At 52.9% G+C, this 57671-nt stretch carries 46 protein-coding genes, 1 other RNA gene and 1 pseudogene (1 of these 48 running past the window's edge); 35 read left to right on the top strand and 13 right to left on the bottom strand.

The window, feature by feature from the left end:
• From AJE_RS05030 to smpB, 3 genes are all read right to left on the bottom strand, one after another.
• A protein-coding gene (locus AJE_RS05030) for a tyrosine-type recombinase/integrase (RefSeq protein WP_008949942.1) crosses the window boundary here: on the bottom strand, nucleotides 1–563 show its 5' end (the start). It extends 670 nt beyond the left edge of the window; 563 of the gene's 1233 nt are visible here — the first part of the coding sequence; the start codon lies at nucleotides 561–563; the stop codon falls past the left edge of the window.
• Between the two features lie 213 nt (nucleotides 564–776).
• Nucleotides 777–1136, bottom strand: a transfer-messenger RNA (tmRNA) gene (ssrA, locus tag AJE_RS18085).
• A gap of 143 nt (nucleotides 1137–1279) precedes the next feature.
• On the bottom strand, nucleotides 1280–1762 hold the full coding sequence (smpB, locus tag AJE_RS05025) for an SsrA-binding protein SmpB (protein ID WP_008608841.1): 483 nt from the start codon (nucleotides 1760–1762) through the stop codon (nucleotides 1280–1282).
• A 106-nt stretch (nucleotides 1763–1868) separates the two neighbouring features.
• Here smpB and AJE_RS05020 point away from each other — a divergent pair, with 106 nt between their 5' ends.
• Together AJE_RS05020 and AJE_RS05015 are read left to right on the top strand one after the other, a co-directional pair.
• Nucleotides 1869–2303, top strand: coding sequence for an SRPBCC family protein (locus AJE_RS05020; protein WP_008949941.1), 435 nt, complete (start codon nucleotides 1869–1871; stop codon nucleotides 2301–2303).
• Nucleotides 2293–2643 (top strand): RnfH family protein, encoded by a 351-nt coding sequence (locus AJE_RS05015; RefSeq protein WP_008608838.1) that lies wholly within the window; start codon nucleotides 2293–2295, stop codon nucleotides 2641–2643. The genes AJE_RS05020 and AJE_RS05015 overlap by 11 nt, the downstream gene beginning before the upstream one ends.
• Nucleotides 2644–2788: 145 nt before the next feature.
• On the opposite strand, the gene AJE_RS05010 is transcribed toward AJE_RS05015, so the two are convergent.
• The 3 genes from AJE_RS05010 to nadK all read right to left on the bottom strand — a co-directional run bounded on the left by AJE_RS05010 (nucleotide 2789) and on the right by nadK (nucleotide 5930).
• Nucleotides 2789–3145, bottom strand: a complete 357-nt coding sequence (locus AJE_RS05010) for an outer membrane protein assembly factor BamE (protein WP_008949940.1) — start codon at nucleotides 3143–3145, stop codon at nucleotides 2789–2791.
• A gap of 150 nt (nucleotides 3146–3295) precedes the next feature.
• Nucleotides 3296–4969, bottom strand: a complete 1674-nt coding sequence (gene recN / locus AJE_RS05005) for a DNA repair protein RecN (protein WP_008608835.1) — start codon at nucleotides 4967–4969, stop codon at nucleotides 3296–3298.
• Between the two features lie 79 nt (nucleotides 4970–5048).
• Nucleotides 5049–5930, bottom strand: a complete 882-nt coding sequence (gene nadK, locus AJE_RS05000) for an NAD(+) kinase (RefSeq protein ID WP_008608834.1) — start codon at nucleotides 5928–5930, stop codon at nucleotides 5049–5051.
• 214 nt (nucleotides 5931–6144) lie between these two features.
• Here nadK and hrcA point away from each other — a divergent pair, with 214 nt between their 5' ends.
• Both hrcA and grpE read left to right on the top strand, forming a co-directional pair.
• Nucleotides 6145–7164: a heat-inducible transcriptional repressor HrcA gene (gene hrcA, locus AJE_RS04995; protein WP_008608832.1), complete on the top strand. Its 1020-nt coding sequence runs from the start codon at nucleotides 6145–6147 to the stop codon at nucleotides 7162–7164.
• A gap of 40 nt (nucleotides 7165–7204) precedes the next feature.
• Complete coding sequence (gene grpE, locus AJE_RS04990) at nucleotides 7205–7777, top strand: nucleotide exchange factor GrpE (RefSeq protein WP_008949939.1); 573 nt, start codon at nucleotides 7205–7207, stop codon at nucleotides 7775–7777.
• A 60-nt stretch (nucleotides 7778–7837) separates the two neighbouring features.
• Here grpE and AJE_RS04985 read toward each other — a convergent pair whose 3' ends face one another.
• The 4 genes from AJE_RS04985 to AJE_RS04970 form a co-directional block, all read right to left on the bottom strand.
• The gene (locus AJE_RS04985; RefSeq protein WP_008949938.1) at nucleotides 7838–8611 is read right to left on the bottom strand and encodes a rhamnogalacturonan acetylesterase; all 774 of its coding nucleotides are present in this window, start codon (nucleotides 8609–8611) and stop codon (nucleotides 7838–7840) included.
• Complete coding sequence (locus AJE_RS04980; protein WP_008949937.1) at nucleotides 8608–9642, bottom strand: pectinesterase family protein; 1035 nt, start codon at nucleotides 9640–9642, stop codon at nucleotides 8608–8610. The genes AJE_RS04985 and AJE_RS04980 overlap by 4 nt, the downstream gene beginning before the upstream one ends.
• Before the next feature lie 126 nt (nucleotides 9643–9768).
• Complete coding sequence (locus AJE_RS04975) at nucleotides 9769–12264, bottom strand: glycoside hydrolase family 88 protein (protein ID WP_008949936.1); 2496 nt, start codon at nucleotides 12262–12264, stop codon at nucleotides 9769–9771.
• A gap of 139 nt (nucleotides 12265–12403) precedes the next feature.
• Nucleotides 12404–15208, bottom strand: a complete 2805-nt coding sequence (locus AJE_RS04970) for a TonB-dependent receptor (RefSeq protein WP_008949935.1) — start codon at nucleotides 15206–15208, stop codon at nucleotides 12404–12406.
• 437 nt (nucleotides 15209–15645) lie between these two features.
• Here AJE_RS04970 and AJE_RS04965 point away from each other — a divergent pair, with 437 nt between their 5' ends.
• The 18 genes from AJE_RS04965 to AJE_RS04880 all read left to right on the top strand — a co-directional run bounded on the left by AJE_RS04965 (nucleotide 15646) and on the right by AJE_RS04880 (nucleotide 38993).
• Nucleotides 15646–16404, top strand: coding sequence for an SDR family oxidoreductase (locus AJE_RS04965; protein ID WP_008949934.1), 759 nt, complete (start codon nucleotides 15646–15648; stop codon nucleotides 16402–16404).
• A 56-nt stretch (nucleotides 16405–16460) separates the two neighbouring features.
• Nucleotides 16461–17303 (top strand): 5-dehydro-4-deoxy-D-glucuronate isomerase, encoded by an 843-nt coding sequence (kduI, locus tag AJE_RS04960; RefSeq protein WP_008949933.1) that lies wholly within the window; start codon nucleotides 16461–16463, stop codon nucleotides 17301–17303.
• A gap of 81 nt (nucleotides 17304–17384) precedes the next feature.
• Nucleotides 17385–18404 carry a TRAP transporter substrate-binding protein gene (locus tag AJE_RS04955; protein ID WP_008949932.1) on the top strand — a complete coding sequence of 340 codons (1020 nt, stop codon included), beginning with the start codon at nucleotides 17385–17387 and terminating at the stop codon, nucleotides 18402–18404.
• Complete coding sequence (locus AJE_RS04950; protein ID WP_008608820.1) at nucleotides 18397–18897, top strand: TRAP transporter small permease; 501 nt, start codon at nucleotides 18397–18399, stop codon at nucleotides 18895–18897. Before AJE_RS04955 ends, AJE_RS04950 begins: the two co-directional genes overlap by 8 nt.
• Complete coding sequence (locus AJE_RS04945) at nucleotides 18897–20192, top strand: TRAP transporter large permease (RefSeq protein WP_008608819.1); 1296 nt, start codon at nucleotides 18897–18899, stop codon at nucleotides 20190–20192. The genes AJE_RS04950 and AJE_RS04945 overlap by 1 nt, the downstream gene beginning before the upstream one ends.
• A 21-nt stretch (nucleotides 20193–20213) precedes the next feature.
• Nucleotides 20214–20990 (top strand): IclR family transcriptional regulator, encoded by a 777-nt coding sequence (locus tag AJE_RS04940; protein WP_008949931.1) that lies wholly within the window; start codon nucleotides 20214–20216, stop codon nucleotides 20988–20990.
• A gap of 13 nt (nucleotides 20991–21003) precedes the next feature.
• Nucleotides 21004–22092, top strand: coding sequence for a LacI family DNA-binding transcriptional regulator (locus AJE_RS04935; protein ID WP_008949930.1), 1089 nt, complete (start codon nucleotides 21004–21006; stop codon nucleotides 22090–22092).
• Nucleotides 22093–22268: 176 nt separating this feature from the next.
• Nucleotides 22269–23714 carry a glycoside hydrolase family 28 protein gene (locus AJE_RS04930; protein WP_008949929.1) on the top strand — a complete coding sequence of 482 codons (1446 nt, stop codon included), beginning with the start codon at nucleotides 22269–22271 and terminating at the stop codon, nucleotides 23712–23714.
• 56 nt (nucleotides 23715–23770) lie between these two features.
• A complete protein-coding gene (locus AJE_RS04925) occupies nucleotides 23771–25339 on the top strand; it encodes a UxaA family hydrolase (protein WP_008949928.1) in 1569 nt (522 codons plus the stop codon).
• 48 nt (nucleotides 25340–25387) lie between these two features.
• Nucleotides 25388–26812, top strand: a complete 1425-nt coding sequence (gene uxaC, locus AJE_RS04920) for a glucuronate isomerase (RefSeq protein WP_008949927.1) — start codon at nucleotides 25388–25390, stop codon at nucleotides 26810–26812.
• An 82-nt stretch (nucleotides 26813–26894) separates the two neighbouring features.
• Complete coding sequence (locus AJE_RS04915) at nucleotides 26895–28361, top strand: mannitol dehydrogenase family protein (RefSeq protein WP_008949926.1); 1467 nt, start codon at nucleotides 26895–26897, stop codon at nucleotides 28359–28361.
• Entirely contained in the window at nucleotides 28361–29005 is a 645-nt protein-coding gene (gene eda, locus AJE_RS04910) for a bifunctional 4-hydroxy-2-oxoglutarate aldolase/2-dehydro-3-deoxy-phosphogluconate aldolase (protein WP_008949925.1), read from the top strand. The genes AJE_RS04915 and eda overlap by 1 nt, the downstream gene beginning before the upstream one ends.
• 10 nt (nucleotides 29006–29015) lie before the next feature.
• Nucleotides 29016–29969 carry a sugar kinase gene (locus AJE_RS04905; RefSeq protein WP_008949924.1) on the top strand — a complete coding sequence of 318 codons (954 nt, stop codon included), beginning with the start codon at nucleotides 29016–29018 and terminating at the stop codon, nucleotides 29967–29969.
• Between the two features lie 102 nt (nucleotides 29970–30071).
• Nucleotides 30072–31685, top strand: coding sequence for an NADP-dependent glyceraldehyde-3-phosphate dehydrogenase (locus AJE_RS04900; protein ID WP_008949923.1), 1614 nt, complete (start codon nucleotides 30072–30074; stop codon nucleotides 31683–31685).
• Nucleotides 31686–31802: 117 nt separating this feature from the next.
• A complete protein-coding gene (locus AJE_RS04895) occupies nucleotides 31803–34571 on the top strand; it encodes an FAD-binding and (Fe-S)-binding domain-containing protein (RefSeq protein ID WP_008949922.1) in 2769 nt (922 codons plus the stop codon).
• 35 nt (nucleotides 34572–34606) lie between these two features.
• Entirely contained in the window at nucleotides 34607–34987 is a 381-nt protein-coding gene (locus AJE_RS04890) for a response regulator (protein ID WP_008949921.1), read from the top strand.
• Nucleotides 34988–34997: 10 nt separating this feature from the next.
• Nucleotides 34998–37358 carry a PAS domain-containing protein gene (locus tag AJE_RS04885; protein ID WP_008949920.1) on the top strand — a complete coding sequence of 787 codons (2361 nt, stop codon included), beginning with the start codon at nucleotides 34998–35000 and terminating at the stop codon, nucleotides 37356–37358.
• A 6-nt stretch (nucleotides 37359–37364) separates the two neighbouring features.
• On the top strand, nucleotides 37365–38993 hold the full coding sequence (locus tag AJE_RS04880; protein ID WP_008949919.1) for a diguanylate cyclase: 1629 nt from the start codon (nucleotides 37365–37367) through the stop codon (nucleotides 38991–38993).
• 39 nt (nucleotides 38994–39032) lie between these two features.
• On the opposite strand, the gene luxS is transcribed toward AJE_RS04880, so the two are convergent.
• Nucleotides 39033–39542, bottom strand: a complete 510-nt coding sequence (gene luxS, locus AJE_RS04875; protein WP_008949918.1) for an S-ribosylhomocysteine lyase — start codon at nucleotides 39540–39542, stop codon at nucleotides 39033–39035.
• Nucleotides 39543–39751: 209 nt separating this feature from the next.
• Here luxS and dnaK point away from each other — a divergent pair, with 209 nt between their 5' ends.
• The 7 genes from dnaK to AJE_RS04840 all read left to right on the top strand — a co-directional run bounded on the left by dnaK (nucleotide 39752) and on the right by AJE_RS04840 (nucleotide 46720).
• A complete protein-coding gene (gene dnaK, locus AJE_RS04870) occupies nucleotides 39752–41656 on the top strand; it encodes a molecular chaperone DnaK (protein WP_008608802.1) in 1905 nt (634 codons plus the stop codon).
• 62 nt (nucleotides 41657–41718) lie between these two features.
• Complete coding sequence (gene dnaJ / locus AJE_RS04865; RefSeq protein ID WP_008949917.1) at nucleotides 41719–42858, top strand: molecular chaperone DnaJ; 1140 nt, start codon at nucleotides 41719–41721, stop codon at nucleotides 42856–42858.
• Nucleotides 42859–42963: 105 nt separating this feature from the next.
• Nucleotides 42964–43767: a M48 family metallopeptidase gene (locus tag AJE_RS04860; RefSeq protein ID WP_039928110.1), complete on the top strand. Its 804-nt coding sequence runs from the start codon at nucleotides 42964–42966 to the stop codon at nucleotides 43765–43767.
• 182 nt (nucleotides 43768–43949) lie between these two features.
• Nucleotides 43950–44516, top strand: a complete 567-nt coding sequence (locus AJE_RS18605; protein WP_008949915.1) for a hypothetical protein — start codon at nucleotides 43950–43952, stop codon at nucleotides 44514–44516.
• Between the two features lie 9 nt (nucleotides 44517–44525).
• A complete protein-coding gene (locus AJE_RS04850) occupies nucleotides 44526–44768 on the top strand; it encodes a hypothetical protein (protein WP_008949914.1) in 243 nt (80 codons plus the stop codon).
• Complete coding sequence (locus AJE_RS04845) at nucleotides 44755–45624, top strand: HprK-related kinase A (protein ID WP_008949913.1); 870 nt, start codon at nucleotides 44755–44757, stop codon at nucleotides 45622–45624. The genes AJE_RS04850 and AJE_RS04845 overlap by 14 nt, the downstream gene beginning before the upstream one ends.
• The gene (locus AJE_RS04840; RefSeq protein ID WP_008949912.1) at nucleotides 45614–46720 is read left to right on the top strand and encodes a nucleotidyltransferase domain-containing protein; all 1107 of its coding nucleotides are present in this window, start codon (nucleotides 45614–45616) and stop codon (nucleotides 46718–46720) included. Before AJE_RS04845 ends, AJE_RS04840 begins: the two co-directional genes overlap by 11 nt.
• Here the strand turns inward: AJE_RS04840 and AJE_RS04835 are convergent.
• On the bottom strand, nucleotides 46698–48011 hold the full coding sequence (locus AJE_RS04835; protein ID WP_008949911.1) for a Na+/H+ antiporter NhaC family protein: 1314 nt from the start codon (nucleotides 48009–48011) through the stop codon (nucleotides 46698–46700). The genes AJE_RS04840 and AJE_RS04835 overlap by 23 nt on opposite strands.
• Before the next feature lie 201 nt (nucleotides 48012–48212).
• Between AJE_RS04835 and AJE_RS04830 the strand changes: the two genes are divergently transcribed.
• The 6 genes from AJE_RS04830 (at nucleotide 48213) to greA (ending at nucleotide 57367) form a co-directional block, all read left to right on the top strand.
• On the top strand, nucleotides 48213–50084 hold the full coding sequence (locus AJE_RS04830) for an MFS transporter (RefSeq protein WP_008949910.1): 1872 nt from the start codon (nucleotides 48213–48215) through the stop codon (nucleotides 50082–50084).
• A 106-nt stretch (nucleotides 50085–50190) separates the two neighbouring features.
• A complete protein-coding gene (locus tag AJE_RS04825) occupies nucleotides 50191–51345 on the top strand; it encodes an iron-containing alcohol dehydrogenase (RefSeq protein WP_008949909.1) in 1155 nt (384 codons plus the stop codon).
• A 114-nt stretch (nucleotides 51346–51459) separates the two neighbouring features.
• The gene (dapB, locus tag AJE_RS04820) at nucleotides 51460–52269 is read left to right on the top strand and encodes a 4-hydroxy-tetrahydrodipicolinate reductase (RefSeq protein ID WP_008949908.1); all 810 of its coding nucleotides are present in this window, start codon (nucleotides 51460–51462) and stop codon (nucleotides 52267–52269) included.
• A gap of 250 nt (nucleotides 52270–52519) precedes the next feature.
• Nucleotides 52520–53644 carry a glutamine-hydrolyzing carbamoyl-phosphate synthase small subunit gene (gene carA, locus AJE_RS04815; protein WP_008949907.1) on the top strand — a complete coding sequence of 375 codons (1125 nt, stop codon included), beginning with the start codon at nucleotides 52520–52522 and terminating at the stop codon, nucleotides 53642–53644.
• Nucleotides 53645–53672: 28 nt separating this feature from the next.
• Nucleotides 53673–56894, top strand: a complete 3222-nt coding sequence (carB, locus tag AJE_RS04810; protein WP_008949906.1) for a carbamoyl-phosphate synthase large subunit — start codon at nucleotides 53673–53675, stop codon at nucleotides 56892–56894.
• Nucleotides 56891–57367, top strand: a complete 477-nt coding sequence (greA, locus tag AJE_RS04805) for a transcription elongation factor GreA (RefSeq protein ID WP_008949905.1) — start codon at nucleotides 56891–56893, stop codon at nucleotides 57365–57367. The genes carB and greA overlap by 4 nt, the downstream gene beginning before the upstream one ends.
• Nucleotides 57368–57415: 48 nt before the next feature.
• On the opposite strand, the pseudogene AJE_RS18740 reads toward greA, so the two are convergent.
• Nucleotides 57416–57671: pseudogene (locus AJE_RS18740) on the bottom strand (hypothetical protein); the annotation flags it as partial.

Genomic DNA, 57671 nt, shown 5'->3' with positions numbered 1-57671 from the left:
ATGTCGCGCTCTGCTCGCCCTGTTGCTATGGCATAGCGTAAAACCTGCCCAGCGGTTTGCTTGGCCCTGTGCGCTGTCTCAATAGCGCCGCGCTTCTCGATGCGCCGTAAGGTGGCTAACAGATCAAGCGGGGTTAGTTCTGAAATAGGCTTTTTGCCAATATACGGAAATAAGTCTTTCTCTAAGGCATTACGGGTGCGGTCGCGGTGGCTTTCGCTCTTGTCGTACATTTTCACGGCCAGCCACTCGCGGGCAATTACTTCAAAGCTATTGGCTGCTGCTTCATTACTTGCCAGCTTGCGGGCCTGCTTTTCTGCGCTGGGGTCGATACCTTGCGCTAATTGTTTGCGGGCTTCGTCTCTCGCTATGCGGGCATCTTTAAGGCTTATATCAGGGTAAACGCCGATTGCTAATAGCCGCTCTTTGTTGGCAAAGCGGTATTTCATTCGCCAGTATTTAGCCCCGCTGGGCTTTACCAAGAGATAAAGGCCGCTGCCGTCAGACATTTTATAGTCTTTCTCAAGCGGCTTTGCTTTGTCTACCTGGGTGGCGGATAACGGCATTTTCTAACCTCCGATAAAGTGGCGCTTATTTGCCTTGGGGTATCGGTTTTGGGGTACCGGTCAGGGTGCTGATCGTGGTACCCCGCAAAAATACCCCAAATTGTATGGGGTATCTGTTAGAACATAATAGACCAGCATAGAAAAGCGGGCAATAAAAAACCCAGCAATTACGCTGGGTTCGTAGCCGTTTATAGACTTGCTTAGTCTGTCATTTGGTGGAGCTGGCGGGAGTTGAACCCGCGTCCGAAAAACCTACATCGTCGGTACTACATGCTTAGCCAGTTATTTAGTTAACCCTATGAGCGCCAGCTGGCAGGCTATCGTCGGGCGAGCCTGATTGGTTTTAACGTTTTGTCTCCAGGCGAAGACGCGACGCGATCCTGTTAGGGGTGATCTTCCAGAGTCTCAGCTTACAGGCATGCGTGAGGGGAAGAGCTATCTACTGCTTATTAGGCAGCGATTGCGTAAGTTTCGTCGTTTGCGACTATTTAATTGAGGCTTTTTTACGAGGCCTACCTCACCTCGGCATGCACCTAAGAGTTCGTGAATCCCGTCGAATCCAGAATCAGCCCCGAATTCTGTGGAAGTAACACTCACTTTCAGTGTTTGGCTATTGTACGCAGCCTGATTGCTTTACACAAGCGGGCTTTATGCTTTAGCCGTTTTCCTGTCGCCCTAATTAGATGGGGCCAGGCGGAAAAAGTTTCAAGGGTGTTTTAGTGTTTACTGTGTTTCATCATGCGCTCTTTCTCGCGTGACCAGTCGCGGTCTTTAATATCGTCACGCTTGTCATAGCTTTTCTTGCCCTTGGCTAAATGAAACTCCAGCTTTACCCAGCAGGCTTTCCAGTACATGGCGGTGGCGACCAGGGTATAACCTTCGCGCTCTTTTAGGCCAACAAGTTTACTTAGCTCGCGCTTGTGCAGCAGCAGTTTGCGGCTGCGCTCGGGGTCGCATACTACATGAGTAGAGGCACTGTTTAGCGGCTGAATTTGTGCGCCGAGTAAAAATGCTTCACCATTATGCAAAATGACATAAGAGTCGGACAGGTTGACCTTACCCTCGCGAATACTTTTTAATTCCCAGCCTTGCAGGGCCAGGCCGGCTTCGTAGCGGTCTTCTAAAAAGTACTCGTGCCGCGCTTTGCGGTTTTGCGCTATGGTACCGTTTTTGTTTTTGCTTGCTTGTTTTTTGCTCATATTTCGTTACTTGTCGCAGCTCAGTGTTGGATGTCAGCGATGGCTCATGCCTTGTTGCAGCGCGTTATTCTGTTACAATCGGCGGCGAGTTTAAAGGGGAGTGAGTATGCCACAAATTGAGCGCAGTGCCTTGGTTTTTTACAGCGCGCAACAAATGTATGACCTGGTTAATGCGGTGCCGGATTATCCGCAATTTTTACCCGGCTGTACCAAAGCCACGGTGATCCGCCACACTGAACAGGAAATGGTGGCGAAACTGGACGTTTCCAAGGCAGGCATTGGGCAAAGCTTTACTACCCGTAATATTTTACACCCGGTACAACGCATAGAAATGCAGCTGGTTGATGGGCCTTTTAAGCGCTTGCAGGGCGGCTGGCAATTTGTGCCGTTAAATGAGCAAGCCTGCAAGGTGATTTTGCAGCTGGAATTTGAATTTTCAAATAAGTTGGTGCAGTTTGCCTTTGGCAAGATATTTCAGGAGTTAACAGCTGCCATGGTCAACGCCTTTACCCAGAGAGCGAAGCAAGTTTATGGTGAATAACAGCGCAGGTGCCGCCATTTCCGATACCATTAGCGTTGAGGTGGCGTATGCCTTGCCGGAGCGGCAGGCTTTGTTAACTATCTCGGTGCCGGCTGATACCTGTGTTGAGCAGATTATCCGTCAATCCGGTATTTTGCAGCAATTTCCGCAGATTAACCTGAGCGAACAAAAAGTGGGTGTCTGGAGCCGGCCGGTGAAGTTAAGTGATAAAGTGAAAGACGGCGACCGGATTGAAATCTACCGGCCTTTGATTGCTGATCCGAAAGATTTGCGTCGGCGCCGTGCCGAAAAAGCTAAGGACGAGGGGCGGGCGAATAAAGTTACCGGTGGTCATTTATAAGGTCAAAGCAGTTTGGTATGCCATCCTACCGCAGTGTGGCCGCGAGGCTTGCAACAAGAATCACAATAAAAATCACAACAATAGTGACCACAATAAAAAAGCCGCGATAAAGCGGCTTTGTTGTATATCTTGCTAATACGCTGTCTTAAATATCCAGCGGCTTGTCAAAGTCCGGGTGCTTATCAAAGTCACCACTGATATTTACCAGCCGGTCATCTTTAAACTCCACCACCAGGCGCTTTTCAAAGTTATTGCCACGGCCTCCTCTCAGGGCATAAAAGTAATGCCAGGTATCGTGGTCAAAGGGGTTGGCGGCGACCGGGTTACCCAGTACAAACACCACCTGCTCCTTGGTCATGGCAATACGGAGTTTATCAACGTCCTTTTGCTCTAAAAAGTTACCCTGCGGAATATCAATACGGTATACCCAGCTGCTACAGGCGCTCAGGCTAAGAGCCGCCGCCAGTAAGACGATTTTTACTACTGCTTTCATAGATACCATGTCATCAACCTAAGTGCCGTCATCATAACCCAGGATGCGTAAGCAAAAAACCTGTTTCTGAGTGCGGTGCGGTAAAGTCGGGTTTCGTTACCAGGCTAAGCTGCTTACACACCTTTGGTGCTGTGCAGCTTAGCGCAGCAAAACTGCAGCTCAGACTGCAGGGGTACACAAAAGTTCCCGCGCATTGGCCAGCGCATTGGCACTGATATTCTCACCGGCCAGCAGACGGGCAATTTCCTGGATCCGCTCATCATCACTGAGCTGGCGCATCCGGGTTTCGGTGGCGATACCATCGGTATATTTTTCCACAAATAACTGCTGATGGCCCTGGCTGGCTACTTGCGGCAGGTGGGTAACGCAAATAATCTGGGTGCTCTGGCCGAGCTGGCGCAATAAGCGGCCGACGCCGGCTGCTACCGGGCCGCTGATCCCGACATCCACTTCATCGAAAATCAAGGTAGGGGTGGTGACCTTATCCGCCAGTATTACCTGTACCGCCAGGCTGATCCGTGATAATTCACCGCCGGAGGCGACCTTACTTAAGGCTTGCAGTGGCTGGCCCGGGTTGGTCGATACCTCAAAACTGATCAGATCCAGGCCGTTGGCGCTGGCCTGCTCTAACGGCAAGGTCGAAACATTGATAGCAAAGCGGGCATTGGCCATGCTCAGTTCATGCATATTTTTGCTGATCAGCTCGCTTAGCTCCGAGGCCGCCTGCTGGCGGGCCGCTGTTAAAGCTGCCGCAGCCTGCTGATATTGGCGACTGGCTTGCTGGATAGCCAGTTCCAGTTCGGTCAGCCGCTGCTCTGAGCCGGTTAACTCTGCCAGTTCTGCCGCTAATTGTTGGTGCCGCTCTGCCAGTTGTTCATTAGCGATCTGATGTTTGCGGGCCAGATTTAGCCATTGCGCCAGTCGCTCGTCGACTTCAGCCAGCCGCTCTGGATCCAGTTCCACCTTATCGGCATAGCGGCGCAGTTCACGGCTGGCTTCTTCGGTTTGTAACAGAGCATCGCTTAGCATTTGCTGTATACCGGCTAGTGCCGGGTCCAGTGCTTGTAACTGCTCCAGTTGGTAGCTTACCTGTGACAACGCGCGGTAAATGCTTTGCTCATCATCATCGTACAGCTGCTGCAGGCATTGCTGGCTTTGCGACAGCAGAGTGTTACCGTGCGTCAGCCTGCTATGTTCGGCTTCCAGCCCGCTGAATTCATCAGCCTGTGGCGCAAACTGATCCAGTTCTGCTACCTGATACTCCAGTAACTGGCGCTGAGCATCACGCTGTTGCTGAGAATGCTGTAATGCCTGATGCTCCTGCTGCAACTGCTGCCAGTAGCGATAGCTTTGCCGGCATTGCTGCTGCAGCTCGCTGTTGGCGACATAGGCGTCCAGTAACTGACGCTGATAATCGGCCTTTAACAGCAGTTGATGCGCGTGCTGGCCATGGATCGATAACAGGTACTGTCCCAGTTGCTTTAGCTGCTGCGCCGGTACCTGCACGCCATTAATATAACCGCGGGAACGGCCTTCATTACTGACGACACGCCGGACAATACATTCGTTACCCATCAACAGGTCTTGTTGTTGCAGAAAGTCGCGCGCGGCGGGCAGGGCGGAGATATCAAAGGTGGCGACAATATCGGCTTTGTCGGCGCCGGGGCGCACTACTGCGGCATCGGCCCGTTCGCCCAGGCACAGTGCCAGGGCGTCAATGGCAATGGATTTACCGGCTCCGGTTTCACCGGTGATGGTTGACATCCCGCCCGCCCAGTCAATTTCCAGCGCGCGAACTATGGCAAAATTACTGATATGAAGATGGCAGAGCATAAGGCACCTGATACTGTTTATAGTTACAGTGTAAATTTATACAGTAAAAGTGACTTTGGCAAGTCGGGTGCCGATTTTTTTAGTACAGCTTGCTGCCCCAGCCCAGTTTATTGCGCAGCACATGGTAATAGCTATAACCGGGCGGATGCACCAGCCGCAGCGGGTTAGGGTGTTTGCGGATGGTAATATCATCGCCTGGCATTACCGCCAGAATCACATGGCTGTCGCAACTGATTTGTAAATGGGCATCATTGGTATCCGCTACTTTCAGGCGGATTTCGCTGTTTCCCGATACTACCAGCGGCCGGCTACTCAGCGTATGCGGAAACATCGGCACCAGGCTCATGGCATCCAGATCCGGGGTCAGAATGGGGCCGCCACCGGAGAGGGAATAAGCGGTTGAGCCGGTTGGCGTGCTGATAATCAGACCGTCGGAGCGCTGGCTGTAGACAAATTCGTTATTAATATAGGCTTCGAATTCAATCATATGCGCCACCTTGTCGGCATGCAGCACGGCCTCGTTAACCGCACTGTTACTGCTTTTAATACTGCCGTGACGATGGACGGCGATTTCCAGCAGGTTACGCTTTTCGGTAACAAAATTTCCGGCCAGCACCTCAGTTAAAGGTTCGGCAAAGCTCTCCGGTGCCAAATCAGTTAAAAAACCAAGATTACCGCGGTTGACACCCAGTACTGCTACATCAAACCGCGCCAGCACCCGCGCTGCGCCCAGCATATTGCCATCTCCGCCGACCACGATTGCCAGATCGCAGGTTTTCCCTAATGTCACCAGATCAAGCACTTCGGCCGCGGCGATGGGCAAACTTTGCGCGACCCGCTCTTCAACATAGACGCTCAGGCCTTGTTGCTGCAAAAACTGATACAGGCTGAGCAGGGTTTGGTTGGCGCCGCTGTGGTGCGGTTTACCGATTAATCCCACTTTGCTAAAGGCTAGACTCATAAGGCTTCCATATTTAAAGACCAGAGTTAAAAGATCACAGTTAAAAGATCATCGTTAGCAGGGCTGGTAAGCGCCGGCCAGCGTGTTGCCTCTGCCCTGGCAGCGGCCAGACTGTTGGCTCAGTATAACGGCTGCTGGCTTTAGTGTCCTGAGCTGCTTGAAATTTTTTAGAAAGGCCCCATCATAGTTAGCAATATAAGGCAGGTGCAGGCGCATGACCGAAACATTAAGCAGAACCGAGCTGATTTTAAAACTGATCGTTGAGCAGTATCTGCTGGATGGATTACCGGTATCCTCCAAACTGATCGCCGAAAATCAGGCTTTGTCTGTCAGCTCTGCTACGGTGCGCAATACCATGGTGCAGTTGGAACAGCAGGGGCTGATCCGCTCACCCCATACTTCAGCCGGCCGTATTCCTACCACCTCTGGTATCCGGTTATTTATCGATAAGATGCTGCAGCTGCAACCGCTAAGCGATAGTTGGGCCGCGGAGATTAAAAAGCGTTTGGTACCGCAGTTGCCGGTGTCGTTATTATGCCAGCAGGCCGGGCAATTACTGGCTAACCTGACCGGTTGTGTCGCCATTATCAGTGCGCCCAAAGCCAGTGGCCGTGAAGTGCGGCAAATCGATTTGGTGCGTCTGGCCAGTGACCGTTTGTTACTGGTGGTGATCGATGAAGACGGCGACATTCTGCACCGGGTACTGCAATGTGAGCAAAGTATTGATTCGGCTACCTTAAGTAAGGTGCTGTGCTTGTTAAACGCGGCCCTGGCCGGTGGCCAGTGGCAGGATGGTATAGCCCGGCTCGGTAATTTGCTGCGCAGCGAAAGCGGTCTGAGCCAGGCGCTGCTGCAAAAGGTGCTGGGGCAACTGAGTCTGGATGAGTTTATGCAGCATCAGCCGCTGATCTTTGGTCAGCATCAGTTGTTGCTAACCCCGGATTATCAGCAAAACCCGGCCTTGCAGCAGGTAGTGCAGATGTTGGAACATCCGGCCGGCCTGATGCAGTTACTGGAGTTGGTGACCCAGGATAGCAAACCGAAACTGATCCTCGGTAAAGAGTCGGGCTTTGTTGAGTTGGCGCAGCTAAGTGTGATCGCCCAAAGCTATCAGCAACAGCCACACCGCTTTATTGCACTGCTTGGGCCGCGCCGGATGAATTATGCGCGCCTGGTGCCACTGGTGGAATCCTGCGCCGCCCAGTTAAATTTAAACTTGAATCGGCCAAATTGATCCCCATAATACCCCTACGCAAAATTGGAGTATTGTAACAATGACTGAGCAACACAAGCCTGCAGAAACCCCTGAAGAGCTGAACCAGACTACGGATAGCCATGCCGACACAGTGGAGCTGTCGTCTGAGCAAACCATTATCAGCAAGCTGGAAGAAGAACTGGCGAAAACCCAGAGTCAGCTGGCTGAGCAACATGATTTAATGCTGCGCATTAAAGCCGATGCCGATAACGCCCGCCGCCGCGCCGCGCAGGATGTAGAAAAGGCACATAAGTTCGCGCTGGAAAAGTTTGCCTCTGATTTACTGCCCGTGGTCGATAACCTGGAGCGGGCGTTAAACTTTATCAACCGCGAAGACGAGGCCTTTAAAGGCGTGATCGAAGGTATTGAACTGACGATGAAGAGCTTCCTGGACACGGTTGAGAAATATGGCGTGATCCAGCTGGATCCGGCCGGTCAGCCATTTAATCCGGAGCAGCACCAGGCGATGAGCATGCAGCCGACGGCGGATTTACCGCCGAATACGGTGACCTTTGTGATGCAAAAAGGCTATGAGTTAAATGGCCGCTTATTACGTCCGGCGATGGTTGGGGTGTCAAAAGCGCCGGATTAACCGCGTTTCATGGTTCCTGCCAAATTTTAGTTTGCAACGCCCGGTTAATGCCGGGCGTTTTTATAACAGTTCCCGATACACATAGCCTGCCAGCGGATGTTGCTGGCGCTTTAGCTCCCGTACAAAAAACTGCGCAATCTTAGCGGCACCCTGCAGCGTCAGATGAGTGTTATCTGTGGTGCCGGTCGGAAACTTGCTGTAAAGATCAGCCGGGATTTGAATGAAATACGGCTGGCTGCCGGCCGGGCCGGCATTCGCAATAAAATCACAACTTAGCTGTTGTAAATCAAAAAAGCTCACGTCAAGTTCTGCTGCAACCTGCGCCGCGGCATACGCATAAGCCGTTAGATCTCGTACCAACAAAGCATCACTGTTAAAGTTGCGCCGGCAAATCGAACTTGCCAATAGCGGAATGGCGTTTTTGGCACGAATATCGGCCACAAACTGGCGTAAAAACGCCTGATAGTCGCTATCTGGCGCCGCATAGCGCGTCGGATCCGCAATTTTCTGGTCATTATGGCCAAACTGGATCAACACATAGTCGCCGGCACTCAGTTCGCTTAACAATAGTTGCCAGCGCCCCTCATTGATAAAGCGCCGGGTACTGCGGCCATTGGCGGCATGATTAATAATCGTTAGCTGCGGCAGCATAAAGGCCGGTAGCAGCTCACCCCAACCGCGTTCCGGATAGGCCGGGTTGGCTTTAACCGACATCGTCGAGTCACCGACCAGATGTAGCCTGATGGGTACCAGGCTAGGCTGCGGGTTTGGCTCGGGCGTCTTAGCAGCTAATGGCAAAGCGCAGAGCAGCAGGTAGCAAATAGCCCACTTCATGGTTGCTGCTCCTGCAGTTGATACAGCCGTGCCAGCTCAGCCTCGGGATCCCAGCGACCGTCAAAGGTCCACTGTGCGCTGATCTGCGCCGCGCTGAGGTTTGCCGGATGCGTAGCCAGATTATCTGCCAGCCACGGATAGCGCGGGGCACTGCTTTCTGCGCTCTGGCTAAAAACGGCCTGGCTAAAGTAGTAGCGATCGCCCCATAAATTGGCCCGGTCACGTTCCGGTTGTTCCGGATAGGTGTGACGGAAGATTGGCCGGTCTGCCATATTCGGGCTGTAGCTGTTATTGATCAGATAAAACTGCGCATCGTAGTGGCGGCGGCCCAGCAAAAAGCCGGGTACACCATCGAAGTGCGAATTGACCACCACCAGTTTTTGCGCTGGGTCCAGTTCACCGTCATGCCACAGGGTGGCATAGGCTTTCTGGTTGTAAAAAGTGACGTTGTCAAAATAAGCCCAACCGCGCGGACACACCATATCGGTATGACCTTCAATATAACAGTTACGGTGGTAGTACATGCCGTCGGTCTTATTCCACAGACTTAGGGTGTCGGCACCGCCTGCAATAATGGCGCAGTCATCAGTAATAATCCGGCTGGCATTTTCAAAGCCACGGATCGCGAACTGATGTTCATGATCGCCGGTGAGTTCACCGTAGCTGTTTTTAATCGTCAGGCCGAGCAGGGCAATGTCGCTGGCGCGGATATTTACCACGGCGCTGCCCCAGTCATCCGGATGGGACGCCAGCCAATTTGTGCGCAGTTCAGCATATTGAATTATGGTCTGAGTGCGGCCCTGACCAACCAGAGCGACCTTATCCCGTGTCAGGTAAAGCTTTTCCTGATAGATACCCGGCTTAATCTGAATAATCGCCTGTTGCTCAGTGGTTGGCAGGCTATCCAGTGCCGCCTGAATAGTTTGAAACTGCGCGCTGCCATCCTGTGCGACGCTTAAGTAAAGCACCTCGCTGGCCTGGCTGCTGTGGGGCAGTAGCAGCACAACAAAAATAAAGATCAGGTTACGCATCCGGTCCTCCCGAACAAGCACTGTTAAAAAAAGAGCCGGCAGTTGCCGGCTCAAACCACAGGAGAGGGAGAAGACCTCTCGTACTCCAGAGTCCGCTTTGGGCGAAACTCTGCTGCCTGGCAGCTGTTACTGGCTAACCGGGTAGCCGAGTAATTTGGCGATTTCTACCGCCGCCATAATAAAGGGGCCGTTGGCCTTGGCATCGTTACGGAATACCGGCTCGCTCATATAATAGTGGTAGCTGCCGTCACGGCCAAAGCCCAGACCCGCCACCTGCACCGTATTAACCAAGCTGACTAAACCGTCCGGATGCACCAGCATAAATTCGCGCACTAACCCCTGATAGGCTTTCAGCGCTGTGGCTTTATAGCTCGGTGGCAGATAGCCGTTGTTTATCGCTTTAGCATAGAAATAGGTAAACATGGCGCTAGCGGATGACTCCAGGTAGTTGCCTGTCGCCTCGGGCCGGTCCAGAATTTGATACCAGACGCCACTGTCATGCTGAAAGCGTGGTAAGGCTTCCGCCAGCTCAGTAATCATCTGCAGCAGTGGTGCCCGCAGCTCGGTTTGTTCGGCCGGGATATAATCCAGCACATCAACCAGCGCCATACTGAGCCAACCCAGGCCGCGGCCCCAGAAATGCGGCGACAAACCGGTTTCAGGGTTAGCCCAGACCTGCTGTTTCGCTTCATCCCAGGCATGGTAGTACAGGCCGGTATTGGCATCGCGCAGCAATTCACGGGTCAGCTTAAATTCTTTAACGACTTCCGGCAGGCCTTGGCCTTGCTCAAACTGACTGGTGTAAAAGGCGTAGAACGGCATGCCCATATAGACGCCATCCAGCCACAGCTGATGCGGATAAATTTGTTTGTGCCAGAAGGCGCCATCCTGAGTGCGCGGATGCTCGGCGACCTGACGACGCAGCAGTGCCAGCGCCTTGCGCGCCGGCTCGTTCGGCTGGCGCAGATAATCGCGCAGCAGCATATTGCCGGTATTCAGGCTGTCGATATTGTATTTTTTAATACTGTAAGTGCGGATATCTCCCTCAGGTGTCACAAAGGAGTTTACAACGTCGCTTATCACCTGTTGCCATTCGGCGTTAGGTTTAAGCTGCAGTAAATCATCATAGGCTTGCAGCAACAGACCAGTGGTGTATTCAAAGGTCGCCGGACGTTGACGCTCATAATCCCAGCCGCCGTAAGCGTAGTAGGGAGTTTGCCGTACCATCTCACTTTGGGCCAGTAGCTCGCCCCAATACAGTGCGTGCTGAGCAGTGAGTGGCTGCTGCAGTTTCGCGGCAGTGGCGGCCGTATGCAGGCGCTGTCGTGGAGTCAGGGTCAGTTGTTCGGCTTGTTGCTCAAGGTAGGCAATAAATTCCGCTTCAGTTTTGATGCCGTCTGCTTCACCATCCCAGGCGGCTAAAAAGTAGTATTCCAGCTGGTTGCCAGCCGGTTTCATCACGCTGACATGACTATACTCGTCTTCGGTTTGTGCCGTGCGCTGGCCGCGTTTAAACAGCAGTGCCATCCCAAGTTTGCTATCAGGGGCCGATAAACTCTGATTCCCCCAGGTCGCGACATAGGTCCAGGCGTGACCGGTGATCTCCACTTCGCCCTGAATCAGTTTGGTATCCGGCAATTTCACCAGACCGATAGCAAGGTTATCCAGCTCTTCTGACAGCTGTAACCGGGTATTGACCAGTCGGCTGCCGGCAGTCATCGATAAGTCGGCTGTTAGCGTCACGTTTTTAGCGGCAATTTGCCAATCCTGATAGGTTATCTGTAATGCGGAGTAGAGCGGGCCATTTTCAATCACTTTAGCGGTATGTTGGCCAACCCTGGACACCCGCTCAACTTTCTGACCATCCCAGTAGCCATAACCACCGGCACCCAGTGATTGCCCGACTTTCAGCAGATCCATGCCCCAGTCGGCCATTTCATGGTACGACTGATAGCCATCCTGGCCGACATCCTGCAGCACCAGCTGTGGTTTGGTTTTACCAAAGACATCAAAGCCATTACGCCAGTCCAGATAAATCCGATAGCCAACCTGATCCGATTCGATACCTGGGCCTTCATAACGGATCCACTCCGAGTGATCGGTATATTGTGACGGCGGTGTCAGCTGCTGCACGTTCTGAAAGGTGCCGCCAATATATTTGGCACCTTGCCATTCGCCACCGACTTTATGCGAAATTTCGGCCTGAGTTTGCGCCGGCAGTTGTAGGGCTGCCAGGGCGGCAGCATCATGTTCAATGTGTAGTTGCAGTTGTTCGGCTGGCTGAAAATCTAAGGCTAAAAACAGCGTATCGCGCGTACCGTCACCGCTGCGATCCAGATGCTGCAGTGGTACCAGCTGGCCGGCGCGGCGGGCAACTAAATCTTGCGCCTGCTCAGCGGTTAAGCCCAGATCATAGTAACTCAGGTACACCGGCTGTTGGCTGCGGACAAAGTCAGACGGATTGGCAATCAGTAACTCGGCTACCGCCGGCATGGTGGTTACGGTTGACGGCTTAGCACTGGTTTGGTTTGCGGCAGGCGGATTGGCGGGTTGACCGCAGGCTGCCAGTAATAAGCTGCTAAGCGTAACAACAGGAAGAGTTTGCAGAAGACGCTTGTTCACGATAGTTACCCTGTTAAATAGAATTGGCACTTGCCTGTGAGTGATTCGGGCCTTCCGTGGCACGCGAAACATGCTGCACCTGACTCAGGCGCAGACAGCACTTAAGCGGCAGTGCGCCGCTTAAGTGTCAGACGGGTGCTTAAAACTTATATTGTGCACCCAGGTAGTACTGCCGGCCAGTGGCATGGTAGTAAGTTAAACGGTTGCCGCTGGAATCAACCCACTGATCGTCCACTTCGTTGGTCAGGTTCAGTGCTTCAAACGTCAGCTTCCAGTTATCGTTTAACTGATACGACATCGCAGCATCAATATTACGGGTAGCATTGGTGCCTTCCATATCATTGTTATCGCGGCCGATAGCGTTGGTCAGGTAACGCGCACGGTCTGCCAGTGACACCCGGGCGGAGAATTTTTCGTCCTCGTAGTACAGGGTGGCACTACGGGTATTCTCGGATAACCCCTGCAGGTCACGGGTGGCCAGCACCACGCCGGTATTATTGATGTAGTCCATCTGGGCTTTAACATAGGTATAGTTACCGATAAAGCCAAAGCGGTTCCAGAATTCCGGCAGGAAGCTAAACGGCATCTGGTACTGCACTTCAAAGCCGTACAGATTACCGCCCGGACCATTTAATGGCGTATTGGTTTGCCACTCTACATTTTCATTACAACCTGTGGCCTCGCCATAGCCGGGACCGGCATTACAGGCGTCAATGGCGGCCTGGTTCGGTAAACCGGTTTCGGTAAACAGCTTGGTCTCGCGCAGACCTTGTACATAGCTGTCGATATCCTTGCGGAATACCGCCACACCTAATAAGGACTCATTATCAAAGTACAGCTCTAAACCTAAGTCATAGGTTTTGGCTTTGGTCGGCTCCAGCGTTGGGTTACCGCCGCTTATGGAACGGGCGCCTCCCGATACGGATACTGAGACGTTAGGTCGGATGCTACCGAGACCAGCCCGGGCCATCACTTCGGCATAACCAAAGCGGATAATCACATCATCCATGGGTTCAAACACCAGGTTCAATGACGGCAGGAACTCGTTATAGTCATGCTTGGCGGTTATCAGCTGCTCAGTTCCACCCAGAGTCGCCCAGGCAGTAGAAGACTGATCGGTTTTGACAAAGCGGCCACCAATATCACCGCGGAAGCCGGTATCACCCAGTTCGGTATCAAAGGCCAGTTGTACATAGGCACCCAGCGTTTTCTCTTCAGCAGAGTAGTTATCGACGCGGCGGAAATCACGGCTCACGGTAAAGGCACCGGTATTACTGTAGATATTGTAGCGGGCATCAATAGCCGCTAAATCCGGCACCAGCCAGCTGCCGTAAGGACCCACCCCCGCACCATACTGGCGGATCAGATCCGGGCTCATCACCACGCCAGCGGCGTTTTCACTTTGCCGGCGTGCTTCGTGGGTTTCGAATTCAAACTTTTTATAGTGCAAACCACTGCGTAAGGTCAGGATATCGTTCAGCACATACTCAACGTTAAAAGCAGCACTATCAAAGGTATTTTCTGCGCCCAGTGGCCGTAAACGCACGCTGTTAGTAGTCCAGCCGTTCGGGTCGAATACGCCGGCACCGAATAGCAGTTCAGGATTCTGCCGCTTGCCGCCACGGTAATCGTAACTGAAGGTCTGGCCGGCCTTTTCCATTACCACTGTGGTTTGGATCGGGTTATCGAACTCAGAAGTGGCGCGACCGATCATACCGTCAATTTTCAGGTTATCGGTTAACTGATGTTGGCCACTGAGCGTGATTTGCAGGAACTCGGTCGACAGTTCGTCATAACGCAGTTCGTTGCGGATCAGCGCGTTTTCAAAAGAGGCGTAGGTGACAGTATTGGTACCGTCGATTTCGTAATCCAGTACGTTCATACCGCCGGTAATGCCGCTGGCCGGGTTGGTCAGGGCGGCCCGGTTAGCACCGGCATTCAGAATGCCTTGCATAAAGGCTTCCTGACGGGTTGAATCGTCTTTGGAGTACAGCACATCCAGATTAAAGCGGGTTTCGAGGCTTGGACGGTATTCCAGTGCGGTAGCAATACCGGTACGTTTCACATTATGGACATAAGAATCGTAACGTGGCAGACGTGGCCGGAAGGCATTATTGATGGCCTGCAGCTCAGGTGCATTGGCATCACCACGGTAAGTGCCAAAGTCATTGACGTTGTTCCAGCGCACGGTAGAAGCGCCTTCATCCAGAATATTACGCTCGGAGAAGGCCGCTGAAATCAGATAGCCAAAGGTGCCATCGTCGTTAATATTGCTAAACAGGAAGGAGCCTTTCGGATCCACTTCTTCTGACTTATCGTTATAGCCGGCCTGAAGATTGGCCGCAAAGGTCATGCCATCATAATCGAAGGGGCGGGCAGTACGCATATCGACAGTCGCACCCAATGAGCCTTCTTCAATATTGGCCGATGCCGTTTTGCGTACCGTCAGTTCGTTAAACAAGTCTGAGGAGAAGGTATTAAAGTCGAAGCCACGGCCGCGGTTAGCGCCGCCAATCTGGTCAGTACCACCACTGGTGGATTGTGCTTCCATACCGTTGATCCGAACCCGGGTAAAATCCGGGCCCAGACCACGTACTGAGATCTGGCGGCCTTCACCGGCTACCCGGCTAATGGCTACCCCCGGAATACGCTGCAGCGATTCGGCCAGGTTCAGATCAGGGAAATCAGCGATATCTTCTGCCTTGATGGTGTCAGTGGCACCGGTTTCAAAGCGCTTCTGGTTTAGCGCGCTGGCCAGACTGCCACGGAAGCTACCGACAACGGAAATCACTTCAATTTGTTCTTCCGCTTTTTGCTGTTCGGTCTGTTCAACCTGTTCAGTTTGCTGTGCCAGCGCCTGAACGCTGAATAAGGTTGCCAGACCGGCCAGGGTTAATGCCCGGCAGACTTTACTGGGGCGAAAGGGTGTTCTGCTGTTTACCATCTTGTTCACCTTGTCCTGAGTGTTTATCTGTTGCCAGCTTAACTGGCTATTCTCGTCTTTGTCAGGAACCTATACCCTTTATCCTGGCGCAGGCTGCGGTCTAAGCTGCCTGTAGCGTCATGGTGAGTATATTGCTCCCCTGTTGATAATTCGGCGACTGTTAAAGCATAGTTGTCTTGTCTACCGGTGGCAAAAAAAGCTTGCAATTTTATGCCACCGATGGCAAAAAGCTAACACCAAGCAGTAAATCCTGTCAATTAATGATGCAAATTAAATCAGTTTTCGACAGGATTTTTTCGTAGAAGTGCAGTTTAACTTAATGAATTTATTATATTTGTCAGGTTTTTGAAAATTCAGGTTGTTCCATATTTGAACATTATTCCTGACGATAGCACCGCGGATGTCGCAGCGACAAACCGACAAAATAGGAGTGACAGATGACAAACTTATTTACCCTGAGCGGCCAAACGGCGCTGGTCACCGGTGCCAGCCGGGGGTTAGGCCTGGCGATTGCTAAGGCGCTGGCTGCAGCGGGGGCCAAAGTGCTGTGCGCCTGTTCCAACAGCGGTGGTGCAGCAGCAACGGTTGATGCCATTCTGGCCAATGGTGGCCAGGCGCAGGAGTTGGTGGCGGATCTGAGTAACGAACAGGCAGTGCGGGATCTGGCTGCCGCCGCGCTGGCAGCAGGGCCGGTGCAGATCCTGGTGAACTGTGGTGGCACCATTTTCCGGGCGCCGGCGCATGAGTTTCCGATGAGCGAGTGGCATAAGGTGATCGCAGTGAATCTGGATGCGGCCTTTTTATTGTCGCAATTGCTCGGTGCCGAGATGATCAAGCGTCAGAGCGGTAAGATTATTAATATCGCCTCGATGCTTTCCTACAGTGGTGGCATCACGGTGCCGGCCTATACTGCCAGTAAACATGCGATTGCCGGAGTCACCAAAGCGCTGGCCAATGAATGGGCGCAGCATAATATTCAGGTTAATGCGATAGCCCCGGGCTATTTCCGCACCGATAACACCGCCGCTTTACAGGCCGATACACAGCGCAATGCCGCTATTTTGGGGCGGATCCCGGCCGGGCGCTGGGGTGAGCCGGAAGATTTAGCCGGTGCCGCCGTATTTTTGGCGAGCGCGGCCAGCGATTATGTGAATGGCCATGTGCTGGCCGTCGATGGCGGCTGGCTGGCGCGCTAAAGCGCTAAATCACAAGACAGCCAGAGCGCAGCAACCCATTAAACAGAGGACTAATGATGAGCGTAATTTTTGAAAGCCGTTATCCAACCCACCCGGATGATGTAAAGCGTTACGATACCGAGCAGCTGCGGCAGCATTTTCTGGTCGATAACCTGATGCAGCCTGACCAGCTGGTACTTTGCTATACCCATTACGAGCGGGTTATTGTCGGCAGTGCGGTGCCGGTGGCCGGTCCGGTACAACTTGAGACAGTAGCAGCGTTAAAAGCCGACTATTTTTTACAGCGCCGCGAGCTTGGCATTATTAACGTCGGCGGCAGTGGCGTGGTTGAAGTTGATGGCCAGCGTTATCCGCTGCAAAACAAGGAAGCGCTCTATGTGGGGATGGGCGCACGGCAGGTTAGTTTTTACAGTGACAACGCCACTACCCCGGCTAAGTTTTATCTGAACTCTGCGCCGGCACATCACAGCTATCCGACCAAGCATCTGACTATGGATAACTGTACTGTACTGCAAATGGGGGCCCAGGCGACATCGAATGAACGGGCGATCCACCAATTAATGATTAATGATGTGGTAGAGACCTGTCAGCTGCAAATGGGGCTGACGGTATTAAAGCCCGGCAGTGTCTGGAATACCATGCCGGCGCACCAGCATGACCGCCGGATGGAAGCCTACTTTTACTTTGATTTAGCGCCGGAGCAGGGCGTTTGCCACTTTATGGGCCAGCCACAGCAAACCCGGCATATTTGGGTCGCCAATGAGCAGGCGGTGGTGTCGCCGGCCTGGTCGATTCACAGCGGCTGCGGTACCAGCAACTATGCCTTTATCTGGGGTATGGCCGGTGAAAATCTGGATTATCACGATATGGATAAGTTTCCGGCCAGCGCCATGCGTTAATGGCAGCAGCCAACGTCAGGCCGGCACAGACCGGCCGACCGGCTACCACAGTAGCCAGCATATGATTAACAGGGTAACAGTATGAAGAAACGAACACAGCAAGGCCGGATGCGCTGGGTGCTGGCGGCAGCGGCCAGTTTGCTGCTAAGCGCCTGTCAGCCGGAGCAGGAGGTTAAGGTGCTGAGGCTGGCGCATACGCTGGATCAGGAGCATGTGGTGCATAAAGCCATGGCACTGATGGGCGAGCGGCTGGCGGAATACTCCGGCGGCAGTATGCGGATTGAGATCTACAGTGGTGGTCAGCTCGGTAACGAGCGGGAGCTGGTTGAGTTGCTGCAGATCGGCAGTCTGGCGATGACCAAGGTGTCGGCCAGCCCGCTGGAAGGTTTTGTGCCGGCGATGCAGGTGTTCAGTGTGCCCTATATTTTTGACGATAATGCGCATTTCTGGCGGGTATTGGAAAGTGAGATCGGTCAGGGCTTGCTGCAGGAGATCCAGGTTGCCCGCCTGTATGGCCTGGGTTATTACGATGCCGGCAGTCGCAGTTTTTATTCCAGTAATACCCGTATCGACAGCCCGGCCGATTTACGCGGTAAAAAATTCCGGGTGCTTAACAGCCAAACCGCCGTGCGGATGGTGGAAGCACTTGGCGGCGCCGCTACCCCGATTGACTGGGGTGAGCTTTACACTGCCATCCAACAGGGGGTGGTGGACGGCGCCGAGAATAATCCGCCCAGTTTCTATTTATCCCGTCACTATGAGCTGAGTAAATATTTCTCGCTGGATGAACACACCGCGGTACCGGATGTGCTGATTATGAGCCTGCATGTCTGGCAGGATCTGACACCAGAGCAGCAGCAATGGGTGCAGCAGGCCGCCAACGATTCGATTGTCTATCAGCGTGCTGCCTGGCAACAAGCGTCGGAAGAGGCGCTTAATGCCGTTAAAGCCGCAGGGGTGACGGTTATTTACCCGGATAAAGAACCCTTCCGTCAGGCGGTTGCGCCCTTCTATCAGCAAATGCTGCAAACCCGTATCGGCCCCTTGCTGGAACAAATTGCGGCCATGCGTGAGGTTAGCCCGGAGGTAAAGGATGACTAAATTATTGTTCTGGGTTGATACGGTGCTGAAGTGGTTTCTGGCGCTGCTGATGCTCAGCATTGTACTGGTAGTCAGCTGGCAGGTGGTATCGCGTTATCTGCTGCAAAGCCCAAGCTCGGTCACCGAAGAATTGTCGCGTTGCTTGCTGATTTGGATTGGCATGATCGGCGCAGCACTGGCCTATCGCACCGGTGTACATCTGGGGCTGGATATTGTGACCCGGCGCTTTGACGCTGAGTTACAGCGGCGGTTGAATATGCTGCTGACCAGCGCGGTAGTGCTGTTTGCGCTGGCGGTGATGGTGGTGGGGGGCGGTAATCTGATGGCGCTGACCTTTGAGTTAAATCAGATGTCAGCAGCACTGGGAATTAAGATGGCCTATATCTACAGCGTGATCCCGCTATCAGGCTTACTTATTGCGTTTTATGGCTGCTGCCAGCTATATCATCTGGCGCTGCGACAGCCAATGCCACAAGTCGAGGGGCTGCACTAATGGAAATCTCAATTCTGGTTCTGTTGCTGGTCTTTTTCTCACTGCTACTGCTCAATGTCCCTATTTCGTTCTGTATCGGGTTGGCAACGCTGGCCACCATGTTGATCAGTATCGACTTTATGCCGGCGGTTACGACGATGGCGCAGCGGATGGCCGGTGGGATTAACAGCTTCGCGTTACTGGCGATTCCGTTTTTTATTTTGTCCGGTTTGATTATGGGGCGCGGCGGCATTGCCAAGCGGCTGATTGAATGCGCCATGGCACTGATCGGCATGTTGCCGGGCGGCCTGGCACTGGTTAATGTGGTGTCCTGTATGTTCTTTGGTGCCATCTCCGGCTCGGCGGTAGCCGCCACTTCGGCTATCGGCAGCTTTATGCTGCCAGAGATGAAAAAGCAGGGTTATGACGTTAATTTCAGTGCCGCCGTAACCGCCTCTGCGGCAACCACCGGCATGTTAATTCCGCCGAGCAATATTCTGATTGTCTATGCCATTGCCAGTGGCGGGGTATCGATTGCCGCGCTCTTTGTGGCCGGCTATTTACCCGGCATTTTGCTCGGCGTGTCGCTGATGCTGGTATGTGCCGGCTATGCGAAGTTAAAAGGCTATCCGGTCGGTGCCCGTTTGCCGCTGAAATTAGTGGCGCAGAAAGTGGCGGCTGCCTTACCCAGCCTGTTTATGATTTTCCTGGTGATTGGCGGCATTATCGGTGGCATTTTTACCGCCACTGAGGCCGGTGCCATCGCTGTGATCTACTCGCTGATTCTCGCTGTTGGCCTGTACCGCGAAGTGAAAGTCAGTGAGCTGTCGGGTATTTTAATGAAAGCGGCCGAAACCACGGCCATAGTGCTGGCGTTAATTGCGACCTCTTCAGCGATGTCGTGGATTTTGTCTTATGAGCAAATTCCGCAAACCATCAGCGCGGCGATGCTGACCATCAGCGAGAACCCTTTGTTGATCCTGCTGATGATTAACCTGATTTTATTGATTGTCGGTGCCTTTATGGATATGACGCCGGCGGTGTTGATCTTTACCCCAATCTTTTTACCGGTGGCGGTTGAGCTGGGTATGAGCCCGCTGCACTTTGGCATTATGATGGTGTTGAATCTGTCGATTGGTCTGGTATCGCCGCCGGTTGGCAGTGTGCTCTTTGTCAGCTGTGCCATTGCCAAAACCCGGATTGAAGAAATTATCCGGCCGATGTTGCCGCTATATCTGGCGATGTTTGTGGTACTGATGCTGGTAACCTACATTCCGGCAATCAGCGAGTTTTTACCGGCCCTGTTTGGGTTGTAAAAAAAACGAAGGAGCATTGCGATGGGTAGTTATGTGATCCCTAATCTGGCTAATGCCTGCCGGGTCTTGGCCCTGGTAGCCGAATCGGAGCAAGGTTTAAGCTTAACTGAGCTGGAGCAACGGCTGGCGGTGCCACGCACGACCACCTTTCGCATTTTACAGACGCTGTGTCAGCAGCACTTGCTGGAAAAACACGGTAAGCGCTATCTGGTAGGCGCGGCGCTGTTTAAGATGAGCTGTCAGTTAGTCAGCACCTCGAAACTGAGTCGCGAAGCCTTGCCCTTTTTACAGCGCCTGACACTGGCCACCGGCATGAGTGTGCAATTGGTGCTGCCGCATGCCGAGGGGGCACTGATCACTGAAGTCTGTGATTGCCCAAACCCACTGCGGCTGGCAGCAAGGCCGGGCACGCTGGCTTATTTTAATTGCTCAGCAGCAGGTAAACTGTTTCTGGCGTTTTTACATTTTGATGCGCTGCCTGAATTGGCGGCTCAGGGTCTGTTTCGCGCCCAAACACCACAAAGTATCGTGAGTTGCCCTGAACTTAGGGTAGAATTGCAACGCATATTAGGCCGGGGTTATGCAACGGATGATTTAGAGTATCATCCGGATGTGCGCTGTTTAGCGGCCCCGATCCGCGATGAGCGCGGTATAGTCGTCGCCGCGGTGTCGGTAACGGCGCCGGCCAGCATGTTCCCGCGACAAAATATCACTGAGGTTGCGGCGAAAGTGAAGAAAGCGGCTATCGATATTGGATTAACCGTATACCGGCCACAACTGGCTGCCAATCAGAAATAATCCGGAATGCGAAATGAGTAACCTTATGCAGAAACAGTCAACCATCAATGATGTCGCCCGGATTGCCGGTGTGTCGAAACGCACCGTCTCAAGAGTGATCAATGGCTCACTGAGCGTGGGGGAAAGTACCCGCTTAAAAGTTGAGAAGGTGATTAACGAGCTGAAGTATGCCCCCAACGCCCAGGCGCGTGGCCTGGCATCCAGCCGCTCTTATTTGCTGGGGCTGATTTATGATAACCCGGACGCCCTGTATCTGGATGATGTCCAGCGCGGCGTGCTGGAGGTCTGCTCGACGCTTGGCTATGAGCTGGTCGTGCATCCCTGTCGTTATCAGAGTGAAACCCTGGTCAATGATTGTCTGCGTTTTATGCGCCGCTCCAAGCTGGACGGGGTGATCGTATTGCCGCCGGTATCAGAGTCGGAAACCCTGGCCAGCGCCTTAAAAGAGTCTGGCAGCCCCTATGTCCGGCTTAGCTCAGTGGCACTGGATAGTCAGGAGCATATCGTGGTATCGGATGACCGCGCGGCTGCGGCCGAAATGGCGCGCTACTTTGCGCAGCTGGGCCATGAGAAGATTGCCTTTATCAGTGGTCCGCAGCGTTATAAATCCTCGACTGAGCGGATGGAAGGATTTCAGCTTGGCTTATCAGCCTATGGGGTAAAGATCCCGCCGCAGATGATCCTGGAGGGCAATAACAGCTTTGAAACCGGCATCGAATGTGCCCGGCAGTTATTGCAGCGCGACGAGCGCCCGACCGCGATCTTCGCCAATAATGACCAGATGGCAGCCGGCGTATTAAAGGTGGCGTATAGCCTTGGCATCAAGGTACCGGATGAGCTGTCGGTTGCCGGTTTCGATGACAATATGCTGGCGTCGCGGGTGACTCCGGCCCTGACAACCATTCGCCGCCCGGTGCGACAAATGGCGCTGTTGGCGACGACGAAGATGATTATGTCGATCGAACAAAACCATAAAGCGGCATTAAATGTGGCAGCCAAGGTGGCGCCAACCCTGGTAGTGCGGGAGTCAACCGGCCCTTGCCAAGGCTCGGCTGCCGCAACTGAGACGGCCATGCCACGTCATGCCAGGGCACCCGGTTAAACGGTTTTTTTAAGCTGCACTAAAAAAGTTGCCAACGGTGGCAATTTTTTTAGTGAAATGCTTGCCACCGGTGGCAAATTGGTTATTATAACAACCAGACCCCGGTAATTGTCGAGCGACCGCCTCGACGTACGCAGTAGGCATTGTTCCCTGTTGCCAACAACAAAGGATACAAGATGACAGATTTGAAGAAACGTAACAGCCTGAAACTTTTTACCGCCGCCTCGGCCAGTCTTGGTCTGTTAAGCGTCAGTGGTTGCCAGAGCGTTACTGCACTGCCTGTTAGTGCCAAAGACGCCGACGACTTGCGGCAGTGGCAGCAGGCCGATCAGATTATTGCTGCCATCAAGCCGGTTACGTTTCCGGATCGCAGCTTCTCAATTACTGATTTTGGCGCTGCAGCTAAAGCCGGCTTTGATAATACGGCTGCCATTGCTGCGGCTATTGCTGCCTGTGCTGCTGCCGGCGGTGGCCGGGTACTGATCCCGGGCGGCCGTTTTGAAACCGGTGCGATTCATCTGAAATCGAACGTCAATTTACATCTGGCTGATGACACTGTGCTGTCGTTCTATACCGATCGCGAGCATTACCTGCCTTATGTGATGACCCGCTGGGAAGGCGTTGAGTTAATGGGTTATTCGCCGCTGATCTATGCCTATCAGCAGGAAAATATTGCGCTGACGGGCAATGGCATTCTTGAGGGCAATGGTGCGGTAGACGCCTGGTGGCCGTGGAAAGGTCATTGGGAGCGTCGCAACTGGGATTATGATGCCAGTGTTGATCAAGTGAAAACCCGCTCACCGCTGTTTGAGATGGCCGAACGCGGCGTACCGGTCAGTGAGCGGGTGTTTAACGAAAACTTTTTACGACCCCCTTTTATTCAACCCTATGGCTGTAAGCGGGTATTGATTGAAGGGGTGACCATCCGTAATTCGCCGTTCTGGTTAATCAATCCGGTGTTATCGGAAGATGTGATAGTGCGTAATGTCAATTGCATCAGCTATGGCCCGAACTCGGATGGCTGTAACCCGGAATCCTGCAACAGAGTGCTGATTGAAAACTGCCTGTTTGATACCGGCGATGACTGTATCGCCCTGAAATCCGGCCGCAACAATGACGGCCGTCGACTGGCAACACCGGTACAAAACGTGGTGATCCAGGATTGTATTATGCGCGCGGGTCATGGTGGTGTGGTGATGGGCAGTGAAATCTCCGGCGGTGCCCGTAATATCTTTGCCCGCCGTTGTCGGATGAGTAGCCCTAATCTGGCGCGTGGTATCCGGATCAAAACCAACTCGGTCCGTGGTGGCCTGATTGAAAACGTCTATATCCGGGATATCGAGATTGGTGAAGTGCGCGACGCTATCGTGATTAACTTCTTCTACGAAGAGGGCGATGCCGGCAACTTTATGCCACAGGTTAAGAATTTACATATCAGTAATCTGACAGTGCAAAAGGCGCAGCGGGCTTTTGAGCTGCGCGGCTTCGAACGGGCGCCAATCAGCGGCGTTACCCTGCATCATGTGCAGTTTAACAATACAGCGGCGCTGGGCGTGTTGGAAAACATTGCTGGTATTGATCAGTTAGACGTCAGCCTGAACGGCCGGGCGATTAGCATTTAATTTTTTGTTTTTATTGCCACCGCTAGACAAGGTTGGCGCAACACAGGTAACAACAGATGACAACAGAGCAGCAAGCCGGATGCAGTATCCGTTTACCGGAACAAAGCAGTGCAGCCCAGCTGGCGGTATTGCAGGTGCACCAGCGCGATAATGTGCTGGTGGCGTTGCAAGCGCTGCAGGCGGGCGAGCCGTTACCGGCGCCGTTTTCACATCTTAGCGCGCAAACCGCAGTACCGGCCGGGCATAAGCTGGCGCTGACGGCAATTGCGGCCGGTGAGCCGGTGCTGAAATACGGTTTTGCGATTGGCCGTGCCACCCAGCCGATTGCCGCTGGTGAGCATGTGCACTCGCACAATCTGGCGACAGCACTGAGTGGCACCATTGAATACAGCTATACCGGCTGTCAGGCACCGGCGCTGAGTTTTCCGGCTGACTTGCCGCAAAGCTTTCAGGGTTACCGGCGCAGCAACGGTAAGGTGGGTACCCGCAATGAGCTGTGGATCATCAATACGGTGGGCTGTGTCAACCGCGCGGCAATGCGGGTCGCCGAGCAGGCGCGTCAGCACTATGCCGATTTGTTGGCACTTAAAAATATCGACGGTATTCATGCTTTTACCCACCCTTTTGGTTGCTCGCAACTGGGCGATGATCTTGATCATACCCGCCAGTTACTGGCCGGCCTGATCCAACATCCAAACGCCGGTGCGGTGCTGATCCTGGGACTTGGCTGCGAGAACAATCAGTTGGCCAGGCTGCTGCAAGCTTGCCCCGATGTTGATAGCAGCCGCATCCGCGCCTTTAATGCCCAGCAGGTTGAAGATGAAGTGGAGCAGGGCCTGGCTGCAGTGGGGGAATTACTGCAATTGATGGCCAACGACCAGCGCTCGACCTGTCCGGTATCAGAGCTGGTACTGGGCATGAAATGCGGTGGTTCAGATGGTTTTAGCGGCCTGACAGCTAACGCCCTGGTAGGACGTACCGCCGATTTGCTGGCCGCGGCTGGCGGCAAGGTGGTGCTGACTGAAACCCCGGAAATGTTTGGCGCCGAGCAGGTGTTTATGGCCCGTGCCGCCAATCAGCAGGTGTTTGCCGATCTGGTCAGGCTGGTCAATGACTTTAAACAGTACTTTATCGACAACCAGCAACCGGTGTATGAGAACCCGAGCCCGGGCAATAAAGACGGCGGTTTGACCACATTGGAAGAAAAGTCGCTTGGTGCCATTCAAAAAGGCGGCTCTGCCGTGGTGCAGCAAATTATCCGTTACGGCGAACAAGCGCATGCCGCCGGTCTGACCTTGCTGGAAGGGCCGGGAAATGATGCGGTGTCCTCGACGGCGCTAACGGCAGCCGGTGCCACCTTACTGCTGTTTACTACCGGTCGTGGCACACCGCTGGGCTTCCCGGCACCCACCGTCAAGATCGCATCGAATTCCAATCTGGCGGCGCGTAAGCCGCAATGGATTGACTATGACGCCGGCCAGTTGTTGCAGGTCGGGCAGGATGCGCAGCAGTTTACCGGGCAATTTTTCCGTTATTTGCTGGCGGTGGCCTCGGGCGAGCGCACCCGCAACGAAATTTCTGACAACCGTGAAATCGCTATCTGGAAGAACGGTGTCACGCTTTAACCTATGCTGCGGCCAGGCCGCAGTCAGTATGCTTACAGGATCTTAATTATGGCTCAGACCACGCCTTTAACCTTACATCCGGACCGCTTATTCCCATCCGATCCGCTGGTACGCGATATTGCCCGCCGGCTGTATCAGCAAATCAAGGATCTGCCCATTGTCAGCCCGCATGGTCATACTGATCCGCGTTGGTTTGCCGACGATGCCAACTTTGATAACGCCACGACCTTGCTGCTGCTGCCGGATCACTATGTGTTCCGCATGCTGTATAGTCAGGGGATCAAACTGGAAGAGTTGGGGATTCGGCGTAAGGACGGCGTGGCGGTAGAAACTGATTACCGTAAAATCTTCCGTATTTTTGCCAAGCACTATTATCTGTTTCGCGGCACGCCATCGCGGATCTGGCTGGACAGCGTGTTTCACGATGTGTTTGGCCTTAAGGTCGCGCTGAGCGAAGAGACCGCTGATCACTATTACGACAGTATCAATGCCCAGCTGGTAAAACCGGAATTTAAGCCGCGCGCCTTACTGGATCGCTTTAATATCGAGCTGATTGCCACCACCGAAGGGGCACTGAATGACCTGCGCCACCATGCCAAACTAAAAGGCACCGGCTATGAGCATAAAGTGATTACCACCTTCCGGCCGGACGATGTGGTCGATGCTGATCGTGCGGATTTTTCCGCTAACGTCGCCAAACTGGGGCAATTAACCGGCGAAGATACGCAAAGCTGGCCGGGTTATCTGGCGGCACTGCGAAAAAGACGGGCTTTTTTCCGTGAACATGGCGCGACGGCAACCGACCATGGTCATCCGTCGGCTATTACCGCTGATTTACCGGCAAGTGAGGCCGCAGCCTTGTTTCAGCGTTGTCTGGCCGGTACTGCAACGCCTGCAGAAACCGAGTTATTCCGTGGCCAGATGCTAACCGAGATGGCCGGCATGAGCCTGGAAGATGGCATGACGATGCAAATTCATCCCGGCGCGCACCGTAACCATAATCAGGTGATCTTTGAGCGTTTTGGGCCCGATAAAGGCGCTGATATTCCAAGTCCGACCGAGTTTGTCAGTAACCTGAAACCACTGCTGCAAAAATATGGCAACGAAGCCAGCTTAAACATCATTCTGTTTACGCTGGATGAAACCACCTATGCCCGCGAGCTGGCGCCATTGGCTGGCCATTATCCGGCGTTAAAGCTGGGCCCGGCCTGGTGGTTCCATGATAGCCCGGAGGGCATGCTGCGCTTCCGGCATCAGGTTACCGAAACGGCTGGTTTCTATAACACTGTCGGTTTTAATGACGATACCCGGGCTTTCTTCTCGATCCCGGCCCGGCATGATGTGGCGCGGCGTATTGACTGCCGCTTCCTGGCTGGCTTAGTGGCCGTGCACCGCCTGACCGAAGCAGAAGCAGCCGAGTTGGCCTACCAGCTGACTTATGGCCTGGTGAAACAGGCTTATCAGCTGAAGTAATAGCACCGCCTAACTCAGGGTGACGGTGGCAGGCACTTGCCGGCATACCGTCATCAGGCTTAACGCGAACAGCAGGCAAACTATGACATTATTAAGCAATAACACCCTTGCCAGTTTGGCCGGCAAACTGCCACTACCCGCCTACCGGCTGGCACCACAGCAACCCGGTATCGGCATAGTGCATCTGGGGCCCGGCGCGTTTTTCCGCGGCCATCAGGCCTATTACACTGACTTGGCACTGCAGCAAGGTGGTGACTGGGCGATCAGTGCGGTCTCGATGCGCTCGCCGGATGTCAGTCAGGCGCTGACCCCGCAGGACGGGCTCTATACGCTGGCAGTACTGGATAGCGACACCCGTTATCAGGTGATTGGCAGTGTGCAGGAAGTGCTGATTGCCAGTGAGCAGTATCAGAGTGTACTGGCACGACTCAGCGACGCAGCGACCCGCTATGTCACCCTGACGATTACCGAAAAAGGCTATTGCCTGAATGCGCAGGGCGAACTGGATTTACAGCATCCGCAAATTCAGCAGGATCTGAGCGGCGGGCAACCGGCGGTCACCGCTATCGGCTTGCTGGTTGCCGCCTTAGCAGCCCGCTATGCCAAGAATGTGGCGCCGTTTTGCGTACTCAGTTGCGATAACCTGACCGATAACGGTCATAAGCTACGCAAGGCGCTGATTGGCTTTGCGGCGCAAAAGGCGCCGGCCCTGGCTAACTGGCTGGAGCAGCAACTGATCAGCCCCTGTACCATGGTCGACAGTATTACGCCGGCAACCGACGCTGCGCTACGCGCTCAGGTCGCGGGGGTACTGGGCGTTAACGACAACTGGCCGATTAAACGCGAAGCCTTTGTGCAGTGGGTGATTGAAGATATTTTACCGGCAGAGCGGCCAGCCTGGCAGCAAGCCGGGGTGATCTATGCCGCCGATGTCAGCGCCTTTGAAAAAGCCAAGTTACGGTTATTAAATGCTCCGCACTCGACGCTGGCCTATATCGGTTATCTGTTGGGGTATGAAACCGTGTATGACGCCATGCAGGATAAAACGCTGCTGAATTTACTGCAACAGATGGTGCAGCAGGAAATTATGCCATCTTTTACCGCACCGGCTGAGCTGGATATTCAGCAGTATAGCCAGGCGATTTTTGCCCGCTTTGAAAACCCGGCAATCCGCCATCTGCTGGCGCAAATTGCCTGGGATGGATCGCAAAAAATGCCGATGCGTATTCTGCCGGTGATCCGCGATAACCTGGCAGCCGGGCGCAGCATCAGCAAACTGAGCTTTTGTCTGGCAGCCTGGTTCTTATTTATCCGCCGCCGGTTGGCAGAAGGTCAGCCGCTGGTCGACCCCTTAGCCAGCAGCCTGACTGCGGCAGCCTCAGTCTGTAATGGTGATGCGCAGCACGATGTCGCCCAGTTTCTGGCGATTGAAGCCGTGTTCGGCACTGAGCTACCAAAGCAAAATACCTTTATCCGGGCCGTGACTGTGGCCTATCAACAACTGACGCCCCTGGTATCCGAACAGCCAGTGGCGCGCGGAGTAGTCTAATGTCGGCGTTATCTCACATTTTACAAGGCCCAGCCTTATTACCCATTATTCAGGCTGAGGTACCAAGCACTGCAGTAGCTATTGCTAAGGCGATGCAGCAAGGCGGTATCGGTTCGGTCGAGGTGGTACTGCGCACGCCAAAAGCGTTGGATTGTATCAGTGCTATTCGCATTGCCTTACCTGAGCTGTTGGTGGGCGCCGGTACCATTTTATCGGCGGCGGATGCCCAGGCAGCAAAAGACGCCGGTGCGCAGTTTCTGGTGAGCCCGGCCAGCACACCAAAATTGTTACAGGCCATGCTGGATACCGGGCTGGCGCTGGCGCCGGGGGTATCGACTCCTTCTGAAATTGCGCTGGCACTGGAAATGGGCATTCGTGAACTGAAATTTTTTCCGGCCAATTTATCCGGTGGCAGCGCCATGTTAAAGGCACTGAGCAGTATTTTTCAGCAGGTCCGGTTCTGTCCGACCGGCGGCATCAGCCAGCAAAATCTGGCTGAATATCTGGCGTTGCCAAACGTGTTTGTAGTTGGCGGCTCCTGGATCTCACCGGCCAGCGCCATTGCCAGTGGCGACTGGGCACAGATCACGGCATTGTCGCACCAGGCTTGTAGCCTGGCCCGGCAATTAAAACAGGCGGCATAGGAGAAAGACCATGAGCAAACGTATTGTCATTATGGGCGAGTGCATGGTGGAGCTGTTTCAGCTGGTGGAAAATGTCTATCACCAGGCCTTTGCCGGCGATGTGTTTAATACCGCTGTTTATCTGAAACGGTGCGCTGAGCAACCTGTAGAGGTGCAGTTTTTTACCGCGGTCGGTACCGATCTGATCAGCGACAAGCTGGTGCGGGCGGTGGAGCGCGAAAAAATTGATACCCAGCTGATACTGCGCAGCAAAACCGCGCGCCCCGGCCTGTATATGATTAATACCGATGCCTTTGGTGAGCGCAGCTTTGTGTACTGGCGTGATACGTCGGCAGCGAAACAGGTACTGCAACTGGCGAGCGGTCAACAGCGGTTGGCGGAGCTAACGGGAGCTGAGATGTTTTTCTTCTCCGGTATCACGCTGGCCATTTTGAATGACAGCGACCGCGAAGCGCTGTTTGCGCTGGTGGCAGAGTTAAAAGCCAGCGGCAGCCGGATCATCTTTGACCCGAACTACCGCCCGGCGCTGTGGCCAACAGCCGAAGCGGCAAAAGCAGCATTTTTGCGTGCCTATGCGCTGGCTGATGTGGCCCTGCCGGGGCTGGATGATCATAAGGTGTTATTTGCCGCCACCTGCACCGAAGAGGTGGTAGCACAGCTTTCCGCCCTTGGTGTGGAAGAGATCGTGGTGAAAAACGGCAAGGACGGCATCAGTGGCCGTTATCAGGGCCAGGATTTCAGCGCCCTGGCATATCCGGTCAAAAAAGTGGTGGATACTACAGCGGCCGGCGATTCCTTTAACGGCGGTTATCTGGCGGCCCGGCTGGGCGGTATTGCGCCGGCGCAGGCGGTAAAATTTGCGGCGCGGCTGGCGGGCTTTGTGGTGGAGCATACCGGTGCCATTGTTGGCAAAGAACATTTTAATGGCTTTTGGGCTAAGAACCGGCCATCGCAATTTCGATAACAACAATATTGTGGCGGGTAAACCCGCCCGCTAACAATAAGATCTGATCGATCAGACAGTATCCCTACAACCAGGCAAACTTTAATTGAATGGGAGTAAGGTATGAGTATAACGACATTGTTTCCGCAAGCGGCGGAGATCCCGGCAGAGTTTGCCCAGCAGCAGCTACTGGAGCAACGCGACTATCTGTTAAATGGTGAGCTGGTTAGCTGGCCAGGCGAGCTTAGCCCGGTAATCAGCCCGGTACAGCTGCGCCATGGCGATACCCTGACACCGGTATTACTGGGTTATACGCCGCTGCTGGATGCCGAGGCGGCATTGCAGGCATTGGATGGCGCCGTTAAGGCCTATGATCTGGGCCGTGGCACCTGGCCGAGCATGCCGGTACTGGAACGGATCCGGCATGTTGAAACCTTTTTAGGCCTGATGCAGCAGCAACGCGCGGAGGTGATCCGGTTGCTGATGTGGGAAATTGGTAAGAATTATCCGGATGCGGCCAAAGAGTTTGACCGCACCTGCGATTATATCCGCGATACCATCGCTGCCCTGAAGCAGCAGGATCGGGACGCCAGCCATTTTATTATCGAACAGGGCGCACTGGGTAAGATCCGCCGTGTCCCGGTTGGGGTGGCGCTGTGTATGGGGCCCTTTAACTACCCGCTCAATGAAACCTTTACTACGTTGATCCCGGCACTGATTATGGGCAATACCGTGATCTTTAAACCGGCGAAATATGGTGTGCTGCTGATCCAGCCGTTGCTACGCGCCTTTGCGCAAAGCTTTCCACCCGGGGTGATTAATATTATTTATGGTCGCGGCCGGGAAACCGTCGGGGTGCTGATGGAAAGCGGCAAGATCGATCTGTTTGCCTTTATCGGCACTAACAAAGGCGCCAGCGATTTAAAACGGATGCACCCTAAGCCGCACCGGCTGCGCGCTGTACTGGGGTTAGATGCGAAAAATCCCGGCATTATTCTCGCGGATGCCGACTTAAAGCGCACTGTCGCTGAAGTCGTCGCCGGCGCCTTGTCGTTTAACGGTCAGCGCTGTACCGCACTAAAAATTCTGTTTGTCGAACGGCCCTTGGCGGCGGCTTTTGTCAAAGCGCTAAGCCAGGCGGTAGATCAGTTGCAGTTGGGCATGCCCTGGCAAGCGGGTGTACAGATCACACCGTTGCCAGAACCCGGTAAAACGGCTTTTCTTAGCGCCTTACTCGAAGATGCAATCGCCAACGGCGCCCAGGTACAAAATGCCCAGGGTGGTGCCAGTGCCGGCTCCTTATTTAAGCCGGCGGTGCTGTATCCGGTGAACGCCAAGATGCGGCTCTATCAGGAAGAGCAGTTCGGTCCGCTGGTGCCAGTGGTGCCTTTTGACAGCATCGACGAGGTGATTGACTACGTGGTGAACTCCAACTTTGGCCAGCAGCTGAGTATCTTTGGGCAGGATCCGCGACAGGTCGGTGAGCTGGTCGATATTTTTGCCAATCAGGTCGGCCGGATCAATATTAACGCTCAGTGTCAGCGCGGGCCGGATAGCTTTCCGTTTAACGGCCGCAAAGACTCCGCCGAGGGCACCTTATCGGTCGTGGACGCGCTGCGGCAGTTTTCCACGCCAACACTGGTCGCGACCAAGTATCAGGATCCGGATGTCGGCTTTGTAAAACAGATTATCCAGCAGCGCGCCTCGCATTTTCTGGCGACAGATTTTTTGTTTTAGGTGAGCTGCCGCAGTTTTGCTAATTGCCGCCGAACCGATTAAGCTGCTGCCAAGCCTGTAACCGTTGGCAGCAGCGCGATCTTTGCTGCTTACCAGCCGCCATACTTTGAGGTTGATATGCAGCCGCAGTTTCTGCACGCCGTACAACAGCTTATTCCTGCTGAGCGCTATTTCGATGATCCGCTCAGCACGCTGGCCTTTGGCACTGACGCCAGTTTTTATCGGTTAACGCCGAAGTTGGTACTCAGGGTTGAAAGCGAACAGGAAGTAATCGCTTTATTAAAGCTGGCAGGTCAGTATCAGGTACCACTAACCTTTCGCGCGGCGGGCACCAGTTTATCCGGTCAGGCAGTGACGGATTCGGTGCTGTTGGTGCTGGGCGAAAACTGGCAGCAATATCAGATTTTTGAGCTCGGTGAACGGATCCGGCTTGCTCCCGGGGTGATAGGCGCGCAGGCGAATCAATGGCTGGCGTCTTATGGCCGCAAGATTGGCCCGGATCCGGCATCGATTAACAGCTGCAAAATTGGCGGCATCGTCGCCAATAATGCCAGCGGCATGTGCTGTGGTACCGCGCAAAACAGCTTTAATACCCTGCACGGTATGCGTTTGGTGCTCGCTGACGGCACGGTGTTGGATACGGAAGATGCAGCAAGTGTCGCGGCCTTTCGGCAGTCCCATGCGCCACTGTTAGCCGAGCTTAGCGCCCTGGCTCAGCAAACGTGTAACAATCCCGAACTGCTGGCCAAGATCCGCCATAAATACCGCTTAAAAAATACCATGGGCTTTTCGCTAAATGCTCTGACGGAGTTTAGCGATCCTATCGATATCTTAAGCCACTTAATGGTGGGATCAGAAGGCTGCCTCGGCTTTATTAGCAGTGTTACCTACCAGACGGTGCCGGAACATCCGCATAAAGCCAGCGCACTCTATGTGTTCCCGGATATTGCCAGCTGCTGTCAGGCGGTAACCTTGCTAAAAGACACGCCGGTGGCGGCTGTTGAGCTGCTGGACCGGCGTAGTTTACGCTCGGTGCAACATAAAGCCGGCTTGCCGGCCTGGGTGGCGACCTTGTCAGAGGGGGCTGCGGCGCTGTTAATTGAGAGTCGCGCCGCCACAGTGCCGCAGCTGGAACGCCAGTTGGCACAAATACAGCAGCAACTGGCGGCCTTTGAGCTGGAACAAAAAGTGGATTTTACCCGCGAGCCGGCAGTCTGTGAGCAACTGTGGGCGATCCGCAAAGGCACTTTTCCGGCGGTCGGCGCGGTACGTGAAACCGGCACCACGGTGATCATTGAAGATGTTACCTTCCCACTACCACGGCTGGCCGAGGGGGTATTAGCTTTACAGCAGCTGTTTGACTGTTTTGGCTATCACGAGGCCATTATTTTCGGGCATGCGCTGGAGGGCAATCTGCATTTTGTGTTTACCCAGAGTTTTAACAGCGCCGCCGAGATCCAGCGTTATGCCGATTTTATGCGTGAGGTGGCGCAGCTGGTGGCAGTAGAATTTGGTGGCGCTTTAAAGGCTGAGCATGGCACCGGCCGTAATATGGCACCCTTTGTGGAGCTGGAGTGGGGTACTGAGGCATACCAGCTGATGTGGCGGATTAAGCAGCTATTGGATCCGCAGCATATCCTTAACCCTGAGGTGGTGCTAAGCCGCGATAGTCAGCTGCATCTAAAGCATCTGAAAGCGCTGCCGGCGGCGGATCCTTTGGTCGATAAATGTATTGAATGTGGCTTTTGTGAGCCGGTTTGTCCCTCGCGTAAGCTAACGTTAACGCCGCGCCAACGCATAGTAGCACAGCGTGAAATCTCTCAACTGCAGCAAAGTGGCGAGGATAGCGCGCGCTTAACTGCATTGCAGCAAGCTTATCAGTATGCCGGCACCGATACCTGTGCCGCCTGTGGCCTGTGCAGCACGGCCTGTCCGGTGGGCATTAATACCGGCGATCTGACGCGGCAACTGCGTGGCCGTGCTAATCAGCGTTTTCATGGGCTGGCCAACTTTGCTGCCAGTAAGTTTAGTGTTATTAGCAGCCTAGGGCGCGCCGCGCTTAACATCGGCCAGCTTGGCGCCCGCGTGTTTGGCGCGGCCATGCCAATTTGGCATCAGGCAATGCCTACTGCGGCCCGCGCCTTTCAGTTGCCGGATCAGCCGGAGCAGGGCTCAGGCTTAATACCGGTATTATACTTTGGCAGCTGCAGTGGCCGGGTACTGGGGCCACAGCAGCATAGTCAGGACCCGCGCAGTCTGGCTGAGGTAAGTGCCAACTTACTACAAAAAGCCGGTTATCAATTATTTCAGCCGCCAAAACTGGCGCAGCAATGCTGTGGCATGCCGTTTCAGTCCAAGGGGCAATTTGCTGCTGCGAAACAAATGCAGCAACAATTGCATCAGTGGTTAATGCAGCACAGTGAGCAGGGCCGGATTGCAGTGTTTTGCGATAGCAGCCCCTGCAGCTTAACTTTACGCGAAGCCTTAGATCCGAGATTACAGCTGTTTGATAGTATTGACTTTATCTATGACAAGGTTCTGCCTAAGCTAAAGCTGAATAAACAGGCCGCGCCACTGGCGCTGCATATCAGTTGCAGCGCGCAGCAGTTGGGGCAGGGCCGCAAGCTGACTGAACTGGCCGCCGCCTGCACTGCACAGCTGGTGATCCCCGAGGGCATCAGCTGCTGTGGTTTTGCCGGTGACAAGGGCTTTTTCTTACCGGAGCTTAATGCGTCAGCATTGTCTGATTTAGCGCGGCAGGTAAGTAAGTGCTCACGGGGGGTATCCAGCAGCCGCACCTGTGAAATTGGCTTAAGCCGGCACAGTGGCGTCGAGTATCAACATCTACTTTACTTGTTAGATGAACTATCAGATGCTGAGTGCTAACTCACTGCAATCGCAGCTTATTACGGGAACAGAGGATGCGCATTTTACACGTTGAGGACGATGAGGATATCCGGGCGGTGACCGAAATCGCTTTGGTGCAGCTTAGCGGTTTTCAGTTATGTAGCTGTGACTCAGGTGCTATGGCGCTTAGTCTGGCACAGGCGTTTCAACCCGATCTGATGCTGCTCGATGTGATGATGCCGCAGATGGATGGCTTGCAAACCCTGGCGGCGTTACGACGTTTGCCCGGTTTGGCTGCCGTGCCAGCGGTGTTTATGACTGCCAGGTTGCAGGACGCCGAAAAGCAACAGTATCTGAATGCCGGCGCCATAGCGGTGCTGGAAAAGCCCTTTGATCCCCTTACGCTTGGCCAGCAGTTACAGCAGTATCTGAGCAGGCCGGCAGCAGACAGTTAGAGCCGACACTATGCAAGCACCGATAACGCCAGCTAACGAAGCGCAACGTTTGCAGGCTTTACAGGCGTTAAAGCTATTAGATACGGCGGCTGAGCCCCGCTTTGACCGTTTAACCCGCCTGGTTCAGCAATGTCTGGATTGTCCGATCGTATTGATCTCGTTGATTGATGAGCAGCGGCAATGGTTTAAGTCCCGTCAGGGCCTGGAGGCTTGTGAAACGCCAAGAGATATCTCCTTTTGTGGCCATGCGATTTTAACTGATCAGCTATTTGAAATCAGCGACGCCCGGCTCGACCCAAGTTTTGCCGATAACCCGTTGGTGACAGCTGCGCCTTTTATCCGTTTCTATGCAGGTGCGCCGCTGACCATCAATCAGCAGCGCATTGGCACCCTGTGTTTAATTGCCCCTGAGCCGCGGCAACTCACGCCGCAACAGCGGCAGAACCTGCGTGACTTTGCCGATGCAGTAGAACAGGAGATTATCGACCGCTTGCAGGAGCAGGCCGAGCAGGAACTCAAAGCCAGTCGGGATCAATATCAGGCGCTGGTTAATAATATCCCGGGTATTACCTACCGTTGTCAGGCCGACCCGAACTGGACCATGCTCTATATCAGCGGCAGTATCGATCCGTTATCAGGTTACCCAGCCAGCGACTTTATTCAGAATAAGCTGCGCAGTTACGCCAGTGTGATTTACCCACCAGATCGTGAGCGGTTGGAGCAGGCGGTTGCTCAGGCGATAGCGCAGCGACATAGCTGGACCCTGCAATACCGGGTGCAACACCGTGATGGCAGTCTGCGCTGGGTTGAGGAACGTGGTCAGGCGGAATATGACGACACCGGACAGGTACGCTATCTGGATGGTTTTATTCTGGATATTAATGCTGAGAAGCAGTTGAAACAGCAGTTATTGAATCTGACCGCACACTTACCTGGTGTGGTGTATCAATACCAGCAATGGCCGGATGGCCGAGCCGCCTTTCCCTATGCCAGCGCAGCTTTAAAGCGGATCTACGGCGTAACACCAGAGCAGGTAAAGGCCGATGCGACGCCGGTCTTTGCAGCGATCCACGAAGAGGACCTGGCAGGACTGGCGAGTAGTATTGAACACTCCAGGCAGCAGCTGCTGGAGTGGCGCCATGAATACCGGGTCAAAGATCTGAATGGGAAAGTGGCTTGGATGGCGGGTAATGCGACACCGGAAGCGATGCCGGATGGCAGTGTGCTCTGGCATGGCTATATTCAGGATATCACTGCCTCTAAACAGAGTTTTTTGGCGCTGCAGCAGGCCAATCAGCAGTTGCAACTGGCCCGCGAGCGGTTGGATACCGCCAGTGAGCTGGCTCTGATCGGCTTCTGGCAGGCTTCATTGAAAACCGGTGAACTGTGGTGGTCGCCTGCCATTTTTCAAATCTTTGGTTTTGATGAAGCCAATACCACCCCCAGTGTGGCGCTGTTTAAAAGTACCCTGCATCCGGATGACCGGCAAAAGGTGGCACTAAGTGAACAACAAGCCTTAATCAGTGGCATTCATGATGTCAGTCACCGGATTATCCGGCCGGATGGCAGTATCCGCTGGGTGCATGAGCGGGCACGTATCGTAACGGATGCCGATAATCAGGAGCGTATTATGGTCGGTTCAGTGCAGGATATAACCGAGCGGGTGCAGTTACAGCAGCTAAAGGATGAGTTTATTGCCACTGTCAGCCATGAGTTACGCACGCCATTAACGGTGATTAAAGGCGCGCTGAGTTTGGTCAATTCCGGCCAGCTTGGTGTTTTGCCTGCCGCGTCACAAAAGTTGCTAGTGGCGGCACAGCAAAATAGTGAGCGTCTGGCGCATCTGATTAACGATTTGCTGGATATGGAAAAACTGGTTGCCGGCAAAATGCCGTTTTTACGCCAGCCATTGCAGGTACAGGCACAGCTAGCTCAGGCGGTGCATGAGTTGGAGCCTTTCGCCGCACAATATCAGGTGCAATTAGAGGTCACGCCGGTTGAATCTGGTCTGCAGCTGTGGGCCGACAGCCTGCGTTTACAACAAACGCTGGCCAATTTATTATCAAATGCGATTAAGTTTTCCAAACCCAACAGCCGGGTGCAACTGCGTGCTAAGCCGCTGGCGGAGCACATTCGGATTGAAGTCGAAGACAATGGACTCGGCATCCCGGAAGCGTTTCAGGCACGGATTTTTGAGCGTTTTGCGCAGGCCGATACTGAGCAACGCCGGCAAAAAGGTGGGACTGGCCTGGGGCTGGCCATATGCAAGGCCTTGATTGAACAAATGGGTGGCGAGATCGGATTTCAGTCTGCCGCCGGGCAGGGCACCTTGTTTTATTTTACGTTACCGGCAGTGAATGCCGATAAGTGATGATTGATGACTGACATTTCAAAACATAAAGCCGATTTAAGTACAGCCTTTGCTCAGGTACGACAGCGGTTTGAGCAGGCTCTGCCGGCGCGGGCTGCGGCAATGCGGGCTTTGGTTAACAGTGATGAGCTGGCGGAGAATGATTTACAACAGTTAATTTATGAGGCACATAAGCTGGCAGGAGCCTGCGGCACCTTTGGTTTCCATAACCTGGGTGGACAAGCGCGGATCCTCGAGCAATTGGCCCGAACAGTCGAAGCTAAACCGGCAGCACAGCAACGTCAGGCCAGACAAACGCTGGAATATGCGTTACAGGACTTTCTGCAGGCGGTGGGCGGAGCCTTACAGCAACGCGCAGCCTTACAAAATAATCAGGCCGTCGAGGTCCGGTTACAAAATGCGATCTGGTTATTACTTGGCACAGCACAGCTCAGCAAGGAGCTGATTACTCAGCTGTCGGCCTTTGGCCATCAAATACGAGAGTTCCACGACTACGACAGCTGCCTGAAGGCGCTGGAGCTGGAATGTCCGGCGGTGTTATTTAGTGCCATTAATCTGGATGGGCAATCCTTATTTAAACAACGCCTGCTACTGGAGCGCTTATCGCAGCAAGGCGGGCGCTTGATGGTGTTTGCTACTGAGGATAATTTCGAACTCAGGATCAAGGCCGCGCAACTGCGTGCCGAAGCCTTTTTTGTGTCCTCTATTGATGTGCCCAATATGATTGCGACCTTGTCCGAGCTGGTCGAGCAGGCGAATGGCTATCATGGCCGTGTTTTTATCGTCGATGACGACCGGTTGTTGGCGGAACACTATGCGTTGGTACTGAACTCAGTCGGTATTGAAACCCGGATCATGCAGAATGTGCGGAATATCGTGCATGAGCTGTTAAGCTTTCAACCGGATCTGGTGTTGATGGATATCTATATGCCCGATTATTCGGGTACTGAACTGGCGGGGGTATTACGCCAGTATCAGTCGCTAAAACGCCTGCCGATCGTCTTTTTATCGTCCGAGGCAAATAAGTTTTTGCAAATTAAGGCGATGGCACAGGGTGCAGATGATTTCCTGACCAAGCCAATCGCTGATGCGGAGTTGGCGCAAGCGATTAAAGTGCGGCTCAGGCGCAGCCTGCAGATCCGGCAGCTTATTGAAAAAGATGGCCTGACCGCTTTAATTAAACACAGTGCCATTAAAGAAGTGGCCGCGCTGGAGCTGGAGCGTGCTGAACGGTCTGGCAAGCCGCTAAGTGTCGTGATGCTGGATATTGATTTCTTTAAATCAGTCAATGACCGTTATGGTCATGCTACCGGCGATATTGTTATTACTGCTCTGGCAACGATGCTACGTAAAAGGATCCGCAAGACGGACAAAGCCGGTCGCTATGGCGGCGAGGAGTTTATGCTGGTATTACCGGATTGCAGTAGCGAGCAGGCACGGCAATTAACGGCGCAAATTTTACAGGCCTTTCGCCAGCTACAGTTTAGTGCTGCCGAACAATTGTTTCAGTGCAGTTTTTCGGCGGGGGTGGCCTCGACCAGTGACAGTAGCTATGCCAACGCCGATTTGCTGATTGCGGCAGCTGACACTGCGCTATATCAGGCAAAACAAGCTGGCCGGGATCGGGTGTGTTGATTGTTAAGCTGGCGGCTGTTGCTGCCGCCAGCCGGTGTATTACAGCTTTTGCAACACTTCTGCCGGTAAGGCTAACTCGTCATTACGGTTAACGCCAACACCACGACTAATCACATTTTGGGCGATCTGTTTCGCTTCATCCAGCGAGTGCATTTGCGCGGTACCACACTGATAAATATTCAGCTCCGGAATATCATTTTGACTGGCCACCTGTAACACATCCTGCATCGCGGCCTGCCAGGCAGCGGCTACCCGCGGTTCATCCGGTGTACCAATCAGGCTCATATAAAAACCGGTCCGGCAGCCCATTGGCGAGATATCGATAATTTCGACATCCTGGCCATTGAGATGGTCCCGCATAAAGCCGGCAAATAAATGCTCCAGCGTATGAATACCTTTTTCCGACAGGATCTCTTCATTTGGTACACAAAAACGCAGGTCGTATACGGTAATGGCATCGCCTTTTGGCGTGGTCATTTTCTTGGCGATACGCACCGCCGGCGCTTTCATAATAGTGTGATCAACGGTAAAGCTATCAAGTAATGGCATAACAAATCCTGTAAGCAGCAATAAGTGCTTTGATTATAGCGCTGGCGGCCAGCGAAAGTTAACCGCTTTCGCGAGTTAGCGGCAGAAGCGGCACAAAATACGCAAAAACGTAAAATTTTACTTTTGATAACCTTGAATAGATCAGGGCTAATCCCCACTAATCGGTCATCGCAATGTTTCATTGTTCAGAATATAGGTGGAGAGACGTTATGGGTAGAATTATTGGTATTGACTTAGGTACAACCAACTCTTGTGTGGCTATTTTAGATGGTGATAAACCAAGAGTCCTGGAGAATGCCGAAGGGGCACGTACCACGCCTTCAATTATTGCTTACACAGAAGATGGCGAAGTGTTAGTCGGCCAGCCAGCTAAGCGCCAGGCGGTGACTAACCCGAAAAATACCTTATTCGCCATCAAGCGCTTAATCGGTCGTCGTTTTGAAGACGAAGAAGTGCAGCGTGATATCAAAATCATGCCTTTCAGCATTGTTAAAGCCGATAATGGTGATGCCTGGGTTGAAGTAAAAGGTAAAAAGTTAGCGGCACCACAAATTTCAGCTGAAGTGCTGAAAAAGATGAAAAAGACGGCTGAAGATTACCTGGGCGAACCGGTAACCGCAGCGGTTATTACGGTACCGGCTTACTTTAACGATGCTCAGCGTCAGGCTACGAAAGATGCAGGCCGGATTGCCGGTTTAGATGTGAAACGCATTATCAACGAGCCAACCGCAGCTGCGCTGGCTTATGGTATGGATAAAAAGAAAGGCGATACCAAGGTTGCGGTTTATGATCTGGGTGGTGGTACTTTCGATATCTCTATTATTGAAATTGATGATGTTGACGGCGAGCAAACCTTTGAAGTACTGGCTACTAACGGTGATACGCACTTAGGTGGTGAAGACTTCGATAACCGCGTGATCAACTATCTGGTTGACGAATTCAAGAAAGAGCAGGGCATTGACCTGCGGAACGACCCGCTGGCGATGCAGCGTTTAAAAGAAGCCGGTGAGAAGGCGAAGATTGAATTGTCTTCAGCGTCACAAACGGAAGTAAACCTGCCGTATATCACGGCCGATGCGACTGGTCCGAAGCACCTGAATATCAAGGTTACCCGGGCTAAGCTGGAATCACTGGTTGAAGATTTAGTGCAGCGCACCCTAGAGCCGCTGAAAAAGGCGCTGTCAGATGCCGATTTAAGCGTCAGCGACATCGATGAAATCATCCTGGTAGGTGGTCAGACACGGATGCCGAAAGTACAGGAAGCGGTTACCGCCTTCTTTGGCAAAGAGCCACGCAAAGACGTGAACCCGGATGAAGCGGTTGCAGTAGGTGCGGCAATCCAAGGTGCAGTACTGTCGGGCGACGTGAAAGACGTATTACTGTTAGACGTGACGCCACTGTCGCTGGGTATCGAGACCATGGGTAGCGTGATGACCGCGCTGATTGAGAAAAACACCACTATTCCGACCAAGAAGTCGCAGGTGTTCTCAACGGCCGATGATAACCAGTCTGCGGTAACTATTCACGTACTGCAGGGTGAGCGTAAACGTGCCTCTGACAATAAGTCATTAGGTCAGTTTAACTTAGAAGGTATTCGTCCGGCTCGTCGTGGCGAGCCACAAATCGAAGTCACCTTCGATCTGGATGCGGATGGTATTCTGCATGTGTCGGCGAAAGACAAAGATACCGGTAAAGAGCAGAAGATTACCATTAAGGCGTCTTCAGGCTTAAGCGAAGAAGAAATCCAGAAAATGGTGCGTGATGCCGAAGCGCACGCCGAAGAAGATAAAAAATTCGAAGAGCTGGTGCAGGCGCGTAACCAGGCCGACGCCATGGTACATGCCACCCGCAAGCAAATCGAAGACGTTGGCTCTGCTTTAGCCGCGAATGACAAAGAAGCGATTGAAGCGGCTATTGGTGAGCTGGAAAAAGCCATCAAGGGCAATGAGAAGTCAGAGATCGAAGCCAAAACCCAGGCACTGATCCAGGCGTCACAGAAGCTGATGGAAGCCCAGCAAGCCAAAGGTCAGGCGACTGACGCTGGTCAGCAGGCCGGTGGTGCTGATGACGTGGTCGATGCGGAATTCGAAGAAGTTAAAGACGACAAAAAGTAATTAACGCTAAAGCAGGCTGCAGCTTAGGCTGCAGCCGTTAACTGAGAAATAAGCACAGATCTATGTCCAAGCGTGACTATTATGAAGTACTAGGTGTCGCTAAAGGCGCCGATGATAAAGACATCAAAAAGGCTTATAAACGCCTCGCCATGAAATTTCACCCGGATCGTACTCAGGGTGATAAAGACATGGAGGAGAAGTTTAAAGAAGTACAGGAAGCCTATGAAGTTTTGTCTGACGAGCAGAAGCGCGCAGCCTATGACCGTTACGGCCATGCCGGAGTAGATCCGAATCGTGGTGCCGGTGGTTTTAGTGGCGGCGGTGGTGCCGACTTTGGCGATATCTTTGGTGATGTATTCGGTGACATCTTCGGTGGTGGCCGCCGTGGTGGTGGCGCGCGTTCACAACGCGGCGCTGACCTGCGCTACAACCTGGAATTAACACTGGAAGAAGCGGTTAAAGGTAAGTCGGTTGATATTAAAGTGCCGACGATGGTCAGTTGCGACAGCTGCGATGGCTCTGGTGCCAAAAAAGGCACTACGGCGAAAACCTGTACCACCTGTCATGGCTCGGGCCAGGTTACCATGCGCCAGGGCTTTTTTGCGGTGCAACAAACCTGTCCAACCTGTTCTGGTCGCGGCAAGATTATCCCGGACCCCTGTACTAAGTGTCATGGTGAAGGGCGGATTGAGAAAACCAAAACCTTGTCGGTCAAGATCCCGGCCGGTGTCGATACCGGCGACCGCATTCGCTTATCAGGCGAAGGCGAAGCGGGTATGCATGGCGCGCCTGCAGGCGATCTCTATGTGCAGGTTTCGGTGCGGGCCCACCCAATCTTCCAGCGTGATGGCAATAATCTGTACTGTGAAGTGCCGATGAGCTTTGCTACCGCGGCTTTAGGTGGTGAGATTGATGTACCAACGCTGGATGGTCGGGTAAAACTGAAGATCCCGGCTGAGACGCAAACCGATAAGATGTTCCGCTTACGCGGTAAAGGTGTGCAGTCGGTCCGTGGTGGCGGAGTCGGTGATCTGGTCTGTAAGGTGGTGATTGAAACGCCGGTTAAGTTGTCAGAGCGGCAAAAAGAGCTGCTGCGCCAACTGGACGAGAGCATGACCGGTGAAGGCGAAGCCACGCATCGGCCGAAGTCAAAAGGCTTTTTCGATGGTGTGAAAAAGTTTTTTGATGATTTAACCAGCTAAAGCTGTTATTTGGCAGCAGCAACAACAGAAACCACCCGTTTTGGGTGGTTTTTTTATGCCCAGACGGTAAACTTAAGCCACGATGTTATTTTCAATGGACTGCCTATGTTAAAGAAATTACTTATTCCGACGCTCTGCGCACTGTTATTGAGTTCCTGTGCTGAGTCGCCTACTGGCCGGCGTCAGGTGATGTTGTTTGATAACAACCAGCTGAACACTCTGGGAGCTCAGACCTTTGAGCAAATGAAAGCTGAGCAAAAAATCAGTACTGATCCGGCAACCAATAATTATGTGCAGTGTGTGGCGAATGCTCTGCTAAAGGTTACCCCCGCTGAGTACCAGCAATATAAATGGGAAATCGTGGTATTTGACAGCGATCAGGTGAATGCCTTTGCCTTACCCGGTGGCAAGATGGGCGTTTATACCGGTCTGCTTAAAGTGGCGCAAACGCCGGCCCAGTTAGCGGCGGTGGTTGGGCATGAAATTGGCCATGTGATGGCCGGCCATAGTAACGAGCGTTTATCGACCAATCAGTTTTTGCAGGTGGCAATGACATTGGGTGATGCCGGCAGCCGGGCGGCAGGGGTGCGTTATCAGCAAGAGATGATGGCAGCATTTGGTATAGGATCTCAGCTATTTGTTGCTTTACCTTTTAGCCGGACTCATGAAACTGAGGCCGACATTATTGGCCTGGACTTAATGGCGCGGGCTGGTTTTAATCCGGAAGAGTCTGTTGCGCTGTGGCAGAACATGGCCGCTGCAGGCAGTGGTGGGGTGCCACAATTTTTATCGAGTCACCCGATCCCGGATACCCGGATCCGCACCTTACAGCAAAAGATGCCGGAAGCTGCTACACTGTATCAGCAGCGGCGCCAACAAGGTGCTTTACCGGCTTGCCGGAAGCCCTAATGACTGGCTTGCTCCGCAAGAACTCAAATAACTGCGGATTGAGTGTCAGTAATTTTTACAATATCGTGGCCTGGTCAGGTGTTTGCCAGACTAACAATATGATGAAACAAAGGTTTGCAAGGGCTGGTATAGTACTTGCATACTATTTCAGCAGAGAAGTGCTTTAACTAACGGAATTTGCTATGCAAGGACATGACCCTAAAGATCAGAACGCGGCAAAAATGAACCGGCGTAAGTTTTTAACCCGTACCGGCGCTGGTTTGGTGATTGCCTCTATTCCTGCACGTTCTGTATGGGCCAGCAGTGGTGGTTTGACCCAGTCTATCGTGGCCTCTGGCCACGGTTCTGATTTCGCCAACGGCCATCAGTTAAAATTGGAATCGCCGGGATATTTCCGCAACAGAGCGACCAGCCAGAATAACTTACTTTTTATCAACGTGTTCGGTGGGCCGCCAATCGGTGTGGCTGCGAAAAACTATAACGCGACCCTTGGAGATGTGCTGAAAAACCCGGGTTCAAAAAAGCTTGGTGGTCCGGCAAATATCAACTTTAACCTGGTTGGTGTTTATCTGAATGCTTTCTTTAGCGGCTCTGCGCCTTTTGATCGGATTTATTACCCCATCGTAGGTCCTGACAAGCCTTTTGCGACCTTCCAGCAGTTCGCCTTTTACCTGTACGAGCAGGCGACTTCCAGTCCTGAAAGTACCAGCGCTGCTTTGGGGAATCTGATTACTCAGTATCACGGCTAAGTTTTGCTTTTGGCGTTGCCTGTACTTAAAGCGCAAACACTGTTCCATAGCTTTGCTGACGGCTCCGGAACAGTGTTTTTTGATCCTGATACCGGTGAAACCCTCGCCTTAGAGTGGAATGCCACAACCTTGCAAGCGGTGCTAAGCGGCCTTTGTGAAGTTAAACTTGATCCCCAAACCTTAAATCAGTTGCGGGCTTTCGGTAGCTGGCCGGACAGTATGCGGCTTGACGAACAGCATGACGATAACTAAACAGCTTTATCTGCCGCCCTTTACTTTCAGTGTGACAACCGATATCCCGTTGGTCGCCGCCAATTTGCAGCGGCTCTATGCCCATGCTCCCCAGGCTGAATCCTTATTGGTCGATTATCCGCTACGACTGGAACGAGGGGCCGGCTTACGTCGTTTATTTAAGCCTCAGGCGCGTTTTTTTGCCGATACGCAGGAACCGTTCCAGCCGTTACAATTGCAGCAAGGTTATGCGATGTTGGAATGGGGGATGAATTGGTGCATTGCCGCGCACGAAATGCAGTATGTCATTATCCACTCAGCGGTACTGGCGAAAGGGGATAAAGCCATTTTGTTTCCTGCACCACCGGGCTCAGGTAAAAGTACCCTGACAGCCTATCTTGCCTTTAACGGCTGGCGTTTATTATCCGATGAAATGGCGCTGATCCTGCCGTTTAGTAATAAGGTGCAACCCTTTGTCCGGCCAATCTGCCTGAAAAACCGTTCCATTGCATTGGCGAAAAGCTGGTTCCCAACAGGGGTGTTCTCCAGTATTGCTACCGACACCCACAAGGGCGATGTGGTGCACCTGTCGCCGCCTGCGGCCAGCTGGCAGGGCGCTTTGCAACAAGCTGAAATTGTAGCAGTGGTGTTTCCGAGTTATCAGGCCGACACTAATCTGGATATCTATAGCCTGGATCAGACTCAGGCCTTTATGCAGCTGGCGCGAAATGCTTTTAACTTTGGTGTGATAGGGCAGGAGGGCTTTGCCACCCTGACCGCTATTATTGAACAGGTGCCGGCCTTCGAGGTGCAGTACAACGATTTAACAGCAGTGGCCGCGTTCTTAGAGCAAGAGGTACTGGCTGATGCGCGCTAGTCAGCTGTTGTTACAGTTATTTCGACAACCAGAACTCGCGTTGACGCTCAGTGCGGACAGTTGGGTGCAGCTGATCAGACTGCTGCGTCAGCAGCAGCAACTGGCCCGGTACGCCTATTTATTCCGCCAGGCCGGCGTCTTTACACAGCTGCCCCAGTACGCGCGCCATCACTTACGCAATGCCGAGATTATTGCCGATAAGCAATATCGTCAGGTTAGCGCTGAGGCAGCTGAGCTGACGCAGTTACTGGCACCGTTGCAGGTGAAACCGGTATTTCTGAAAGGCGCGGCCTATGCGTTACAGCAAGGATTGCCGGCCGGAATAGGCCGGACTTTCAGCGATCTGGATATTCTGGTCCCCAAGGAAAAGATTACAGCGGTAGAGCAAAGGCTGTCGGTATTTGGTTTTTTACCTGAGCCGGTTAGTGCTTATGATCAGCATTATTACCGTAAATGGACACATGAGATCCCGCCGTTACGGCATCATAGCCGCGGCACTATTCTGGATATTCATCATAATTTGATCCCACCCATCTCGGGCCGGGCGCCGGATATTCGCCGTTTCTGGCAGCAGCTGAACCTAACCGCCGACGGTTATCAGGTGCTGAGCTTACCGGCTATGACCTTACATAGTCTGATCCATCTGTTTTTTAACGAGGATTTCAAAAAGGGCTTTCGGGACCTGACCGATCTGCATTTGTTATTTGCCGGCTTTAGCGAGCAAGATTGGGAGCAATTGCTGCAACTGGCCGAGCAGACCGGCTTTATGTTTGAATTGATGCTGGCTTGCCGCTACACCAGTTATTTACTGGCGACGCCAATTCCTGCCTGGGTGATGCAACAAACCGAGCAGTACCAGCCGTCAAAACTGCGCTTACGGCTACTGGATTTTATCTTCCTGCGACTGTTAAGTCCGCAGCACACGTTGCTTAACACTTATCTGGATCAGCTGGCCGCGCTGCTGGCGCTGATCCGTGGTCACTGGCTGAAAATGCCGCCACAGATCCTGTTCGGGCACCTGAGCGTGAAAGCATTTTGTGCTGTACGTGATGCCCTTTTTGGTAAGCACCAATTTAGCCCGAAACGGCCTGGCTAGGCTGGCGGCGCGCTAAGACGACACCCAAGGCTACCAGCAGTAAAATCAGGCAGTAGTAGTTGTGTGTAATCACCTGCCACGGCGATAAGCCAAAACTGGCACCCAGTAACAACGCCTGCGCACCATAGGGGACCAATCCCTGGCTGATACAGGCAAAGATATCCAGCAAACTGGCACTGCGCCGTGGGCTGATCTGGTGTTGCTGCGCCAGATTGCGGCTAACATCGCCGGTTAATACTATGGCAACGGTATTATTGGCAATACACAGGTTGCTGATAAAGGCCAGGGCGGCAATGGCAAGTTGTTGGGCCTTATTGCCAGCAAGGCGCAGTTTAGCGGTAACGGATTGGATCTGATTTGAGATCCACTGCAGACCACCTTGTTGCCGGATAAACTCGCTCAGACTGCTAACCAACATCGCCAGCAAGAAAATCTCCTGCACATTGGCAAAGCCGGTGGCGATATCTTTACCCAGATTACTCATCGCGTAATCGGCAAGCAAGCTACCCTGCAGTGCGGCTAATACGATCCCCAGCAGCAGTACCACAAACACATTTAAACCCAGTACTGCCAGTACCAGTATGGCGGCATAGGGTAAAATGCCGGTCCAGTTATAGGCTTCGGTGCTAATTTGTGGGGAGTCTGAGGTCAGCAAGCCGTAAGCCAGAATCGTTAGCAGTGCCGCCGGCAGGGCAATTTTGATATTTTCTTTAAATTTATCAGCCATATTGGCACCCTGGGTGCGGGTAGCGGCAATAGTGGTATCAGAGATAATCGACAGATTATCACCGAACATGGCGCCACTCAGCAGTACCCCTGCGACTACAGCAGGATTCAGCTCTGCCTGATTGGCGATACCCACGGCTATCGGCGCCAGCGCGCCGATGGTCCCCATCGAAGTGCCCATAGCAGTAGAAACCAGAGCGGCAATAATAAATAAACCCGGCAAAATAAAAGCAGGCGGAATAATACTTAAACCGGCATTGACCACGGCATCGACGCCACCAGTGGCGGTCGCCACACTGGCAAAGGCGCCGGCCAGCAGATAGATCAGACACATGGTAATAATATTGCTATTACCCGCGCCTTTAATAATAACGTCAATCGATTGCGTCAATGGAGCGCGATGCAGCCACACCGCCAGGATTAATGCCGGCAGAATGGCGACATGACCAGGCAATTGGTAAAACGCGTACTCGACATTCTGGCTTTGAAAATACAGGCCACTGCCTAAAAACAGCAGCACAAAGAGTAGCAACGGCAGTAATGAGCGCTTAGCGCCGGTATTCATTGTTGTATCCACTAGAGCAACCTCAGCAAAATGGCAGCGCACTATATAGATGTCCAGACGTCTTGTCAATCTGGCGGCAGTTGAGGCATGTTGTGTTACGGCGTTATTCATTTGCCCCTATGCGGAATAACATAGGGTATTTTGAATAAAAAACATACCGTTAGAGCGCAAGAATCATTATTAGCTAGTGCGGAGGCACGGATGGCAGCAAAGCAGATCATTGGCAGCAAGCGGTTTCTGCCGTTCTTTTTGACTCAGGCGCTGGGCGCCTTTAACGACAATGTATTTAAAAATGCACTGATGTTGCTGCTGACCTTTAGTGCGGCCAGTGCTATGCCCTGGAGTGTCGATGTCAGTATGAATCTGGCTGCCGGGCTTTTTATTCTGCCGTTTTTACTGTTTTCAGCCACCGCCGGCACCCTTGCCGATAGTGTGTGTAAAACCCGGCTGATCCGCTGGCTTAAATTACTGGAAATAGGCCTGATGCTGTTAGCAGCAGCTGCATTCTTCTTCGAACAATATTTATGGTTGCTCGGATTGTTGTTTTTAATGGGGGGGCAATCCGCTTTTTTCGGTCCGGTAAAATATGCCATCTTGCCGCAGTTGTTAACTGATCGACAGCTATTGGCAGGTAATGCCTGGGTTGAAATGGGGACCTTTATCGCGATTCTTTTGGGCACTATCGTTGGTGGCTTATTAGTCGGCGTAGCCAATGCGATGCTATGGATCGGCAGTTTAGTGGTGTTGTTTGCGGTGTTGGGTTATCTGGCCAGCTTGCAGATCCCGGAAGTAGGCGCTGTCGCTGCCGGTCCGCGTTTTCAATTTGCGCCTTGGCGGCAAAGTCTGGAAACTGTTCGCATCAGCTATCAAAACCGTACCCTGTATCTGGCGATTATGGCAATTAGCTGGTTCTGGTTTTTAGGAGCCAGCTATCTGACCCAGTTTCCGAATTTTACCAAAAGCCATTTAGCCGGTGATAATACTGTGGTGACGGCCTTGCTGGTCGCCTTTTCGGTTGGGGTAGGCATAGGTTCGATGCTTTGTGAGCGTCTATCCGGCGACAGAGTTGAACTGGGGCTGGTGCCCATTGGCTCTATTGGCCTGACGGTGTTTGGTATCAGCCTGTATTTTAGTACGCCGGCTGTTATGCCAGCGGAGTTGTTATCACTGAGTCAGTTTTTGGCCACTGCCTTTGGCTGGTGGGTACTTTTAGATTTAACCTTGATTGGTGTTTTTGGCGGGCTCTTTATTGTGCCGCTGTATGCGATGCTGCAGCAGCGGGCGGAGCCAGCGCAGCGCGCGCGCATGATTGCGGCCAATAATATTTTTAACGCGCTCTTTATGGTGGTTGCGGCGCTGGCCGGCATGCTGTTTCTGGCCGGACTTGGCTTGAATATCCCGGAGTATTTTCTGATCCTGGCGATTATGAATGCGGTGGTCGCGATCTATGTTTACAGCACAGTGCCGGAGTTTGTGCTGCGTTTTGTGATTTATCTGCTTAGCCATACCATGTACCGGGTGAAAGCACAGGGTTTAGAGCATATTCCAGAGGAGGGGCCGGCGGTACTGGTTGCTAATCATGTTAGCTATGTTGATGCGCTACTGATTGGCGGGGCAGTGCGCCGGCCGGTGCGCTTTGTGATGTATAAAGGGATTTACCAGATCCCGTTGGCGAACTGGCTGTTTAAAGCCGCTAAAACCATTCCGATTTGCGGCAAGCAACAAGACGAACAAATGTATGAAGCAGCCTTTGCGGCTATTCGGCGTGAGCTTTCAGAAGGCAATCTGATCTGTATCTTCCCGGAAGGGCGCTTAACCCAGGATGGTGAAATCGATGCCTTCCGCACCGGCATTGAACGGATTGTCGCCGAAACCCCGGTGCCGGTGATCCCGATGGCGCTGCAAGGCCTGTGGGGCTCTTTTTTTAGTCATCATGGCGACGGCGCTTTTAAGTTTAAGGGGCGGTTTTGGTCGAAGATTAAGTTGGTAGTTGGCGAGCCGGTGGCAGCTTCTGCAGTAACCGCAGCGAACCTGGAACAGCAGGTCAGAGCGTTAAGAGGTGCTGAGCGCTAGTCGAAATAAGCAGCAAACAACAGTTAAATGGCCATTTAACTTGATCCGGGATGCCCGCAACCCCATAGCATTAAGACATTTCGTCTGACAGCTATGGAGCCTGTGCATGTTTAACTTTTCCTATCAAAACGCCACTCGTATTGTGTTTGGTAAAGACCAAATCAGTGAACTAGCGCATCTGGTACCCAAAGATAAAAAAGTACTACTGATCTACGGCGGTGGTTCGATTAAACGCAATGGCGTCTATCAACAGGTGGTTAATGCACTCGCAGGTGTCAGTTTTGTTGAGTTTGCTGGTGTTGAGCCAAATCCCGCTTTTGAAACGCTGATGCGGGCAACGACGTTAGTGAAAGAGCAGGGCATTGATTATATTCTGGCGGTCGGCGGCGGTAGCGTAATTGATGGCGCCAAATTTGTTGCCGCTGCCGCCGTATTTAACGGCGATCCCTGGGATATTCTGGCCAAAGGTGCCAAGGTCACAACGGCAGTGCCGCTGGGTTGTGTACTGACACTGCCCGCTACCGGCTCGGAGAGTAACGGCAATTCAGTCGTTACCCGCTATGAAACCCAGCAAAAGCTGGCCTTTAGCAGTGAGCTGGTGTTCCCGCAATTTGCTATTTTGGATCCGACTGTCACTTACAGCTTGCCACCGAAGCAGGTGGCCAATGGCGTGGTCGACGCCTTTGTGCATGTGATGGAACAATATCTGACCTATCCGGTCAATGCACCGGTACAGGACCGTTTTGCTGAAGGCTTACTGCAAACCCTGATCGAAGAGGGCCCGAAAGCATTGGCGGAACCAGAAAACTATGATGTGCGCGCTAATGTGATGTGGGCCGCGACCATGGCACTGAATGGCCTGATTGGTCAGGGCGTGCCGCAGGATTGGGCCACCCATATGATTGGCCATGAAATTACTGCGCTCTATGGCTTGGATCATGCACAAACGCTGGCGATAGTGTTACCGGCACTGATGCAGCAACAACGCGCCACTAAAGGCGCCAAGTTACTGCAATATGGTCAGCGGGTCTGGCAACTACAGCATCAGGACCAAGAGCGGCTGATTGACGAGGCCATCAGCCACACCCGGCAATTCTTTGAGCGGATGGGCGTACCTACCCGTCTGGCTGACTATGGTATCAAGGCCGATGCCGTCGATAAGCTGGTCGACAAACTGGTGCAGCATAAGATGATTAAGCTCGGTGAACACCGGGATATCACGCCGGAAGTGAGCCGCAGTATCCTGCAACGGGCGCTGTAACTTAGAATAAACAGCCGTTTTTACTTAAAGACGGCTGTTTTGCTTTTGTAATCAGCCGGCTTTTGGTCTAATAGCGGCCATTAAGAACAGTGATTGAAGAGTGCAGAGCATAATATGACCTCAATTGGGATCTTTGGTGCCAATGGCCGTATGGGCCGGGCTTTGGTGACGGTAGCAAAAGAACAGCAAATACAGCTCACAGCAGCAACGGTGAGATCCGGTTCCGAGTTAGTGGGGCTTGATGCCGGCGAACTGGCCGGCTGCGGTAAAATCGGGCTGGCGCTGAGCGCTACTGCCGCCGCGGCAGTGCAGCAAGCTGAAGTGTGGGTCGATTTTACCATGCCCGAGCCGATGTTAGCCCAGCTGGCACTCTGCGTGGCTGAGCGTAAAGCCATGGTGATTGGCGTCACCGGCTTAACCGATGCCCAGTATCAGCTGATTCAACAAGCCAGTACGCAGATCCCGATTGTCTGGGCGCCAAATATGAGTGTCGGCGTGAATTTGCTGCTACATCTGGCACAAACTGCCGCCAGAGTGATGGGGAATACGGCGGATATTGAGATTATCGAAGCGCACCACCGTTTTAAAAAGGACTCGCCGTCGGGTACTGCAATGGCAATAGGTGCCAGCATTGCCCGTAGCCTTGGCCGTAACCTGAACGAGGTTGCCGTCTATGGTCGCGAAGGCATGATTGGTGAGCGGCCGCAACAAACTATCGGCTTTGCCACAGTAAGGGGCGGCGACATTATTGGCGATCATACCGCGCTGTTTGCAGATCTTGGCGAAAGGCTGGAAATTACCCACAAAGCATCAAGCCGTAACACCTTTGCGCAAGGCGCACTGCGCGCTGCTTTATGGTTGCAAAATAAGCAGCCAGGACTTTATACCATGCAACAAGTGCTGGGTTTGCCAAAGTTAGATTAAACTTTTGCGGCATTTAACAAAAAAACGTGTTAAAGCCGCTATTTTTGTAAAAACAAAAAATAGTCATAGCCAAATTAGCGCTTATCACCTAAAATAAGCAGGTTTGCCCGTACGCTGGAAGATGTCCTGGTTTTGTTATCATTACCGGGAACTGTTAGCGCACGGTAAATACGGGTATCAGAATTTTAGGTCAAAACGGGTTGTAAAACGCCACTGGTTTTCGCCCGTTTTTTGCTGTTTGGAGGTTATTTTGACTAAGTCCGCCCTGCTCGTACTGGAAGACGGCACCGTATTTCGCGGTACAGCCATTGGCGCCGAAGGAGTTTCTGTTGGTGAGGTAGTATTTAACACCTCGATGACCGGGTATCAGGAAATTTTAACTGACCCCTCATACGCAGAACAAATTGTGACTCTTACCTATCCTCATATCGGCAATACCGGAACCAATGAGGAAGATGAGGAATCCGGCAAGATTTGGGCGAAAGGCCTAATCATCCGTGACCTCCCGCTGTTAGCCAGCAATTTCCGCAACCAACTCTCTCTTAGTCAATATTTACAAAACAACAATATTCTCGGCATCGCCGATATCGATACCCGCAAATTAACCCGGATCCTGCGTGAAAAAGGCGCCCAGAACGGCTGTATTATGGCCGGTGATAACCTGGATGAAGCTAAAGCACTGCAACTAGCCAAAGGCTTTCCGGGTTTATCGGGGATGGATTTGGCAAAAGAAGTCACCGTCAGCGCACCTTATCAGTGGACCGAAGGTAGCTGGCAGCTGGGCGTGGGCCATCAGGCCGCTGCCGCCGAGCGCTTCCATGTCGTAGCGTATGACTTTGGTGTGAAACGCAATATCCTGCGTATGTTAGCGGACCGCGGCTGTAAACTGACCGTAGTACCGGCGCAAACCCCTGCCGCTGACGTACTGGCCTTAAACCCGGATGGTATTTTCTTATCTAATGGCCCGGGTGACCCAGCACCTTGCACCTATGCCATCGAAGCGATTAAAGCCTTTTTAGAGACCGATATTCCGATCTTTGGTATCTGCTTAGGTCACCAGTTACTGGCACTGGCCAGCGGCGCCAAAACGGTAAAAATGGCGTTAGGCCATCACGGTGGTAACCACCCGGTACAAAACCTTGATAGCAAGCGGGTACTGATTACTGCGCAAAACCATGGTTTTGCGGTAGAAGAAGCCAGTTTACCGGCCAATTTACGCGCTACCCATAAATCATTATTCGACGGCACCCTGCAAGGGATCCACCGTACTGATAAACCGGCATTCAGTTTTCAAGGCCACCCGGAAGCGAGCCCCGGCCCGCACGAAGCCTCAGAGCTGTTCGACCACTTTATCGCGCTGATGCAAAAAGCCTAAGCAAAGAGAATTACGGAGATTTACTGCAATGCCAAAACGTACCGACCTAAAAAGTATTCTGATCTTAGGCGCTGGCCCTATCGTGATCGGCCAGGCTTGTGAGTTCGACTATTCAGGCGCTCAAGCCTGTAAAGCCTTAAAAGAAGAAGGCTACCGCGTTATTCTGGTGAACTCTAACCCGGCCACCATTATGACCGATCCGGAAATGGCCGACGCCACCTATATCGAGCCAATTCACTGGCAGGTAGTAGAAAAAATTATTGAAAAAGAGCGTCCGTGCGCTGTGTTGCCGACCATGGGTGGCCAGACAGCACTGAACTGTGCGCTGGATTTAGAGCGTCACGGTGTACTGGCGAAATACAATGTTGAAATGATCGGCGCCACGGCTGATGCCATTGATAAAGCTGAAGATCGCAGCCGCTTCGATAAAGCGATGCGCTCTATCGGTTTAGCCTGTCCACGTGCCGGTTTAGCCCACTCGATGGAAGAAGCCTATCAGGTACTGGAAACCATCGGTTTCCCTTGTATTATCCGCCCGTCATTCACCATGGGTGGGTCAGGCGGTGGTATTGCCTATAACCGCGAAGAATTTGAAGAAATCTGTACCCGTGGTCTGGATCTGTCGCCGACCAAAGAGCTGCTGATTGACGAATCGTTAATCGGTTGGAAAGAGTACGAGATGGAAGTGGTGCGCGACAAGAACGATAACTGCATTATCGTCTGTTCGATTGAAAACTTCGATCCGATGGGCGTTCACACCGGTGACTCGATCACCGTAGCGCCGGCGCAAACCCTGACTGACAAAGAATACCAGATTATGCGTAACGCCTCGTTGGCGGTATTGCGTGAAATCGGCGTAGAAACCGGTGGCTCAAACGTACAGTTTGGTATTAACCCGGTTGATGGCCGGATGGTCATTATCGAAATGAACCCGCGGGTATCGCGCTCATCTGCACTGGCCTCAAAAGCCACTGGCTTCCCAATCGCCAAAGTAGCCGCCAAGCTGGCGGTAGGTTATACCCTGGATGAACTGGCCAACGATATTACCGGTGGTGTTACCCCTGCGTCATTCGAGCCAAGTATCGATTACGTAGTTACCAAAGTGCCGCGCTTTAACTTTGAAAAATTTGCCGGCGCCAACGATCGCTTAACTACCCAGATGAAATCAGTGGGTGAGGTGATGGCGATTGGCCGTAACCAGCAGGAATCGCTGCAAAAAGCGCTGCGTGGTTTAGAGATTGGTGTCTCAGGTTTAGATCCGATTATTGATATCAATGCCTCGGAAGCCAAAGAAAAGATTATCCGTGAACTGCGTGAGCCGGGCGCGCACCGTATTTGGTATATCGCCGATGCCTTCCGTTTTGGCATGAGTATGGACGAGATCTTTAACCTGACCAAAATCGACCCCTGGTTCCTGGTGCAAATTGAAGATCTGGTCAAAGAAGAGCAGGCGCTGAGTGTCGACGGCTTTGCCGCGCTGGACGAAACCCGGATTGCCCGCTTAAAACGCAAAGGCTTTGCCGACAAGCGCATTGCTGAGGTGCTTGGCGTCAGTGAAACTGAAGTGCGCAAAAAGCGCTATAGCTACAATATTCACCCGGTTTATAAGCGGGTTGATACCTGTGCTGCTGAATTTGCCTCTAACACCGCTTATATGTACAGCACTTATGATGAAGAGTGTGAAGCGGCACCGAGCAACCGCGATAAGATTATGATTATCGGTGGTGGTCCGAACCGTATCGGCCAGGGTATCGAGTTTGATTACTGCTGTGTGCACGCGGCGTTAGCGCTGCGCGAAGACGGTTATGAAACCATTATGGTGAACTGTAACCCGGAAACCGTTTCTACCGATTACGACACCTCAGACCGTCTGTATTTCGAGCCGATTACGCTGGAAGATGTGCTGGAAATTGTGCGCAAAGAACAGCCGAAGGGTGTCATAGTGCAATACGGTGGCCAAACGCCACTGAAGTTAGCTCGTGCTTTAGAAGCGAACGGCGTGCCAATTATTGGTACATCGCCGGATGCGATTGACCGCGCGGAAGACCGCGAGCGCTTCCAGCAAGCGGTGAATCGTTTAGGCTTAAAGCAGCCGAAAAACGTCACCGTTACCAGCTTTGATGAAGCCTTGGCTAAAGCGCCGGAAATCGGCTACCCGATGGTGGTGCGTCCCTCTTATGTACTGGGCGGCCGGGCAATGGAGATCGTTTATGACGAGCAAGACCTGCGCCGTTATATGAACGAAGCAGTAAGCGTGTCGAATGACTCGCCGGTATTGCTGGATAACTTCCTGGATGATGCTATTGAAGTTGATATCGACGCCATCTGTGATGGTAAAGAGGTCGTGATTGGCGGCATTATGGAACATATCGAACAAGCCGGTGTGCATTCAGGTGACTCGGCTTGTACGCTGCCACCACATAGCTTGTCGCAGCAAATTCAGGATCTGATGCGTGAGCAGGTGCGTAAACTGGCACTGGAGCTGGGCGTCGTTGGCCTGATGAATACCCAGTTCGCAGTCAAAGATGGCGAAGTGTACTTAATTGAAGTTAACCCGCGTGCTGCCCGTACCGTGCCGTTCGTCTCGAAAGCCACCGGTGTCGCCGTAGCCAAAGTCGGCGCCCGCTGCATGGCAGGCCGTTCGCTGGCAGAGCAGGGCATTACCAAAGAGATTATCCCACCGTACTTCTCGGTAAAAGAAGTGGTGATTCCATTTAACAAGTTCCCGGGCGTAGATCCGATCCTTGGCCCGGAAATGCGTTCTACCGGTGAGGTGATGGGGGTAGGTAATACCTTCGAAGAGGCCTTTGCCAAAGCGGAACTGGGCTGTGGCATTATGATCCCGACCGGTGGCCGTGCCTTGCTTTCTGTACGCGACAGCGATAAAGTGCGCGTGGTTGAGTTAGCTAAACGTATGGTGGAATCTGGTTTTGAACTGGATGCCAGTGGCGGTACGGCAGCAGCCTTAAAAGCAGCCGGTATTGAGTGCCGTGTAGTCAATAAAGTGTTCGAAGGTCGTCCGAATATGCTGGACCGGATTAAAAACGGTGAATACAGCTATGTGGTAAATACCACCGAAGGGCGCCAGGCCATAGAAGACTCCAAAATGCTGCGTCGTGGCGCCTTACAGCATAAGGTAAACTACACGACAACGCTGAATGCCGCTTTTGCTACGGTAAAAGCCAATGCTGCCAGTGCTTTTGCTAATGTCGTATCTGTACAGGAATTGCATAAGAGAGTGATTGGATGAGTTTGATCCCGATGACAGTTCAGGGCGCAGAGGCATTGCGCGCTGAGCTGAACGAGCTAAAAACGGTAAAGCGCCCGGCGGTGATCCTGGCGATTGCCGAAGCGCGTGCGCATGGCGATTTAAAAGAAAACGCTGAGTATCATGCCGCCCGTGAACAGCAGGGTTTTATTGAAGGCCGCATTCAGGATATTGAAGCCAAGTTGTCCAATGCGCAAATCATTGATGTGACCAAGCTGCCAAATAGCGGCAAGGTGATCTTTGGCGCTACCGTCACCATTCTGAATCTGGATACGGATGAAGAAGTGACCTACCGGATTGTCGGTGATGACGAAGCGGATATTAAAAATAATCTGATTTCGGTGAATTCACCGATCGCCCGTGGTCTGATTGGCAAAACAGCAGATGAAGTGGTTAATATTACGACGCCTAAAGGCGTGGTTGAATATGAAATCACTGCAGTGCAGTATTTGTAAGTTAAGCTTGGTTAATTAAAAAACGCCGGCGCTGATGCCGGCGTTTTTTTAGCTCCAAAACCAGCGGCCGTTTTTAACTAGCCCTGCTATCAAGCCGGCAAAACCGGCTGTCGCGCCACCGAGCATGCCAAACCAACACCAGAGCAGGTTATTGCGATACTGCCGTTTTGCTGCTGCACTCTGTGCGGCTTTCTCCCGTTGTTCGCGCAGATAGCTATAGGCGCGATAACGGGTGATCTGGCGCAGCCAGGGCAAAAAGCTGGCCGGATTCTGCAGGCTGTTCAGTTGCTGCCAGGCAGCAATA

It is taken from the genome of Alishewanella jeotgali KCTC 22429, assembly GCF_000245735.1.
GTDB lineage: Bacteria > Pseudomonadota > Gammaproteobacteria > Enterobacterales > Alteromonadaceae > Alishewanella > Alishewanella jeotgali.
The sequence above is the reverse complement of the archived record's forward strand: the minus strand, read 5'-3'. Positions and strand labels throughout refer to the sequence as shown.

Coding starts and splice junctions, on each gene's coding strand:
- smpB (WP_008608841.1), bottom strand. CDS start 1,762: ATGAGCAAAAAACAAGCAAGCAAAAACAAAAACGGTACCATAGCGCAA.
- AJE_RS05020 (WP_008949941.1), top strand. CDS start 1,869: ATGCCACAAATTGAGCGCAGTGCCTTGGTTTTTTACAGCGCGCAACAA.
- AJE_RS05015 (WP_008608838.1), top strand. CDS start 2,293: ATGGTGAATAACAGCGCAGGTGCCGCCATTTCCGATACCATTAGCGTT.
- AJE_RS05010 (WP_008949940.1), bottom strand. CDS start 3,145: ATGGTATCTATGAAAGCAGTAGTAAAAATCGTCTTACTGGCGGCGGCT.
- recN (WP_008608835.1), bottom strand. CDS start 4,969: ATGCTCTGCCATCTTCATATCAGTAATTTTGCCATAGTTCGCGCGCTG.
- nadK (WP_008608834.1), bottom strand. CDS start 5,930: ATGAGTCTAGCCTTTAGCAAAGTGGGATTAATCGGTAAACCGCACCAC.
- hrcA (WP_008608832.1), top strand. CDS start 6,145: ATGACCGAAACATTAAGCAGAACCGAGCTGATTTTAAAACTGATCGTT.
- grpE (WP_008949939.1), top strand. CDS start 7,205: ATGACTGAGCAACACAAGCCTGCAGAAACCCCTGAAGAGCTGAACCAG.
- AJE_RS04985 (WP_008949938.1), bottom strand. CDS start 8,611: ATGAAGTGGGCTATTTGCTACCTGCTGCTCTGCGCTTTGCCATTAGCT.
- AJE_RS04980 (WP_008949937.1), bottom strand. CDS start 9,642: ATGCGTAACCTGATCTTTATTTTTGTTGTGCTGCTACTGCCCCACAGC.
- AJE_RS04970 (WP_008949935.1), bottom strand. CDS start 15,208: ATGGTAAACAGCAGAACACCCTTTCGCCCCAGTAAAGTCTGCCGGGCA.
- AJE_RS04965 (WP_008949934.1), top strand. CDS start 15,646: ATGACAAACTTATTTACCCTGAGCGGCCAAACGGCGCTGGTCACCGGT.
- kduI (WP_008949933.1), top strand. CDS start 16,461: ATGAGCGTAATTTTTGAAAGCCGTTATCCAACCCACCCGGATGATGTA.
- AJE_RS04955 (WP_008949932.1), top strand. CDS start 17,385: ATGAAGAAACGAACACAGCAAGGCCGGATGCGCTGGGTGCTGGCGGCA.
- AJE_RS04950 (WP_008608820.1), top strand. CDS start 18,397: ATGACTAAATTATTGTTCTGGGTTGATACGGTGCTGAAGTGGTTTCTG.
- AJE_RS04945 (WP_008608819.1), top strand. CDS start 18,897: ATGGAAATCTCAATTCTGGTTCTGTTGCTGGTCTTTTTCTCACTGCTA.
- AJE_RS04940 (WP_008949931.1), top strand. CDS start 20,214: ATGGGTAGTTATGTGATCCCTAATCTGGCTAATGCCTGCCGGGTCTTG.
- AJE_RS04935 (WP_008949930.1), top strand. CDS start 21,004: ATGAGTAACCTTATGCAGAAACAGTCAACCATCAATGATGTCGCCCGG.
- AJE_RS04930 (WP_008949929.1), top strand. CDS start 22,269: ATGACAGATTTGAAGAAACGTAACAGCCTGAAACTTTTTACCGCCGCC.
- AJE_RS04925 (WP_008949928.1), top strand. CDS start 23,771: ATGACAACAGAGCAGCAAGCCGGATGCAGTATCCGTTTACCGGAACAA.
- uxaC (WP_008949927.1), top strand. CDS start 25,388: ATGGCTCAGACCACGCCTTTAACCTTACATCCGGACCGCTTATTCCCA.
- AJE_RS04915 (WP_008949926.1), top strand. CDS start 26,895: ATGACATTATTAAGCAATAACACCCTTGCCAGTTTGGCCGGCAAACTG.
- eda (WP_008949925.1), top strand. CDS start 28,361: ATGTCGGCGTTATCTCACATTTTACAAGGCCCAGCCTTATTACCCATT.
- AJE_RS04905 (WP_008949924.1), top strand. CDS start 29,016: ATGAGCAAACGTATTGTCATTATGGGCGAGTGCATGGTGGAGCTGTTT.
- AJE_RS04900 (WP_008949923.1), top strand. CDS start 30,072: ATGAGTATAACGACATTGTTTCCGCAAGCGGCGGAGATCCCGGCAGAG.
- AJE_RS04895 (WP_008949922.1), top strand. CDS start 31,803: ATGCAGCCGCAGTTTCTGCACGCCGTACAACAGCTTATTCCTGCTGAG.
- AJE_RS04890 (WP_008949921.1), top strand. CDS start 34,607: ATGCGCATTTTACACGTTGAGGACGATGAGGATATCCGGGCGGTGACC.
- AJE_RS04885 (WP_008949920.1), top strand. CDS start 34,998: ATGCAAGCACCGATAACGCCAGCTAACGAAGCGCAACGTTTGCAGGCT.
- AJE_RS04880 (WP_008949919.1), top strand. CDS start 37,365: ATGACTGACATTTCAAAACATAAAGCCGATTTAAGTACAGCCTTTGCT.
- luxS (WP_008949918.1), bottom strand. CDS start 39,542: ATGCCATTACTTGATAGCTTTACCGTTGATCACACTATTATGAAAGCG.
- dnaK (WP_008608802.1), top strand. CDS start 39,752: ATGGGTAGAATTATTGGTATTGACTTAGGTACAACCAACTCTTGTGTG.
- dnaJ (WP_008949917.1), top strand. CDS start 41,719: ATGTCCAAGCGTGACTATTATGAAGTACTAGGTGTCGCTAAAGGCGCC.
- AJE_RS04860 (WP_039928110.1), top strand. CDS start 42,964: ATGTTAAAGAAATTACTTATTCCGACGCTCTGCGCACTGTTATTGAGT.
- AJE_RS18605 (WP_008949915.1), top strand. CDS start 43,950: ATGCAAGGACATGACCCTAAAGATCAGAACGCGGCAAAAATGAACCGG.
- AJE_RS04845 (WP_008949913.1), top strand. CDS start 44,755: ATGACGATAACTAAACAGCTTTATCTGCCGCCCTTTACTTTCAGTGTG.
- AJE_RS04840 (WP_008949912.1), top strand. CDS start 45,614: ATGCGCGCTAGTCAGCTGTTGTTACAGTTATTTCGACAACCAGAACTC.
- AJE_RS04835 (WP_008949911.1), bottom strand. CDS start 48,011: ATGAATACCGGCGCTAAGCGCTCATTACTGCCGTTGCTACTCTTTGTG.
- AJE_RS04830 (WP_008949910.1), top strand. CDS start 48,213: ATGGCAGCAAAGCAGATCATTGGCAGCAAGCGGTTTCTGCCGTTCTTT.
- AJE_RS04825 (WP_008949909.1), top strand. CDS start 50,191: ATGTTTAACTTTTCCTATCAAAACGCCACTCGTATTGTGTTTGGTAAA.
- dapB (WP_008949908.1), top strand. CDS start 51,460: ATGACCTCAATTGGGATCTTTGGTGCCAATGGCCGTATGGGCCGGGCT.
- carB (WP_008949906.1), top strand. CDS start 53,673: ATGCCAAAACGTACCGACCTAAAAAGTATTCTGATCTTAGGCGCTGGC.
- greA (WP_008949905.1), top strand. CDS start 56,891: ATGAGTTTGATCCCGATGACAGTTCAGGGCGCAGAGGCATTGCGCGCT.